The sequence below is a fragment of the Xanthobacter sp. AM11 genome (genome assembly GCF_047444035.1).
Taxonomy (GTDB): domain Bacteria; phylum Pseudomonadota; class Alphaproteobacteria; order Rhizobiales; family Xanthobacteraceae; genus Xanthobacter.
In genome coordinates, this window is the sequence record NZ_JBLAOA010000001.1 from 225235 (window position 1) to 281447 (window position 56213).

General features: G+C 66.7%; 49 protein-coding genes, 1 tRNA gene and 1 pseudogene (1 of these 51 running past the window's edge). 22 read left to right on the forward strand and 29 right to left on the reverse strand.

The genetic code is table 11. The features are described 5' to 3' along the window. The 3 genes from ACI7BZ_RS01020 to ACI7BZ_RS01030 all read left to right on the forward strand — a co-directional run. A protein-coding gene (locus ACI7BZ_RS01020) for a response regulator (RefSeq protein ID WP_414115352.1) crosses the window boundary here: on the forward strand, positions 1-548 show its 3' portion. It extends 148 nt beyond the left edge of the window; the window shows 548 of its 696 coding nt (coding positions 149-696); its start codon lies off the left edge, out of view; its stop codon occupies positions 546-548. Between the two features lie 47 nt (positions 549-595). Then, the gene (locus tag ACI7BZ_RS01025) at positions 596-2173 is read left to right on the forward strand and encodes a sensor histidine kinase (RefSeq protein WP_414115353.1); all 1578 of its coding nucleotides are present in this window, start codon (positions 596-598) and stop codon (positions 2171-2173) included. Between the two features lie 590 nt (positions 2174-2763). Beyond that, positions 2764-3999: a tyrosine-type recombinase/integrase gene (locus tag ACI7BZ_RS01030; protein ID WP_414115354.1), complete on the forward strand. Its 1236-nt coding sequence runs from the start codon at positions 2764-2766 to the stop codon at positions 3997-3999. A gap of 22 nt (positions 4000-4021) precedes the next feature. Here the strand turns inward: ACI7BZ_RS01030 and ACI7BZ_RS01035 are convergent, their stop codons facing one another. Together ACI7BZ_RS01035 and ACI7BZ_RS01040 are read right to left on the reverse strand one after the other, a co-directional pair. Next, positions 4022-4324 carry a hypothetical protein gene (locus tag ACI7BZ_RS01035; RefSeq protein WP_414115355.1) on the reverse strand — a complete coding sequence of 101 codons (303 nt, stop codon included), beginning with the start codon at positions 4322-4324 and terminating at the stop codon, positions 4022-4024. Positions 4325-4431: 107 nt separating this feature from the next. Further along, positions 4432-4872, reverse strand: a complete 441-nt coding sequence (locus tag ACI7BZ_RS01040) for an SEL1-like repeat protein (protein WP_414115356.1) — start codon at positions 4870-4872, stop codon at positions 4432-4434. 1406 nt (positions 4873-6278) lie between these two features. On the opposite strand from ACI7BZ_RS01040, the gene ACI7BZ_RS01045 reads away from it, so the two are divergent. Both ACI7BZ_RS01045 and ACI7BZ_RS01050 read left to right on the forward strand, forming a co-directional pair. Further along, positions 6279-7385, forward strand: coding sequence for a helix-turn-helix transcriptional regulator (locus ACI7BZ_RS01045; protein ID WP_414115357.1), 1107 nt, complete (start codon positions 6279-6281; stop codon positions 7383-7385). Between the two features lie 47 nt (positions 7386-7432). Continuing rightward, positions 7433-7606 (forward strand): hypothetical protein, encoded by a 174-nt coding sequence (locus ACI7BZ_RS01050; protein WP_414115358.1) that lies wholly within the window; start codon positions 7433-7435, stop codon positions 7604-7606. 30 nt (positions 7607-7636) lie between these two features. Here the strand turns inward: ACI7BZ_RS01050 and ACI7BZ_RS01055 are convergent, their stop codons facing one another. Then, positions 7637-8005, reverse strand: coding sequence for a hypothetical protein (locus tag ACI7BZ_RS01055; protein WP_414115359.1), 369 nt, complete (start codon positions 8003-8005; stop codon positions 7637-7639). 366 nt (positions 8006-8371) lie between these two features. Beyond that, a pseudogene (locus tag ACI7BZ_RS01060) lies at positions 8372-8892 on the reverse strand (DUF805 domain-containing protein). 76 nt (positions 8893-8968) lie between these two features. Between ACI7BZ_RS01060 and ACI7BZ_RS01070 the strand changes: the two are divergent. Then, complete coding sequence (locus tag ACI7BZ_RS01070; protein ID WP_414115361.1) at positions 8969-9256, forward strand: helix-turn-helix domain-containing protein; 288 nt, start codon at positions 8969-8971, stop codon at positions 9254-9256. A gap of 61 nt (positions 9257-9317) precedes the next feature. Here the strand turns inward: ACI7BZ_RS01070 and ACI7BZ_RS01075 are convergent, their stop codons facing one another. The 10 genes from ACI7BZ_RS01075 to ACI7BZ_RS01120 form a co-directional block, all read right to left on the reverse strand. Beyond that, the gene (locus ACI7BZ_RS01075; RefSeq protein WP_414115362.1) at positions 9318-9638 is read right to left on the reverse strand and encodes a hypothetical protein; all 321 of its coding nucleotides are present in this window, start codon (positions 9636-9638) and stop codon (positions 9318-9320) included. A gap of 1781 nt (positions 9639-11419) precedes the next feature. Further along, positions 11420-11737 carry a type II toxin-antitoxin system RelE/ParE family toxin gene (locus tag ACI7BZ_RS01080; RefSeq protein WP_414115363.1) on the reverse strand — a complete coding sequence of 106 codons (318 nt, stop codon included), beginning with the start codon at positions 11735-11737 and terminating at the stop codon, positions 11420-11422. Then, positions 11725-12003 carry a CopG family ribbon-helix-helix protein gene (locus ACI7BZ_RS01085; RefSeq protein ID WP_414115364.1) on the reverse strand — a complete coding sequence of 93 codons (279 nt, stop codon included), beginning with the start codon at positions 12001-12003 and terminating at the stop codon, positions 11725-11727. The genes ACI7BZ_RS01080 and ACI7BZ_RS01085 overlap by 13 nt, the downstream gene beginning before the upstream one ends. A 475-nt stretch (positions 12004-12478) precedes the next feature. Beyond that, a tRNA-Arg gene (locus ACI7BZ_RS01090) sits at positions 12479-12555 on the reverse strand. A 160-nt stretch (positions 12556-12715) separates the two neighbouring features. Beyond that, the gene (locus ACI7BZ_RS01095) at positions 12716-14194 is read right to left on the reverse strand and encodes a sensor histidine kinase (protein WP_414115365.1); all 1479 of its coding nucleotides are present in this window, start codon (positions 14192-14194) and stop codon (positions 12716-12718) included. A 181-nt stretch (positions 14195-14375) separates the two neighbouring features. Continuing rightward, entirely contained in the window at positions 14376-14756 is a 381-nt protein-coding gene (locus tag ACI7BZ_RS01100) for an HPr family phosphocarrier protein (protein ID WP_414115366.1), read from the reverse strand. After that, a complete protein-coding gene (locus ACI7BZ_RS01105; RefSeq protein WP_414115367.1) occupies positions 14725-15126 on the reverse strand; it encodes a PTS sugar transporter subunit IIA in 402 nt (133 codons plus the stop codon). Before ACI7BZ_RS01105 ends, ACI7BZ_RS01100 begins: the two co-directional genes overlap by 32 nt. 105 nt (positions 15127-15231) lie before the next feature. After that, entirely contained in the window at positions 15232-15720 is a 489-nt protein-coding gene (locus ACI7BZ_RS01110) for an HPr kinase/phosphorylase (protein WP_414115368.1), read from the reverse strand. A gap of 3 nt (positions 15721-15723) precedes the next feature. Beyond that, positions 15724-17490, reverse strand: coding sequence for a sensor histidine kinase (locus ACI7BZ_RS01115; protein ID WP_414115369.1), 1767 nt, complete (start codon positions 17488-17490; stop codon positions 15724-15726). A 64-nt stretch (positions 17491-17554) separates the two neighbouring features. Continuing rightward, the gene (locus ACI7BZ_RS01120; protein WP_414115370.1) at positions 17555-18253 is read right to left on the reverse strand and encodes a response regulator transcription factor; all 699 of its coding nucleotides are present in this window, start codon (positions 18251-18253) and stop codon (positions 17555-17557) included. A gap of 207 nt (positions 18254-18460) precedes the next feature. Between ACI7BZ_RS01120 and ACI7BZ_RS01125 the strand changes: the two genes are divergently transcribed. Continuing rightward, entirely contained in the window at positions 18461-19204 is a 744-nt protein-coding gene (locus tag ACI7BZ_RS01125) for a HugZ family pyridoxamine 5'-phosphate oxidase (RefSeq protein WP_414115371.1), read from the forward strand. A 139-nt stretch (positions 19205-19343) separates the two neighbouring features. Then, the gene (locus tag ACI7BZ_RS01130) at positions 19344-20957 is read left to right on the forward strand and encodes a phosphoenolpyruvate carboxykinase (protein WP_414115372.1); all 1614 of its coding nucleotides are present in this window, start codon (positions 19344-19346) and stop codon (positions 20955-20957) included. Positions 20958-21141: 184 nt separating this feature from the next. Here the strand turns inward: ACI7BZ_RS01130 and ACI7BZ_RS01135 are convergent, their stop codons facing one another. Continuing rightward, positions 21142-21558 (reverse strand): Ros/MucR family transcriptional regulator, encoded by a 417-nt coding sequence (locus ACI7BZ_RS01135; protein WP_414115373.1) that lies wholly within the window; start codon positions 21556-21558, stop codon positions 21142-21144. A gap of 499 nt (positions 21559-22057) precedes the next feature. Here ACI7BZ_RS01135 and msrB point away from each other — a divergent pair, with 499 nt between their 5' ends. The 8 genes from msrB (at position 22058) to rsmA (ending at position 32963) form a co-directional block, all read left to right on the forward strand. Continuing rightward, the gene (msrB, locus tag ACI7BZ_RS01140) at positions 22058-22516 is read left to right on the forward strand and encodes a peptide-methionine (R)-S-oxide reductase MsrB (RefSeq protein WP_414115374.1); all 459 of its coding nucleotides are present in this window, start codon (positions 22058-22060) and stop codon (positions 22514-22516) included. Beyond that, a complete protein-coding gene (locus ACI7BZ_RS01145; protein ID WP_414115375.1) occupies positions 22503-24611 on the forward strand; it encodes a S9 family peptidase in 2109 nt (702 codons plus the stop codon). The genes msrB and ACI7BZ_RS01145 overlap by 14 nt, the downstream gene beginning before the upstream one ends. Positions 24612-24746: 135 nt before the next feature. Further along, complete coding sequence (gene lptF, locus ACI7BZ_RS01150) at positions 24747-25913, forward strand: LPS export ABC transporter permease LptF (RefSeq protein ID WP_414115376.1); 1167 nt, start codon at positions 24747-24749, stop codon at positions 25911-25913. Then, complete coding sequence (lptG, locus tag ACI7BZ_RS01155; protein WP_414115377.1) at positions 25910-27010, forward strand: LPS export ABC transporter permease LptG; 1101 nt, start codon at positions 25910-25912, stop codon at positions 27008-27010. Before lptF ends, lptG begins: the two co-directional genes overlap by 4 nt. Next, positions 27007-29631, forward strand: coding sequence for an LPS-assembly protein LptD (locus ACI7BZ_RS01160; RefSeq protein ID WP_414115378.1), 2625 nt, complete (start codon positions 27007-27009; stop codon positions 29629-29631). The genes lptG and ACI7BZ_RS01160 overlap by 4 nt, the downstream gene beginning before the upstream one ends. 499 nt (positions 29632-30130) lie before the next feature. Next, positions 30131-31036, forward strand: a complete 906-nt coding sequence (locus ACI7BZ_RS01165) for a SurA N-terminal domain-containing protein (protein WP_414115379.1) — start codon at positions 30131-30133, stop codon at positions 31034-31036. Continuing rightward, positions 31036-32094, forward strand: coding sequence for a 4-hydroxythreonine-4-phosphate dehydrogenase PdxA (pdxA, locus tag ACI7BZ_RS01170; RefSeq protein ID WP_414115380.1), 1059 nt, complete (start codon positions 31036-31038; stop codon positions 32092-32094). Before ACI7BZ_RS01165 ends, pdxA begins: the two co-directional genes overlap by 1 nt. After that, a complete protein-coding gene (gene rsmA / locus ACI7BZ_RS01175; protein WP_414115381.1) occupies positions 32091-32963 on the forward strand; it encodes a 16S rRNA (adenine(1518)-N(6)/adenine(1519)-N(6))-dimethyltransferase RsmA in 873 nt (290 codons plus the stop codon). Before pdxA ends, rsmA begins: the two co-directional genes overlap by 4 nt. 27 nt (positions 32964-32990) lie before the next feature. Here rsmA and ACI7BZ_RS01180 read toward each other — a convergent pair whose 3' ends face one another. The 3 genes from ACI7BZ_RS01180 to ACI7BZ_RS01190 are packed head-to-tail and all read right to left on the reverse strand — an operon-like array spanning position 32991 to position 35350. Beyond that, complete coding sequence (locus ACI7BZ_RS01180) at positions 32991-34151, reverse strand: NAD(P)/FAD-dependent oxidoreductase (RefSeq protein WP_414115382.1); 1161 nt, start codon at positions 34149-34151, stop codon at positions 32991-32993. A gap of 5 nt (positions 34152-34156) precedes the next feature. Next, positions 34157-34783 carry a YeeE/YedE thiosulfate transporter family protein gene (locus ACI7BZ_RS01185; RefSeq protein WP_414115383.1) on the reverse strand — a complete coding sequence of 209 codons (627 nt, stop codon included), beginning with the start codon at positions 34781-34783 and terminating at the stop codon, positions 34157-34159. Positions 34784-34810: 27 nt separating this feature from the next. Next, positions 34811-35350: a YeeE/YedE thiosulfate transporter family protein gene (locus tag ACI7BZ_RS01190; protein WP_414115384.1), complete on the reverse strand. Its 540-nt coding sequence runs from the start codon at positions 35348-35350 to the stop codon at positions 34811-34813. A gap of 196 nt (positions 35351-35546) precedes the next feature. Between ACI7BZ_RS01190 and ACI7BZ_RS01195 the strand changes: the two genes are divergently transcribed. After that, a complete protein-coding gene (locus tag ACI7BZ_RS01195; protein WP_414115385.1) occupies positions 35547-36077 on the forward strand; it encodes a methyltransferase family protein in 531 nt (176 codons plus the stop codon). Positions 36078-36197: 120 nt separating this feature from the next. Here the strand turns inward: ACI7BZ_RS01195 and metH are convergent, their stop codons facing one another. The 4 genes from metH to ACI7BZ_RS01215 all read right to left on the reverse strand — a co-directional run bounded on the left by metH (position 36198) and on the right by ACI7BZ_RS01215 (position 42250). Beyond that, positions 36198-39932 (reverse strand): methionine synthase, encoded by a 3735-nt coding sequence (gene metH / locus ACI7BZ_RS01200; RefSeq protein WP_414115386.1) that lies wholly within the window; start codon positions 39930-39932, stop codon positions 36198-36200. 68 nt (positions 39933-40000) lie between these two features. After that, a complete protein-coding gene (locus tag ACI7BZ_RS01205; RefSeq protein WP_414115387.1) occupies positions 40001-40258 on the reverse strand; it encodes a hypothetical protein in 258 nt (85 codons plus the stop codon). Between the two features lie 10 nt (positions 40259-40268). After that, positions 40269-41213, reverse strand: a complete 945-nt coding sequence (gene metF / locus ACI7BZ_RS01210) for a methylenetetrahydrofolate reductase [NAD(P)H] (protein WP_414115388.1) — start codon at positions 41211-41213, stop codon at positions 40269-40271. Beyond that, on the reverse strand, positions 41213-42250 hold the full coding sequence (locus ACI7BZ_RS01215) for an ArsR/SmtB family transcription factor (protein ID WP_414115389.1): 1038 nt from the start codon (positions 42248-42250) through the stop codon (positions 41213-41215). Before ACI7BZ_RS01215 ends, metF begins: the two co-directional genes overlap by 1 nt. A 247-nt stretch (positions 42251-42497) precedes the next feature. On the opposite strand from ACI7BZ_RS01215, the gene ACI7BZ_RS01220 reads away from it, so the two are divergent. After that, a complete protein-coding gene (locus tag ACI7BZ_RS01220) occupies positions 42498-43808 on the forward strand; it encodes a L,D-transpeptidase family protein (protein WP_414115390.1) in 1311 nt (436 codons plus the stop codon). 89 nt (positions 43809-43897) lie between these two features. On the opposite strand, the gene ACI7BZ_RS01225 is transcribed toward ACI7BZ_RS01220, so the two are convergent. Continuing rightward, positions 43898-44584: a DUF1345 domain-containing protein gene (locus ACI7BZ_RS01225; protein ID WP_414115391.1), complete on the reverse strand. Its 687-nt coding sequence runs from the start codon at positions 44582-44584 to the stop codon at positions 43898-43900. 165 nt (positions 44585-44749) lie between these two features. Here ACI7BZ_RS01225 and ACI7BZ_RS01230 point away from each other — a divergent pair, with 165 nt between their 5' ends. Next, the gene (locus tag ACI7BZ_RS01230; protein WP_414115392.1) at positions 44750-45325 is read left to right on the forward strand and encodes an HdeD family acid-resistance protein; all 576 of its coding nucleotides are present in this window, start codon (positions 44750-44752) and stop codon (positions 45323-45325) included. A gap of 209 nt (positions 45326-45534) precedes the next feature. Here the strand turns inward: ACI7BZ_RS01230 and ACI7BZ_RS01235 are convergent, their stop codons facing one another. From ACI7BZ_RS01235 to ACI7BZ_RS01250, 4 genes are all read right to left on the reverse strand, one after another. Further along, entirely contained in the window at positions 45535-46701 is a 1167-nt protein-coding gene (locus ACI7BZ_RS01235) for a cytochrome-c peroxidase (RefSeq protein WP_414115393.1), read from the reverse strand. Positions 46702-46838: 137 nt separating this feature from the next. Then, positions 46839-49895 carry an efflux RND transporter permease subunit gene (locus ACI7BZ_RS01240; RefSeq protein WP_414119061.1) on the reverse strand — a complete coding sequence of 1019 codons (3057 nt, stop codon included), beginning with the start codon at positions 49893-49895 and terminating at the stop codon, positions 46839-46841. A gap of 95 nt (positions 49896-49990) precedes the next feature. Continuing rightward, positions 49991-51187: an efflux RND transporter periplasmic adaptor subunit gene (locus ACI7BZ_RS01245; protein WP_414115394.1), complete on the reverse strand. Its 1197-nt coding sequence runs from the start codon at positions 51185-51187 to the stop codon at positions 49991-49993. A 102-nt stretch (positions 51188-51289) separates the two neighbouring features. Next, entirely contained in the window at positions 51290-51904 is a 615-nt protein-coding gene (locus ACI7BZ_RS01250; RefSeq protein ID WP_414115395.1) for a TetR/AcrR family transcriptional regulator, read from the reverse strand. Positions 51905-52063: 159 nt separating this feature from the next. Between ACI7BZ_RS01250 and ACI7BZ_RS01255 the strand changes: the two genes are divergently transcribed. Together ACI7BZ_RS01255 and ACI7BZ_RS01260 are read left to right on the forward strand one after the other, a co-directional pair. Next, positions 52064-53149, forward strand: a complete 1086-nt coding sequence (locus ACI7BZ_RS01255) for a WD40/YVTN/BNR-like repeat-containing protein (protein ID WP_414115396.1) — start codon at positions 52064-52066, stop codon at positions 53147-53149. Positions 53150-53178: 29 nt separating this feature from the next. Further along, positions 53179-53469, forward strand: coding sequence for a ubiquitin family protein (locus ACI7BZ_RS01260; protein WP_414115397.1), 291 nt, complete (start codon positions 53179-53181; stop codon positions 53467-53469). Positions 53470-53509: 40 nt separating this feature from the next. Here ACI7BZ_RS01260 and ACI7BZ_RS01265 read toward each other — a convergent pair whose 3' ends face one another. Beyond that, complete coding sequence (locus ACI7BZ_RS01265; RefSeq protein ID WP_414115398.1) at positions 53510-54526, reverse strand: phosphoglycerate dehydrogenase; 1017 nt, start codon at positions 54524-54526, stop codon at positions 53510-53512. A gap of 249 nt (positions 54527-54775) precedes the next feature. After that, the gene (locus tag ACI7BZ_RS01270; RefSeq protein ID WP_414115399.1) at positions 54776-55258 is read right to left on the reverse strand and encodes an Hsp20 family protein; all 483 of its coding nucleotides are present in this window, start codon (positions 55256-55258) and stop codon (positions 54776-54778) included. Positions 55259-55592: 334 nt separating this feature from the next. Between ACI7BZ_RS01270 and ACI7BZ_RS01275 the strand changes: the two genes are divergently transcribed. Beyond that, a complete protein-coding gene (locus ACI7BZ_RS01275; RefSeq protein WP_414115400.1) occupies positions 55593-56018 on the forward strand; it encodes a hypothetical protein in 426 nt (141 codons plus the stop codon). The last annotated feature ends 195 nt before the right edge of the window (positions 56019-56213 follow it).

The window sequence follows — 56213 nt, forward strand, 5'->3', positions numbered from 1 at the left end:
TCGTGCTCGACGTGGGCATGCCGGAGATGGACGGGCTGGAAGTCTGCCGCCGCATCCGCAAGACCTCCGAGGTGCCCGTGTTGTTCCTCTCCGCGCGCGACGAGGAGATCGACCGCGTGATCGGCCTGGAGATCGGCGGCGACGACTACGTGACCAAGCCGTTCAGCCCGAGGGAGCTGGTGGCGCGGGTCAACGCCATCCTCAAGCGTATGCAGGTGCGGCCCGCGCCGGGTCCCGCTTTCCTCTCCCGCGGCGCGCTCGACCTCGACCCGGATGCGCACGCGGTGACGTTCCGTTCCGTCGCCGTCGCCCTCACCGCCATCGAGTTCGCGATTCTCAAGACCCTGATCGCGCGGCCGGGACAGGTGTTCAGCCGGGGCCACATCCTCGATGCCGCCTATCGCGGGGCGATCCACGTGGCGGACCGCACCATCGACAGCCATGTGCGCAACATCCGCGCGAAGCTCGCAGCGGCCGGCTGCGACAGCGTTATCGAAACGGTGCATGGCGTGGGCTTCCGTATCGGCCCCTGCCGGGCCGAGCCGTGAGCGGGCACGTGCCGGCGCCGAAGGTCGCGCGGAAATGGCGGCCGTCCATGGCCCTCGTCGTTGGGCTCGTCATCGTCACCGCGCTGGCGCTGCCGCTCGCCGGCATGTTCTTCTTCCGCATCTACGAGAACCAGCTGATCCACCAGACGGAGGCCGATCTGATCGGCCAGACCGCCGTGCTCGCCGCCGTGATGGCCCGGGAGATCGAAGCGCAGCCTTCGGGCCTGCCGCTCGGTGCCGCCGTCCCGCCCGCGCCGGCCGACCCGGACATCGCCTACCGGCCGATCCTGCCCTCCCTCGACCTCGCGCGCGACCCCATCCTCGGCCGCAGGCCTGCGGCCGAAGCCGCGCCAACGCCTGCCGCACCCGCATTTGCAGCGCTCGGGGCGCGGCTCGCGGCCGATCTCGTCGCGGTGCAGAAGATCACCCTCGCCGGCTTCCGGCTGCTGGACCCGCATGGCGTCGTGATCGCGGGGCGCGAGGAGCTGGGCCTGTCCCTCGCCCATGTGCAGGAGGTGGCGGCGGCGCTCGACGGCCAGTTCAGCGCCGTGATGCGGCTGCGGGTGTCCAAGCACGAGCCGCCTCCCCTTTACTCCCTCAGCCGGGGCACGTCGGTGCGGCTGTTCGTGGCCATGCCGGTCGTCGTGGACGGGCGCGTCGGCGGCGTTGTCTACGCCTCGCGCACGCCCAGCAACGTGTTCAAGAGCTTCCATCAGGAGCGCGGCAAGCTGGCCGCCGCGGGGCTGACGATCCTCGCCCTTGCCGCGCTGATCGGCTTCATCTTCCAGCGGACGATCACGCGCCCCATCCGCGAGCTGATGAAGCGCACCGAGGCCATCGGACGGGGCGACCGCGCGTCCCTGGCGCCGCTCGCGCATCACGGCACCGCGGAATTCGCGGCCCTGTCGCAAGGCTTCCTCGATACGGCGCAGGCCCTGCAGGACCGCTCGGACTTTATCGCCACCTTTGCCGCGCACGTCTCCCACGAGCTGAAGTCGCCGCTCACCGCCATCAAGGGCGCGGCCGAGCTGCTGCGGGACGATCTCGACGCGATCACCCCCGGCATGGACCGGGCCGACCAGCGCCGCTTCCTCGACCACATCATCTCGGACACCGCCCGCCTTGCGACCATCGTTCAGCGCCTGCGGGAGCTGGCGCGCGCGGAAGGCCTGCCGACCGCCGGGACGACCACCCTCGCCGCCGCCGTCGCCGACCTGCGCACGGGCTTCGCCACGGCACGGATCGAGGCGCGCGGCGCGCTTCTGGCGCCGGTCCGCCTCTCGCCGGAGAATGCGCGCATCGTGCTGTCCCACCTCGCCGACAACGCCTTGCGCCACGGCGCCCGCCGCCTCGACATCTCGGCCTGCCGGGAGGCGGGCATGTTGCGCGTGACGGTGCGCGACGACGGTGCCGGGATCTCCGCCGCCAACCGCGACAAGATCTTCGACAATTTCTTCACGACGCGGCGGGACAGCGGCGGCACCGGCATGGGACTGCCCATCGTGCGGGCCATGCTGGAAGCCCATGGCGGCGGCATCGCGCTGGACCGCAGCGAGGGTCCCGGACGCGGCGCGGCCTTCATTCTCTCGCTCTCGCTCGCGCCGCACGAGGGTGACCGCCGGTGAGGGGCCGGCGCGCAATCTGCTGCAGCCTGGTCGCGAAGGCGGACATCCGGAAGCGCGGCTCTTTTGCGGGCCCTGCCAAAAGCATCCAAACGAGGATCGCCGCTGCGCCGCCCGCCACCGTCTCGCCGCATCCCGCCACAAGACAAGGCCGCGCCCTCGGCGCAAATCCTCGACCGGCATGGGCGCCGGCATGAGATCCTTTCAAGGGGATCGCGCGACGCCCACGGATCAGCGATCAAGCCGATTGCCGTGATGGCCCAGGTGATGGCCCAAGCCGAGACATGAGACTTCGGCCGCTCGCCTCGGCGCCAAAATTTGTTTGTTTTCTTTGGATTAGATGGCGCGCCAGGGAAGATTCGAACTCCAGACCCCCAGATTCATAGTCTGGTGCTCTTTCGGAGCTTCGAGGCAGAAGGCGAGTGAAATCAAGCCCGTCAGTTCGATTCAAACGAAATAAGTGTTGATTTTAATCATTTTATATATTTTACCGCACAAAAATGTGCATTTAACGGCTCTCGCCTTTCGGGCTCTTGCGTTACCCCTGTTGTTACCCCATCTTCTCCGGGTATCAATATGGAGGACACGCCGACATGGCGAAGCCACTTACAGCGAAGGGTATCGATGCACTGAAACCGGGCACCTCGCGATATGAGGAGCCCGATGGAAACATGCCCAGCCTCTATGTCATCGTTCAAACGAGCGGAGCGAAAAGCTGGGCTGTCCGCTATCGCTTCAAGGGCAAGCCCAAAAAGCACACGCTGGGCACATATCCGGCGATCAAGCTCGCCGATGCCCGCACGCTGGCCGCTCAGGTCTTGACCGCCGTCGCCGAAGGCCGCGATCCAAGCGAAGAAAAGAAGCAGGCCAAGCGCGAAGCCGCTCACCCGGTTAAGGACGATATCGGATCGGTGGTGGCGATGTTTCTGGATCGCTACGCCAAACCGAACCAACGAGAAGATTCGTTTAAAGAGACGAAGCGGCACTTGGAGAAAGAGGCTGTAAAGGCATGGAGAGGGCGCTCCATCAAGAGCATCACTAAACGTGACGTGATCGACCTTCTTGATGCTGCCGTTGATCGAGGGGCGACGGTCACGGCCAATCGCCTCCTTGCCGCTGTTCGCCGCTTCTTCAACTGGTGTGTGGAGCGCGGGATTGTGGATGCCTCGCCCGCTGCTGGCATCAAGGCACCCACCGCCGAGAAAAGCCGGGACCGCATTCTCAGCGACAAGGAACTTGGGCTTGTATGGAAAGGAGCCGAGAGCCTTGACTGGCCCTTCGGCCCCTTCATCCATCTGCTCATTCTGACAGGGCAACGGCGCGATGAAGTCGCCGGAATGAGGTGGAGCGAAATCGATCTCGCGAATGCCACTTGGACCATTCCCGGCGATCGCACCAAGAACGGCAAGGCCCATGTGGTCCCGCTTTCGCCGGGAGCTGTCAGCCTCATCGAGGGTCTGCCGCGCATGAAGGATGGAGAGGGAGATTCCGCCTTCGTGTTCTCCACCACCGGCAAAACGGCCATCTCCGGATTCTCGAAGGCTAAGGCCGCTCTCGACAAGGCGATCGCGAAACTGCTCAAGGGAAATGACGAGGCGGATGCGGACGAACCGCCGACCATTCCAGACTGGCGCCTTCACGATCTCCGCCGCACAATGGCGTCAGGAATGGCGAGGCTTGGGGTTCCTGTGCATGTGGTAGAGAAGCTGCTCAATCACACGAGCGGCACGTTCTCGGGCATTGTCGGCGTCTATCAGAGGCATGAGTATGCGGACGAGAAGCGGCAGGCGATCGAGACTTGGGGAGAGTATGTTGCGCGCCATCCATGAACCGAACGATTTACTCACATAATCATTGGTGTGGCTCACGCCCTCCTGCGTTTTTGATAGCCAACTCGAAATATTTTGCCAACTCAACGGCCTTCATTCTGTCGTTCGCACTAAACTCAATAATATTCTCAAGCCGCCCCTTGCCCCAGACAATCTCAGACTCTGATTGAATAACGCCGCTATCCGAATAAATGCATTCCGGCACCCTGCATGTAACTGAGATCAAATAATTATCCACGGAAACACTTGGCCTAAGAAACCCGAGTTTGACTGTTTTATGGTACTGAAGTTGTTTTATCAATTCATTACCATTTGCCTGGCGCATTGTTGCCGTTTCGAATTTTTCAATAACTATAATCGATCGATTACATATAACGTTAAAAGTGTACTCTCTATCGAACTTATCGCTATAATACGGTTTCGCGCTTAGCATTATGAGGACGGCAATGGCGTTGCATAAATCTTTTCGCTATTTTTCACGATATCAGGATGTATGCTAGTGTATTCTACGTCAAAATTGAACTCAGAGAAGAGGCGCTTCGCGCGATCAAAGTCGGGTTTGGTGTAATTGCGATTTCTTAGCATATCCGCGAGTATATACTTAGCGATCACATGCTGGGCTAGAGCTGCTTTCTCCATCCATCGATAGGCCTGCGCTTTATCACCAGAGGCATCGTACGATCTGGCGAGCAAAAAGGCCATCCTTGCATTCTCAGGTGCGCGTTTAGCCGCCTCCGAACACGCCCGTATTGCGATGGTGGCATTTGCTTTCAGCTCACTGAATGGCACGCCTTTAATATTTGCAGGCTTTTGAGAATCAAAGGGATGGGCTGCAACACGATCGCATTCTTCAACCGCACCCACGTTGCCCACGTACCCGTCCAGGCCCTGCGCATGGGAGGAGTTAGAGACAATAAAGGTAAACAATATCAGAGCCGCGTATATTATAAGTCTCATCGAGATCATCCCTCGAGGGTATCGCGATTAAATCGCTGTTCACCGGCACGACCTAATAAACATATTGTACCTGTATATTGTACTATTGATTCTCTGCACGTCTCCCTGACATTTGAGAATCTCGGTGGGGCTCATTGCTTTCATGTAATTATCGCCACAGTATTCATGGATCTTTACATCTGCTATCGTAGCCTTGTCGTAAGGACAGACTCAACTGCGGAGAGCGCTTTCCATGTCATCTTCTGTCATTGCTAATGAATGACTAGACAGTATGATCGTCATGAATGCAGTGTATATTACGGACAGAAAGCGTGTCATTGCAAATTTCCTCTATAATTTGGAGCCGCATGCAGCTACCTCAGATGGAGTTGATCGCTGCATGCGGCTCCACTGCATCCTTTTTGGGGCTACTTGCTTGAGCAGATGTCGCCGTTACTATCACGTTGGCAGCCATATTGCCCACACGTGCAAGCATTGGCAGCGGAAACGCCGAGGCCGAGTACTGGAATGCTCGTCAGAACCGAAGCGAAGAGCGAGAACGCGATCAGAGTCTTTTTACGATAGCCATGAGAGCCTCCTCTTACGAGCCCGACGGGCCCTAGCCTAAAGGCAGAGAAGCCTAATTCCACTCAGGACGGCTCGTAATACCTCATCGGGGGCATCTCAACAATGAACGATTATTTTCCAGACCAGCCTCGCATTTCTCATTAAAAGCTCAACTCGGAATAAATAGTGTCTATGTATATATTTAGTCAAATCACGTCGATTGGCGCACTATCGGATGCAGGCCAAATGTGTAGTCATTTTTATAATAAGTTGCGTGTGGGGACACTTGTTGGCGGGCTTATACCTCATCTGCGGTATCAACAGAGTCCTGATTTTCCGGCACATGAGCATTCGCAACGACAGGCAAGGCTGACTCGGCGGAAATTCGCCTAGGTCTTCAAATTGCAAGGAGGCCGCTCATGAGAGGCTTTATCATCGCAGGCGAGCTGATAGCTTTCCTATTCTTGGCATCCACGCCGGCACTGGCACAGAGCCAATCGAAACCTGGGTCCCCAAAAGTGCCTTCACGCGAAGCCGCCGTTCAAGAGTGCAGGCAAATTCACGGCCGAACGGGCAAGGGATCTTACGATAATACCTCCGTGCGCGTCGAGCAGTGCGTGAAAGAGAAGCTAGGCAAGAAGTAGATGTAAAAGGCCTGGCTTGCCTAATTTCGCGCCATTCGAAGGGTGGGAGTTTTCATGTCCACGTAACCAAGGGTTGCTGCAGGACGTCAGTAATGCTAAGCTAGTTCAATTGTCGTAACCTCCGATGCTGCAATGTCGTTCGACGCCGATGCCCTTGACCGGGCTGTGGATCTATTTTTGGAAATTCCGTTCCAAGGAATGGGTTGGGCGCCTGCGCTTGAAGCCTTCGATTCCGCAATTGGCGCATTTGGGACGATCGTTCTACCGGCCCTAAATGAAAAGATGCCCGGCCCATACCCAGTGTCACCATCGCTAGTTCCTTGTGCGCGGCAGTATGTCGAAGAGAATTGGATAAAGGCCGACATCCGCCTACGCCCTTTGAAGAAATTCGTGCGTCAGGGCGTCGTGACTGATCAAGATGTCATTTCTCGCGAAGGAAAGCGCCGTTCGCCTTATTTCCAGGATTTCATTCATAAGAATGGTGCGGACGAATGGGCGGGCCTTCGCGCCGACATCGCTGGCGAAATATGCTGTGTTTCAATCCAGCGGCCATTGGGGGCGGAGCCATTTAGCCCTAGCGACCTTGCGGTGCTCACTTCGATAGCGCCTCGCCTATCTATGCTGACGTCAATGATCCAGCAGCTTGATCGGGCGCGCCTGAATGGGGTTTCTGACGCATTGGAGGCTATGACCACACCTGCATTCCTGCTCAATCGACGGTCGGAGGTCCTCCGATTCAATGCAGCAGCGAGATCGATTTTAAACAAAGATATTTCGATTAAGGATAGCCGCCTCGAATTGCGGGGTCCAGACGACAACGCGTTCCAGAAGCGCGTATCGGACGTGCTGAGGCAATCGGGGATAGCATCGCCGTCTTCAGGGTTGCCACTGCTCGCTCGTCGAGAAAAGGGCCGCCCCCTATTGGTCCGCGCTCATCGCCTTAGAAGCGACCCCTCCTTAGCCTATTTTGAATCGGCATGGGGCATTGTCACCGTCACTGACCCCGATCGACACCTCATTCCAGCGAGCGATCTATTGCAGTCGTCGTTCGGACTGTCGGAGCGGGAAGCAGGCCTGATCAGGCTTCTCGTGCAACACAATGGTTCTGCGCGCGATGCGGCCGACGCAGCTCACATTTCGTACGAAACCTTCCGAACCCATATGAGGAACATCCGCGGCAAGAGCGGCATCAACAGCATCGCTGAACTGATACGGCTCGCGACCTCGTTAAGGGAATAAGATCAGGCTCAGCCATGGGCGCCGGCAATGAGAGGCATCCAAGCAAGATGGATCAGGTTCAGATTCAACGGCAGCGGAATTCGGGCGAGTGGGCAACGGTCATGGTCGTCCAGAACCTCGCGCCGAATATCACGAACGCCATGAAGGCCACCGCGCGTTCGAACCCTGGCTGTCGAGTCAGGGCGATCGATGCCAATGGGCGGGTGGTCGATATCCTGTAATGGCCCGATGCTCGTCACGAATGAGAATTCTCACCGAGACTGAAAGACGCTCCAACCATCAGCCATTGGTCGATTGCTAATGACCGCCGTGAGGTATTTTAATATGGATACCATCTTGAGGCAAAATGGCTTTCGGCCATCCATAATGGCTTGAGATTCCTCCTCTGATATTTGTCCAGTGGCCTGCATGAGGCCAACAGCAGTACTCAGCAAAATCGCCCTTTGGACGTCGACACCTAATGGATTGTTTTTCATATTTTCAGCCGAGAATCCGGTATTGGATATTCCGGCGCCGACTGCGCAATAGACGCTTTGAGGGAATATCCCTCCATTCCTCAAATCGTCAGCAAGCAGCACTACACCGATAATCAAAATGATAATTTTAAAATTGACCTGCACAGGCGTTGTCTCCGGAGCTTAATAGTTCCGTCTGCCAATTATGTTTTATCATCAGCATCTATACCAATGAAAGTGAATCCAGCCTGGACCCCACTTGCTACCGTGAGCTCCCACTTCATAGGTTGATGGACTGACGTTAATTACAGTGGTGCTGTTGAATGGCGGATTCGAATATTTAACGAACCACTGCCCTTGATCATACCATACACCGTGGACAACCACGTACCCTTTCGGGATTGCCTGCACACATATGTGTTCCTCTTGGGCGAAGGTCGGAGCGACCCAAACCAGCAACCCGAGCATCATCAGTAAAAACCGGACAATCACTGGTCCAAACATTGCGACGCTTCTCCCGTGACATCGGCGCTATTGATCCCGATTTTGCTGCGTCCAGTGCAGCATGCCCCTTGGTGCCTCGCGGGTTTCGGTTTGCGGGCCTGCGACAGGCGCACTGTGGGTCACAGGAGCGCTTTGAGGGGCCGGCTGAGGATGGACGGCCGGCGGAATTGACGATGCAGGTGGAGTGCCTTTATCGGCCTCGGGCTCCTCCCCATACTGATTGGGGCCGGACTGAGACGGCTGCGCCATCCAATAGCTGAGCAACACTATTCCGAGGACAGTGAGCCATAGTAGTTGCCACCAACCACTTCGTCCCGTGTCATGGAGGCGCCGTACACCAGCAGCGAGGAATGGAAGAAAGACAATAATACTATATACAGAATTCCAAAACTGCCCCATTCCCTGCCAAGGGAATTTCCTGCGATTATTGCGAACCAGCCAAATAGTGTCGACGCGAGCCAGAACCACCAAAATTCCGATCGAGAGGCTCGCCCACGGAACGTGGCGTATTTGGCCAAGCATGTGGCCACCGCATCTTGGATGTTCATCGGACTCCCCCAAGGCCAGACTAATCATGGGCTATACCCCATAGATTGATACCTCGCAAGACGCTCGTTTTGCGGGATGAGAGCGAAGCGGCTTGTGGCATGGAACGTGCGGCGATTGAGGGTTGAGAAGGGCCTCACACAGGAGGGGCTCGCCCTATCGGCCGAGGTGGATATGTCCCATCTCGCGAACCTGGAAATCGAGCGGGCTAACCCGACAATCGAATTTCTAGAACAGCTCACTGACGTGCTGGGAGTCCATATCTCCGAACTATTTCGGCCTTTCCCTGAAGGTGCGTCGAAGCCGGGGTCTCTGAAAAAGGGGCGGAAAGCGGCGCCCACGGCTCCGCGAAAAGGAACGAACTGACGGCGCACCAGCCTGTGTTGAGGGGCACCTTTGCGGCAAGTGCCCCCAACTATCTGCCAGATTAATCCTTTGCAATATTCAGCGTTTCCCTTATCTTTTTCACGCTGCTCGATCTCGGCGAATCTGGATGTAGCGTGAACTGCGCACGTAGGCGCAAGAGGGCGCCTGCGTAGTCAGAGCAGTCAACCTCCACCATTGCCGCGGCATACTCGCATAAAATCAGGTCGATCAAATCGAAGTCAATTTTACCATTCTCGACCATTCTTAAGGCTCTGGATAATTGATCGGCTGCATTCTGATCAGGGCAAAAATTATAATTGTAGTTCTGTGCACTTTTAATTTCCTGCACAATTTCTGCGGTTAAGTCGTAAATATCTGTCATAAGTATATCATTCTTATATGTTTATCAATCATTATTGTACATTACATCACTCATTCTTGGTGGGGCTGTTGTCGGAACACACTTTGGCTAAGCAGCCAAAATGCGTTTCCTGCAAGTCTCATTCTCGGAGCCAGCGCAGCCATCCACACCCTGATTTCGAAACACCTGTTCAGGTTGGGGGCGGTTTTGCGATCTCCCCATTATGTTCGGTTTATAAACGCCAGCTAATCAAGCCTCAATCAGACGATCGCTTGATTGCTTGAAGGTTGCAGTTTGTTGGCAGAGCCTTCATCGTGCGTCGGCGCTCGACCACTCAAGCGCCTCTGCTTTGCGGCTAGAAAATCTATCCGCTTATCGCGCCACTTCCTTTGCCAAGTGGACTTAAACAGTGGCCTCGTCTGCGTTTTCAATTAAGCAGATTTGAGACGTAAATCAGGCATTCCGACATACCGCCTGCGGCAATCAAAGGCATTTGATGTATTTAGGTTGGTCAATTTGCGCGAATTGACCACAAATCCATAAGTGTAAAAATAAACTATACTTGTTATAATTTTATCACATATCTAAGCGTGTCGTCATCGATTACTCCCCTCTTTTAGTTATTAAGATCGTCTGGCCAGGCATCGTTCGTCTACTTGATTATTATTTGAACTATACCATGCAGCCCGCGTTCGGTCAAGCTAAATCTGAATAACCAATTGAAAACAAATGAGGCTTTCCTTTTCATGGGAATTTTTTCTCCCGTAGGCTGTATTCCGGCTGTAAACAATTTTTTGGCAGCGTCTTGAAATTAATGGTAAAATAGCTCTGTTAGTATGCGCTCTCGCCCTTTGCTGGGTACTGATGGCGAAGTAGGCGAGGGTGGATGGCCGATGGAGTCCGATGCAAGCGGCTGCCACCCGCTTCCCTTGTTTCTTGGGGGGCGCTCTAAGAGGGCTGGTAACATCGGATTAAAGGTGGCGACACCCTTCCTTGATTCCCCGAGGCGTTTGACGCGTGCTCTTTGCAGTCAATGAGAGGGTCTATGCAGACATCCTTAAGCTTGCGGCTGGAAATGGTATTTGGCTATAGTTTTCGGCCGAGTGCCTATGCCGGACGGGGCTGAATCCGCTTGTTTTTGCAATTGCAAGCGGAAAATCGCTGCGATCGTTTGAATCTGCTCATAATGAGAGCATTAGGGACGGGCGTTCGGGGTTCGATTGGATGGAAAGTGCCTGCGGTTTACGAGGGTCTTCCCGATTATCGGAGCCCCTTTGATTAAATGGAAAGATACTCGAAATTTGGATGAAAACAGACCAGGGCAACGACCGAAGCTTACCCTTACGTTTACCCGTAACGGATTTCAAAAAAATGGATCACGATCAATTTCCGGGCGCCAGATCAAGCGATTTAACTCGACCCCCAATGTCTTTATATGTTGTGTTGTTCATCAACATCGCTGCGCTTGTGTTATATGCGTATCTCGATTGGCAATTTGAATTGGCTCGGGTAGGAGGAGTGTCTAAGATATATTTTGGATACGTTTTTATCGTATTTGCAATCGTCTTCTTTAATATTCGAATGATAACAACTTGGCGTGAGTACGTGCGTGATACCCTTCCGCAAATCGGTGGGGGTGATGGGTACAAAAGTCGTCAGCTGCGGTTTATGGCGAAGTCAGTAGCGACTGCAACAAGTGTTATGGTATATTTTTATATTGGTCTTTCTGTGTATTCGACATTTTACCCCGATGCGTTTGTTCGGTCCTCTATCCATTAGCTCGTGAGAGCGGCTTCGGCCGGCTAATCTCGTCGCTCCTCGCCCTTGTCGCTCCAGTCCATCTCCCTCTGATGTCTCACGAGAAGAATCGTCACCCCATCGTCGCCAAAGTGGTAGCGAGCGACATAGCCGCTATCCCCAAACGGAATGAGCCAGTCCCGAAACTGCTCGGGTAGACCCTCGATCGTCCGGCCCATGTGTGGATGTGTGCCGAGGGCTCGAAGGCCGTCTATGATGGCCTGTCCGGCTCTTTTTGCAGCGGAAGGATTCTTGGGGCTTAGAAATGCCCGCAGCCGTTCAAGGTCACGGATTGCAGCTGGCGAAAATCTCACTTGCGGCATCGAGGCGCCGGCAGCTCGCTTTCATTGCCCCAACTCGACAACCACTTCTCGGCATCCTCGGCCGTGGCATGCACGCCCGTTGCCTGAAACTCGTCCCATGCCTTGAGGGTGTCCTGTCGCAGGGCCTCGCGCCCTTCTTCGCGCTCCACGTACTGCACGATCGCTTCCCGCATGATCCAATGGGAGGAGCGTCGGCGGACTTCAGCGAGACGCTGGATGCGCCCTTTCAACTCGTCATCGAGTTTGATGGATGTTGCCGTTGCCATGCGTGGGCTCCGCAGCGAATAGGTAATACCTCTTGCTACTGTAGCCGCTCGTTTCCCATTGTCCACCGGAGAAGCCATATGAGGCTCCCGACGAGGCTCCACCACCCGCTTCCTTGGTTTCTTGGAGGGGAGTGTCTGGATGGGACCCTTTGGCCCAAAGCGGAAGGTCGAGACGGCCGACGCCCACCGCCGCCCTCTTCAGGACATGGCCGGCCATATATGGGCTTCGGCAGGCCTCTGAGGCGACATATCTTGAAACTCGGGGAGCCCCGAGAGCGCATCGGGGTAACATGCCTCGGGTAACGGCCTGTCCTGCGCCGATGTGCGGATATCCGCGATGGCGAGTCGGCTGCCTGTTTCGGTGCTGCCCTATCCAATCGAGCCGATCTCGGACCTAGCGGGCGATTTTTGTTACCCCGGCGTTACCCGGTTCAGAGGCCTGCCCTGCCGAACTTCGGCTAAATCTTTGATTTAATGGCGCGCCGGGGAAGATTCGAACTCCCGACCCCCAGATTCGTAGTCTGGTGCTCTATCCAGCTGAGCTACCGGCGCCAATTGCCCCTTTTCGACCGTGGCCGAAGCGGGCGGCGGGGAGCCGCCCGGGGCGTCGCGGCGAGGGAGCGCCGCGAGGACCCGTGAGCTACTCCTTTTCGGCGGACCGTGCAAGACCAAACCCGCCTGTTGCGTTCGGAAGGCCGGCCTGTGGAAAACTTCAGGCCCGGATGCGCTCGCGGCGGTGGTGCCGGTCGCCCGGCTGGTCCGGCAGGGTGATGCGGAAGGTGGTGCCCACCTGGGTGTCCAACAGCCGGATCTCGCCGCCATGGGCGCGCACCAGTTCGTCGGCGATGGGAAGGCCAAGCCCGGTTCCGCCGCGCCGCGCGGAGGAAGCGAAGGCCTCGAACAGGTGCTCGCGCCGGGCCGCAGGAATGCCGGGCCCGGTATCGGACAGTTCGATCTCCACCAGAGACCCCTTGCGCCGCGCGCGGATGCGGATCTGGTCGCGCTCGGGGTCCAGGGGCGCGCGCGCCTCCAGCGCCTGGACCGCATTGCGGGCAAGGTTGAGGATCACCCGGAACAATTGGTCTGGATCGGCATCGGCCACCAGCCCCCGCTCCACATCCACCACCCAGGCGATCGGCGCCCCTGAATTGAGGCCCAGCGTGTCGCGCACCTCCTCGAACAGATGGGCCAGCGCCACGTCCCGGCGCTCCGGCAGGGGCTCCTTCGCCCGCCCGTAGGACAGGGTCTGCTCGCAATAGGTGATGGCGCGATCCAGCGCCGCGAGCAGCTTGGGCGCGAAGCGCTGCACCGTGGGGTCCGGCACCGAGGCGAGGCGGTCGGACAGGAGCTGCGCGGAGGAGAGCAGGTTGCGCAGATCGTGGTTGATCTTGGAAACGGCGAGGCCCAGCGCGGCAAGGTGGCTCTTCTGGTGCAGGGTCTGCGACAATTCGCGCTGCATCTCCTCCAGCGCCTCCTCGGCGGTGCCGATCTCATCGGTGCGCCCGCTCGGCACGATGATGCGCGAGGCATCCTCGGGATTCTCGCGAAACGCGGACATGCGCTCGGTGAGCCGCCGCATGGGCCGCACGAACAGCCAGTTGAGGCTGACATAGACAAGGATGCCCGCCACCACCGCCACCGCCAGCGACACCAGCAGCACGGTGGCGGCGAAGCGCGCCATGGCGTGGCGCAGCGGGGTTTCGGACAGCACGATCTCCATGAAGTCCGCCCCGCTCGGCGGTTCGCCGAGGATGCGCAGGATGCGGCCGTTGGGCGCCATGAGGGTGTCGAAGGCGTCGCGCACCGCGCTCCACAGCGTGGTCTCGCGCATGTCGATGTGAACGTTGGCTTCCGGCGGCATGTCGGAGGCCGCCAGCAGGCGCCGCGTATCCTCCCGCTTCACCACGATCACCTTGGCGCCCACGCTCTTCAGGATCTCGCGGGTGAGGTCCGGGGAGATGCCTTCCTGCGGCGCGGCATCCAGCACCAAAGCGGCGGTGCGCGCGGCCGCCAGGCGGTCCGACAGCCAGGCGATGCGGTAATTGGCGATGGTTGGGACCAGCACGGCGATTTCCGCCGCAGCCACCACCGCAACGGTCAGGGCCAGGAGCTTGGCGGACAGCCCGAAGCGCTTCCGCACGCCTCGCGGCGCCGGCCCGGCTTCGGGCTTATGGCTCGTCGGCTCGAACATGGCCTTGATACGGGGGGCACACCCGTCCCGGATCCTTGCGCCCAGCGCGCACGGCATCATCGGACAGAAATAGGCATCCGGCGCGCGGCCGAACAGTACAACTTGCGATCGAGGTAAATGGCCGCAGGCGGCACACGGGGCGCGGGAGGGCAGGCAGGGGGATGCCGGGCGGCCGGAACGCCTATTCTTCCTCGCCGAAGCGGTCGGCCACGAGGGCGCCCAGCGCCTCCAGCACGGCGGATGCCTCGGCCCCGGTGGCGGTGACGGTGACGCTGGTGCCCGGGCCGGCGGCCAGCATCATGAGCCCCATGATGGAATTTCCGCCCACCGCCTCGCCGTTGCGGCACACGGTGACGCAGGCGTCGAACCGCTCCACCGTCTGCACGAACTTGGCGGAGGCGCGCGCGTGCAGGCCCCTTTTGTTCACGATGGGCAGCGAGCGCACCAGGGCTTCCGGCGCCACCGGCCGCCCGCAGGCGACGGACGGGTCGTCCTCGCCCTCGCAGCCGGCGGCAGCGACGTGGAGCAGATCACTTGCCTGAGAGAACGCGGCTTGCGACATTGATATACTTCCTACCGGCTTCCTGTGCGACGTCCACCGCCTCCGCCAGAGGCAGCTCGCCCCGCACTTTCGCGAGCTTCACGAGCATCGGCAGGTTGATGCCGGCCACCACCTCCACGTCCGGTGCGTTCATCACCGAAATCGCGAGATTGGACGGTGTCCCGCCGAACATATCCGTCAGGATGACGACGCCATCACCGGAGCGAACCCGATCTACGGCGTCGATGATGTCGTGTCGCCGCCGTTCCATGTCGTCCTCAGGACCGATGGTTACGGTTGCGATCTGGCTTTGCGGCCCCATCACATGCTCCAGCGCGGAGCAGAACTCGTCTGCGAGGCGGCCGTGGGTGACGAGGACGAGACCGATCATGCTTCCTCCGCCTTCACCCCCCGATGAAGGCCTCCCGCGTTGCGGGACGGCCATATTCAGATCGGCTCAAAAATTACGCAAGGGGTGCAACGCACAAAAGCACATTTAGTTCTGGTGGTCATCAGTGGCGAAAGCCGCCGCCAGCAGCAGCCGCGCCTGCCCCGGCTCCTGTGCTGCAATGCGTTTGAGCTCAATGCCGTACATTTCAGCACGCAGGCTGCCTGCCTGCGGCATGCGCACCGCGTCGGCTGCCGCCAGATCAACCAGCCACCGCACCGCGACGAAGGGGCGATAGGGCACCCGGCGGATGCCGAGGCCGCGCGCCTCCACCAGGCCCGCCAGCGCCACCGGCGGCCGGGCCACCAGGGCGCCGTCCTCCATCGCCAGCAGCACCCGGTCGTCGGCCACCAGTTCGGCCGGCGGCAGGGCGCGGGGCGCATCCAGCATGAGGGCGAGGGCGAGGGCGGATTTTCCGCTGCCGGACGGCCCGCGGATCAGCACCCCCTGCGTGCCGATGGCGATGCAGGTGGCGTGGATGGTGCCCGCAGGCAGCGCGGGTGCCGGGGCGTCGTCCGTCGGGGCGTCGTCCGTCATGGCTCACCCCGCCGGCAGGCGGACCACGAAGCGCGCGCCGGCGACGCGGGAAGCGCCGTCCGGTCCCGGCTCCGCCCGGTTTTCCGCCCAGATGCGCCCGCCATGCGCCTCCACGATCTGCCGCGAGATGGACAGGCCGAGCCCGGAATTCTGGCCGAAGCCCTGGTGCGGCCGATCGGTGTAGAAGCGCTCGAAGATGCGTGAGAGGGCATCAGGGCGAATGCCGGGGCCGTCATCCTCCACCGTGATCTCGGCACCGTCCTTCAGCCGCCGGCAGGTGACCCGCACCGATCCGCCCTGGGGCGAGAAGGAGCGCGCATTGGACACCAGATTGTCCACCACCTGGCCGAGGCGGGAGGCATGGCCCGCCACCATGAAGTCCGCCGGCGCGCCGCCGGCCCGCTCGAAGGCGAGGGAGACGGTGACGCCATCGTCCTTGCGCACGTCCTGAGCGAGGCCCACCACCATCTCCAGCAATTGCCGAAGATCGACGCTCACCGCCTCCTGGCGCTGAAGCTCGGCGTCCAGCCGGCTGGCGTCGGAAATATCGGAGATGAGGCGGTCCAGCCGCTTCACATCGTGCTGGATCACCTCCATCAGCCGGCCGCGGGAGGTGTCGGTCTTGGCCAGCGGCAGGGTTTCCACCGCGCTGCGCAGGGAGGTGAGCGGATTCTTCAGCTCGTGCGCCACATCGGCGGCGAAGCTCTCGATGGCCTCGATGCGGTTGTAGAGCGCCCCGGTCATGTCGCGCAGCGCGCCCGACAGGTGGCCGATCTCGTCGGAGCGGGAGGTGAAATCGGGAATCTCCACCCGCGACTTGATGCGCCGGCGCACCCGTTCCGCCGCCGCCGCGAGCTTGCGGACGGGATCGGCGATGGTGCCGGCCAGCAGCACCGACAGCAGCACCATGACCGCCGCCGCCACCAGGAACACGCGCACGATGACGAAGCGCTCCGCCTTCACCGCCGCGTCGATCTCGCCGCCCTGGGTGGACAGGAGCAGCACCCCCAGGATGGCGCGGAAGCGCTGGATGGGCACGGCGACGGACACCACCACCTGCCCGCGATCATCCACCCGCACCTCGCTGCCCTTGGCGCCCAGCGCGGCCAGGGCCACTTCGGGATAGTTCTTGCCGGCCTGCGGCCCGTACTCGCGGTAGAGGGGCAGGTCGCCGCGGCCGAACCACAGCTGCACCGCCCGCCACATGCGTTCCATCACCCCCGGCTTCGGCTCGTTGGGGGACGGCAGGTCGTAGCGCAGGATCTCGCCGCGCGAATAGAGCGAGCGGGAATCCAGGAGCAGCTGCCCGTCCCGGTCGTAGATGCGGGCGCGGGTGCGGGTCGGCCCCACGAGGCGGCGCAGCACCGGGGCGACGCGCTCGGGATTGATGGGAAACTCCAGCGGCGCGAAGCCGTCGTCGGCCGGCCCGTAGCTCTCGCCCGCCTGCAGTTCCAGCAGCCGGTCGGGATCGAGGGTGATGGCGTTGGTCTCCACCTGCGCCGAGGAGGCGATGGCGGCGGCGATGATCTCGCCCTGCACCAGGAGGCTCTGGATGCGCGCGTCGATCAGCCCCGAGCGGAATTCCGACAGGTAGAGGATGCCCGACACCAGCGCACACAGGCCGGCGAGGTTGAGCAGGACGATGCGGCGGGTGAGGGAGGAGAAGCCCTTGAACGCCACGAAGCGGCGCACGCGCCGCAGCAGCGCGAGCACGCCGCCGCGCGGCTCACGCGCCTTGAGGTCGGCGCTCTGCTCGGTTTCCGCCGTCATGGCACGGGCCGTCCGCGATGCGGCCCGGCCGCGCGCTGGAGGGCCCGGGCCGGCGTGCCGGTGCTCATTCCTTGAACCGGTACCCCACGCCGTACAGGGTCTCGATCATCTCGAAATTGTCGTCCACCGACTTGAACTTCTTGCGCAGCCGCTTGATGTGGCTGTCGATGGTGCGGTCGTCCACATAGACCTGGTCGTCATAGGCCGCATCCATCAGCGCATTGCGGCTCTTGACCACGCCGGGGCGCTGGGCGAGCGCCTGGAGGATGAGGAATTCGGTGACGGTCAGCGTCACCGGCTCGTTCTTCCAGGTGCAGGTGTGGCGCTCGGGGTCCATGCGCAGGTTGCCGCGCTCCAGCACCTTGGCGCTGTCCACCTCGCGGGGGGCGGCGCCGTCCTTGGCGCCGACGCGGCGCAGCACCGCCTTCACCCGCTCCACCAGGAGCCGCTGGGAGAAGGGCTTCTTGATGAAGTCGTCCGCGCCCATCTTCAGGCCGAACAGCTCGTCGATCTCCTCGTCCTTGGAGGTGAGGAAGATCACCGGCATGTCGGTCTTCTGCCGCAGGCGGCGCAGAAGCTCCATGCCGTCCATGCGCGGCATCTTGATGTCGAGGATGGCAAGGTCGGGCGGATTGGTCTTGAAGCCGTCGAGCGCGGAGGCACCGTCGGTGTAGGTGTCGATGCGATAGCCCTCCGCCTCCAGTGCGATGGACACCGAGGTGAGGATGTTGCGATCGTCGTCAACGAGGGCGATGGTGGGCATGACACCTCTTTTCAGCCGTCCGGCAGGCCGCTGTTGCGGCCATCCTGGAGCGGTGAACCCGGTTCGCGTGGCCGAAATGTGACACACAAGAGTCGATCCCACTAAAATAGCGGGATTCGCCAGCGACGCAAAACATGGCTGGAGGGAGGGCTTGCGCCGCCGCCCGCAACGGTTTCATCCTGCCGCCGCCCGAGCGCAGGAGCCGCCATGACCGACATCGCCGCAGACACCGCAGCCGTCGCCGCGGTTCGCCGCCTGATCCGCGAAGCGCGTTTCGGCGCCCTGGCGACCCTGGAGCCGGAAGGGGGGCCCTATGCCTCGCTGGTGGCCATCGCCACCGACCCGGAAGGCCGCCCGACCCTGCTCATCTCGCGCCTGGCCCGGCACACGCGGAACATTTCGCGCGATCAGCGCATGTCCCTGCTGGTTTCCGCCGCGGACGCGCCCGACCCGCTGAACGCGCCGCGGGCGAGCCTTACCGGCCGCATCGTTCCGGCCCCCGAAGCCGCGGTGCGCACGCGCTACATCGCCCGCCACCCAACCGCGGCGGGCTATGCCGACTTTGCCGATTTCGCCTTCTATCGCATGGAGATCGAAGGCGCCCACCTGGTCGAGGGCTTCGGCCGCATCGTCGATGTCCCCGGCGCCGCGCTGCTGACCGGCTGGGACGATGCGGCGGAGCTTGCGGAGGGGCACGACGGCATCGTGACGCACATGAATGACGACCATGCGGATGCCGTCGCGCTTTATGCCACCGTCCTGGCCGGGGCGACGGGCGGGGCGACGAGCGGGGCTTGGCGCATGGTGGCCCTCGATCCCGAGGGATTCGAGGTCGCCAGCGCGGAACGCGTGTGCCGCATTGAATTTTCGCAGCGCATCGCCAGCCCTGCTGCAGCGCGCAAAGAACTTGTGGCGCTGGTTCACAGGGCGCGTCGCGATAGCGCAGCCTGAATTTAAACGTTTAGCACCAGTTTCCTCAGGCAACGACTGTCACTAGCCTTGGCATGCGGCATTTTGGACGCTTAAAGACGTCTTGCGATCGCATCGGGGCCGGCTGGAAGGCTGGCGGGAACACTCAGGAGGACGAGCCGTGCTCGAAACCGGTCACCGGAACAGCGCCTGCGGCGCAGACAGCTTCGGTCTGAAGCATCTCACCGCGGTTCATTGGAACCTGCTCGAACCCGAACTTTACGAGCACGCGCTGTCCCACAAGGAGGCCCGGCTGTCCTCGGGCGGCGCGCTCGTGGCGGAAACCGGGGCGCATACGGGGCGCAGCCCCAAGGACAAGTTCGTGGTGCGCGACGCCACCACCGAGAATGAAGTATGGTGGGACAATAACGGCTCCATCACCCCCGAGCAGTTCGAAACGCTCTACCAGGACTTCCTGAAGGCGGCCGAGGACACCACCCTGTTTGCCCAGGACCTGTACGGCGGCGCCGACCCCTCCTGCCGCATCAAGGTGCGCGTCTACACCGAATTCGCCTGGCACTCCCTGTTCATCCGCACCATGCTGCGCCGGCCGGAACGCGCCGAGCTGGACAGCTTCGTGCCCGAGATGACCATCATCGACCTGCCGTGCTTCAAGGCCGACCCGGAGCGGCACGGCGTGCGGTCGGAGACGGTGATCGCGGTGGACTTCGCCCGCGGCATCGTGCTCATCGGCAATTCCTCCTATGCCGGCGAGATGAAGAAGTCGGTGTTCACCGCCCTCAACTACATCCTGCCGAAAAAGGGCATCATGCCCATGCATTGCTCGGCGAATGTGGGCGAGGCGGGCGACGTGTGCGTGTTCTTCGGCCTGTCCGGCACCGGCAAGACCACCCTTTCCGCCGACCCCAACCGCACCCTCCTGGGCGATGACGAGCACGGCTGGAGCCCCGAAGGCGTGTTCAACTTCGAGGGCGGCTGCTACGCCAAGACCATCCGGCTGTCCGCCGAGGCCGAGCCCGAGATCTTCGCCGCCTCCAACCGCTTTGGCACCATCCTTGAAAATGTGGTGCTGGACCCGGTGACGCGCGTTCCCGATTTCGACGACGGCAGCCTCACCGAGAACACCCGCTCGGCCTATCCCCTGCCCTTCATCCCCAATGCCAGCCCCACCGGCCGGGCGGGCATGCCGAAGAACATCGTGATGCTCACCTGCGATGCGTTCGGCGTGCTGCCGCCCATCGCCCGGCTCACCCCGGCCCAGGCCATGTATCACTTCCTGTCCGGCTACACCGCCAAGGTGGCCGGCACCGAGAAGGGCGTGAAGGACCCGGAGGCCACCTTCTCCACCTGCTTCGGCGCCCCCTTCATGCCGCGCCACCCCTCGGTCTACGGCAACCTGCTGCGCGATCTCATCGCCGAGCATGGCGTGGACTGCTGGCTGGTGAACACGGGATGGACCGGCGGCAAGTATGGCACCGGGCGGCGCATGCCCATCAAGGTCACGCGCACCCTGCTGACGGCAGTGCTCGACGGCTCGCTGAAGGGCGCGTCGTTCCGCACCGATCCCTATTTCGGCTTCGAGGTGCCTTCCTCCGTGCCCGGCATCGAGCCGCACGTCCTCTATCCGTCCAAGACCTGGGCGGACAAGGCCGAGTTCGACGCCACCGCGCGGCGGCTGGTGACCATGTTCCGCGACAATTTCACAAGGTTCGAGAGCCACGTGGACGCGGCGGTGCGCGAAGCCCAGCCGCAGGTGCGCCTCGCGGCCGAGTGAGCGAGCGACCGGGCGCCGGCCGGCCGGCGCCCGTTTCGCCACCCGCAGCCCACCCGCCCCTTCCGGCGCGGGTACGGCTCCCAGTCGAAACCAAAAAGCCCGGCTCAGAGGCCGGGCTTTTCTATATGCTCATCGGGCCGCTGCGGGCATGCGACCGGGCGGGCACCGGGCCCGCCCGCGGTTCTCACTCGCCGCGACGGCGCTGCTGGCCGAGGCCCATCTGCTTGGCGAGGCTGGACCGCGCGGCCGCATAATTGGGCGCCACCATGGGATAGTCCGCCGGCAGGCCCCACTTTTCGCGGTACTGCTCGGGCGTCATGTCATACTGGGTGCGCAGGTGCCGCTTCAGCGACTTGAAGCGCTTGCCGTCTTCCAGGCAGATGATGAAATCGGGCGTCACCGACTTCTTCACCGCAACCGCCGGCTTCAGCGGCTCGGCCGGTGCCTCGGCCTCCCCCAGGGAAACCCGCTGCAGCGCCAGATAGACCTCGCTGATGAGCGCCGGCAGTTCCGCCGCGGCAACCGTATTGTTGCTCACATAGGCGGACACGATGTCCGTCGCCAGCTCCATAAAGGGCGTCGTTTCCATTGCATCGCTCATGGGATGGTCTTCGCTTCCGTTTACGAATTCCGACATTCAGGCCACGCAGGTGTGCATTCCGTTCCGATCAGCTTCCGGGGCGAGCTGGCGGGGACGGAATGCATCTTCACGATGGAGCCGGAAGCGCCGCCCGGGCTGTATCCAGCCCGGGGGAATCCGGCTCCCGGCCGCCCGCGAACCTTGCACCCCACGCCGGGCAGTCACCCCGAAGGATTTCGGCGCGGACGGTGCTTGCATGGTGTTAGTTTCAGCAAACAGGATTTGCAACCAGTATTTCCGTAATTTCCAAACTCTTCTTCACTCCTCTTCAGACGACACCCCGACTGCCGACAAGATCGCTGCCGAAAGGCAAGATGCGCCGGCCGACGGTGGCCGGCGGCGGCGGGGCGGCGGCCAGCCTGCCGCCGGCGCGCGCCGCAGCAGATCGCACGGCCGGTCCCTTGTCCTTCACCGGTGGAGTGCCTACCTCTGCGCAAGAGCGAACCTTGGGGATTCTCCGATGCCCAATCCTGCCCCTTCCGCCGCCGTGCCGCCGACCGACCAGGCGAAGGTGGTGAAGAGCGATGCCGAGTGGCGCACCTGCCTCACCCCGGAGCAGTACCGAATCACCCGCCAGCAGGGCACCGAGCGGGCCTTCACCGGCCCCTATTGGGACGAGAAGCGGCCCGGCCTTTATGCCTGCGTGGCTTGCGGGGCGCCGCTGTTCCGGTCGGAGACGAAGTATGATTCCGGCACCGGCTGGCCCAGCTTCTTCTCCCCCGTCACCCCGGACGCGGTTGTGACGCACGAGGATACGTCCCACGGCATGCGGCGCATCGAGGTGCGCTGCGCCAGCTGCGAGAGCCATCTCGGCCATGTGTTCCCGGACGGCCCCGCCCCCAGCGGCCTGCGATTCTGCATGAACGGCACGGCGCTGGCGCTGCAGCCCGACACCGGGGACGGCCGTGACGGCGCCTGAGCCGCCGCGCGCCCCGCGCCACCCCACCTCCCGCACCCTCCACGGCATCACGCTCACCGATGACTACGCCTGGCTGCGCGCCGACAACTGGCGGGCGGTCATGCGCGATCCGGGCGTGCTCGACGGCGAGATCCGCGCCTATCTGGAAGCGGAAAACCGCCATGCGGACACCTTCTTCGCCCCGCTCGCGGCGTTGCGCACGCAGCTGGTGGCGGAGATGCGCGGCCGCATCAAGGAAGACGATGCCACCGTGCCGGCGCCCGATGGTCCGTTCGCATATTATTCCCGCCACCGGGACGGCGGGCAGCATCTTCTCGCATGCCGCAAGCCCCTGCCCGACGGGCCGGAGGAGATCCTCCTCGACGGCGACCTCGAAGCCCACGGCAAGGCCTATTTCCATCTCGGCCACTGGCGCCATTCGCAGGACCACGCACGCCTCGCCTTCGCCGCCGACACCTCCGGCGCCGAGCTCTACACCCTTCGGGTGCGCGATCTTGCCAGCGGCGCCGACCTTGCCGACGTGATCGGCGACACCACCGGCGACATGCTGTGGAGCGCCGACGGGCAGTGCCTCTATTACATCCACCGCGATGCGGAGCATCGCCCCTCATTGGTGTTCCGCCACCGCCTCGGCACCGATCCGGCGGAGGATGTGCTGGTCTATGAGGAGCCGGACAAGGGCTTCTTCGTCTCCCTGGGGCACACCCAGTCCATGGCCTTCGGCCTCATCGCCTGCGGCGACCATGAGACATCGGAGGTGTATCTGCTCGACCTTGGCCGCGCCGATGCGGTTCCGCGCCGGGTGGCGGCGCGCACCGCGGGGGTGCGCTACGAGGTGGAGCACCACCCCGAGCTGGCCGGGCAGGACAGCCTGGTCATTCTCACAAACGCTGACGGGGCCGAGGATTTCAAGATCGTCACCGCACCCGTGGCGGCGCCGGAGCGGGCCGGGTGGCGCGATCTCGTGCCCCATGCGCCGGGGCGGATGATCCTCAGCCACACCGTCTTTGCCGGCCACATGGCGCGGCTGGAGCGGGAGGCGGGGCTGCCGCGCATCGTCATCCGGGCGCTGGCCACCGGCGCCGAGCATGCCGTCGGCTTCGACGAGGAGGCCTACGCGCTCGGCCTCCATCCGGGATTCTCCTTTAATACCAGTGAAGTGCGTTTTACCTACGCATCCATGACCACGCCGTCCGAGGTCTGGTCCTACGACATGGCCAGCCGCGCCCGCGCCCTGCTCAAGCGGCAGGAGGTGCCGTCCGGCCATGATCCGGCGGACTATGTGACGCGCCGGGTCTTCGCCCCCACGGCGGACGGGGAGACGGTTCCGGTCTCCCTGCTCTACCGCAAGGGCACGCCCCTGGACGGCTCGGCGCCTTTGATGCTCTACGGCTACGGCGCCTACGGCATCACCATTCCCGCCGGCTTCGCCACCAGCCGGCTGTCCCTGGTGGACCGCGGCTTCATCTATGCCATTGCCCATGTGCGCGGCGGCACCGACAAGGGCTGGCGCTGGTACGCCGACGGCAAGGCGCTCAAGAAGGTCAACACCTTCAACGACTTCATCTCAGCCGCCGAGCATCTGGCGGCGGCCGGCCTCACCCGGCCGGAGCGGCTGGTGGCCCATGGCGGGTCGGCGGGGGGCATGCTGATGGGGGCGGTGGCCAACATGCGGCCCGACCTGTTCGCCGGCATCGTCGCCGAGGTGCCGTTCGTGGACGTGCTGACCACCATGCTGGACGACACCCTGCCCCTCACCCCGCCCGAATGGCCGGAGTGGGGCAACCCCATTGCCGATGCCGCAGCGTTCCGGCGCATCCTGTCCTACGCGCCGGTGGACAATGTGCACCCGGCCGCCTACCCGTCCATCTTCGCCCTGGCCGGGCTCACCGATCCGCGGGTCACCTATTGGGAGCCGGCAAAGTGGGTGGCGCGGCTGCGGGCGGCGGACACCGGCGGGCGGCCCATTCTCCTGCGCACCAACATGGATGCGGGCCATGGCGGGGCGGCGGGGCGGTTCGACCGGCTGGACGAGGTGGCGCTGGTCTACGCCTTCGCCCTGCGCACGGTGGGGCTGGCGGCGGCGGGCGGCTGAGGGGGCGGCGGCGGGGCTTCGTCCACAATCGTTACGTTTGGTCATTTGCGCGCGGTGACGCTTCCGGCTATCCAAGGCGCGCTTTGTCCGGGAGATGCGAGCGAGGGGCGGCTTCGCGCATTGAGGCATCTGTTGATGGGCCGTCTGGATCGCTACATCTTTTCCACAGCGGCGATCGCCTTCGTGGGTGTGGTGGTCGTGCTTGCCGGGATGATCTGGGCAACCCAGGCCCTGCGCCAGCTCGACCTCGTGACCTCCCAGGGGCAGACCATCATCGCCTTCGTGGCCATCACCAGCCTCACCATGCCCACCCTGGTGCTGGTGATCGCCCCCGCGGCCCTGTTCATCGCCACCGCCTATACGCTGTTGAAGCTCAACGGCGACAGCGAGGTGGTGGTGATGGCGGCGGCGGGCATGAGCCACTGGCGGCTGCTGCGGCCGCTGATCATCCTGGCGGTCCTCGTGTCGCTGTTCTGCGCGCTGCTGGCGGTGCAGGCGGTGCCGGCAAGCCTTGCCATGTTCCGCGCGCAGGTGACCAAGGTGCGGGCGGACGTGGTGTCGTTCGTGGCCCAGCCGGGCCGGTTCGTGAACCTCACCCAGGGCCTGGTGTTCCATGTGCGCGAGCGCGCGGCCAACGGGGTGATGCGCGGCATCTTCATCAACGACGCCCGCGAGAAGGAGATTTCCACCTATCTCGCCGACCGCGGCCAGATCGTGGACAATGACGGCGGCATCTTCCTGGTGCTGGAGAACGGCTCCATCCACCGGCGCGGCGGGGAGAAGGCCACCAATTCCTCGGTGGTGGAATTCCAGCGCTACGCCTTCGATCTCTCCTCCCTCGCCCCCAATTCCCAGGGCGTGGACATCAAGCCCATGGAGCGGCCGCTGAGCTATGTGCTCAACCCGCCGGCGGGCGACATGTATGTGCGCTTCTTTCCCGGCCGCTACCGGGAGGAACTGCACAAGCGGCTTTCGGCGGGGCTCTATCCCCTCGCCTTCTTTGCCATCGCCGCCGCCGCTTTGGCGCGCCCGCGCTCCACGCGGCAGAGCCGGGGAGCGGCGCTGACGGCCATCATACCGGCCATGGGGGTGGTGCAGATCGGCAACTTCGCCCTTGCCGGGCAGTTGAAGACGCAGGTGGCGGCGGTGCCGCTGATCTATGCGCTGCCCATCGTCACCATCATCATCTGCGCCATGGTGCTGGAGGGCTGGATCCGCCTGACGCCGCCGGCGGCGCTGGTGGCGTGGGCGGAGGCGGTGAAGCAGCGGCTGGCGCGGCGGACGGCGGCGTCCAACTCATGATCGGACGCATCCTCGGCTTCTATTTCGCCCGGCGGTTCGCCGGCGCGGTGGCGATGATCTTCCTGTCCTGCGTCACGCTCATCGTGCTCGTGGACTTCCTGGAGATGGTCCGCCGCACCGCCGACCGCGAGCATGTGGGCGTGGCGCTGGTGGCCCTGGTGACGCTGTATCGCGCGCCGGCCTTCACCGAGCAGCTCCTGCCGTTCGCGGTGCTGTTCGGCGCCATTGCCACCTTCGTCACCCTGTCGCGGCGGCTGGAGCTGGTGGTGGCGCGGGCGGTGGGGCTCTCGGTGTGGCAGTTCATCACCCCACCGGTGCTGGTGGCCTTCCTGGTGGGGGTGTTCGCCACCTGCGTGTTCAACCCGGTGTCGGCGGATTTCAAGGAGCGCGCCAACCAGATGGAAGGGGAGATCTTCGCCTCCGCGTCCGCCGCCAGCGCGTCCCTCACCCGCGGGCAGAAGGATTTCTGGGTGCGCCAGCAGAGCGTGGACGGCCAGGCCATCATCCAGGCGGCGGCTTCCCGCCAGGGCGGGCGCACCCTTTCCGGCGTGGTGGTGTTCGCGTTCGACAAGGCCGACCGGCTGGTGGAGCGGGTGGAGGCGAAGACGGCAACCTTGGGCGATGGTGCATGGTTTCTTACCGAAGCCCGCGTGCTGGTCCCCGGCTTCGACGTGCAGTCCTATGATACCTACGTCATTCCCACGAATCTCGACCCGCGGCAGGTGCAGGATTCGCTGATCGCCCCCGAAACCGTGTCGTTTTGGCAACTTCCCGCGGCCATTCGCAGTGCGGAACAAAGCGGCTTCGGCGCGGAAAAATATCGCCTCCAGCTCCAGAGCCTAATGGCACGGCCGTTTTTGCTGGTGGCAATGGTGCTCATCGCCGCGGTGGTGGGGCTGCGGGTGTTCCGCTTCGGGGGGGTGGGGCAAACGATTCTCGGTGGCGTGCTCGCGGGCTTTCTGCTTTATGTGGGAACGAAGCTCGCCGAGGATCTCGGGGAGGCGGGAATCGTTCATCCCGTTGCTGCAGCATGGTTTCCTGCGGTAACGGGGATTTTGCTGGGGGTCTTGGTTCTGTTGCACCGGGAGGACGGATGACGGTCGGGCTCACCCCCGCCGCGGGCAAGGCCAGAAGCACCCGGCGCGACAGCGCGCGCGGGCTGCGCGGAGCCGTGTCCTCGGCCGCCCAGCTTCTTGCGAGCCTCCCGCAGCGCAGCACCGGCGCCGCGGCGGCTGCGCTCGTCCGCGCCGCGCTCCCTCTCACGGCTCTTGCGCTCGCCGGCCTTATGGCGGCGGCGAGCCCGGCGGCCGCGCAAAGCTCCGGCGTGGTGGGGGCCCGGGATGGCGGCACCTTCGGCGCCCAGCCTTCCGGCGCCTTCGGCGCCAACGTGCTGAACGCCCGCCAGCTGGACCCGAACCAGAAGATGCTGGTGACGGCCGACCAGCTGGAATACGACTATCAGCGTGAGACCGTCGCCGCCGTCGGCAATGTGCAGATCTATTATGACGGCTCCACCCTGGAGGCGAACCGGGTGGTTTTGGACCGCAAGGCCAACCTGCTGCGGGCCGAGGGCAACGCCCGCCTGAAGGACAAGGACGGCCGCATCCTCTCCGCCGACACGCTGGAGCTGACGCAGGACTTCAAGCAGGGCTTCATCGAATCCCTGCGCCTCGACACGCCGGACAAGACCCATTTCGCGGCGGCCCGCGCCGACCGCACGGACGGCAACGTCACCGTGTTCCAGAACGGCGTCTACACCGCCTGCGAGCCGTGCAAGGACGATCCTTCGAAGCCGCCCCTGTGGCAGATCAAGGCCAAGAAGATCATCCACAACGACGACCAGAAGATGATCTACTACCAGGAAGCCTGGGTAGAATTCTTCGGCTTCCCCATCGCCTATTTCCCGTACATGTCGTCGCCCGACCCGACGGTGAAGCGCAAGACCGGCTTCCTGATGCCGGAATTCTTCGCCTCCAGCCAGATCGGCTATGGCGTCGCGGCGCCGTTCTTCTGGAACATCGCGCCCGACCGGGACCTGACGCTGACCCCCGGCTATACCACGCAGCAGGGCTTCCTGATGCAGGGCGAATGGCGCCAGCGCCTCGCCAACGGCAGCTACACCGTGAGCGCGGCCGGCATCATCCAGCAGAACAAGGACGACTTCATCACCACCTCCAACGGGGTGACGGAGGTGCTGCCCGGCTATCGCGACCAGCGCGGCGCGGTGCAGACCTCGGGCGCGTTCGCCATCAACCAGTTCTGGACCTTCGGCTGGGACGCGACGGTGGCGTCCGACCGCACCTTCCTGCGCGACTACAACCTGATCGGCGACACGGTCACCACCAAGACCTCCACCGCCTATCTCACCGGGCAGGGCGACCGCTCCTATTTCGACGTGCGCGCCCTGTATTTCCTGGGCCTTGCCGTCACCGACGACCAGGACCGCCAGCCGGTGGTGGGCACGCTCAACTACAACAAGGTGTTCGACAAGCCCCTGTGGGGCGGCGAAGCGGGCATGAAGGTGAACCTCACCAGCCTGACCCGCCAGGAGGCCGACTTCATCGGCACCAACGCTTTGGATGCCAGCGTCGGCGCGGTGGGCATCCCCACCGGGGCGTGCACCATCGCCAACCCCAACGCCAAGGAATGCCTGCTGCGCGGCGCGCCGGGCGACTACACCCGGCTGTCGGCGGAGCTCTACTGGAAGAAGACGGTAACCGACTCCATCGGCCAGCAATGGACGCCGTTCGTCACCGCCCGGGTGGACGTGGCCTCGGTGAGCACCGATCCGCTGCCGCTCAATTATTCCTACGGCCCCACCTTCCCCGGCCAGAACCCGCTGCAGTCGGGCAGCGACGACCTGATCCGCGGCATGCCGGCGGTGGGCCTCGACTATAAATACCCCTTCATCTCCGCCGAGAGCTGGGGCACCCAGACCATCGAGCCGCGGGCGCAGGTCATCATCCGCCCCAACGAGACTGGCATCGGCGAATTCCCCAACGAGGACGCGCAGAGCCTGGTGTTCGACGACACCAACCTGTTCGAGGTCAACAAATATTCCGGCTACGACCGGATCGAGGGCGGCAGCCGCCTCAATCTGGGCGTCACCTATACGGCGGCCATCAACGGCGCCGGCCTGTTCACCGCGGTGGTGGGCCAGTCCTACAACCTGTTCGGCCAGAACTCGTTCGCCAATGGCGACATGGCCAACACCGGCCTCGATTCCGGGCTGGAGACCAGCGCCTCCGACTACATCGCCAAGTTCGGCTACTCGCCCACCAAGAATCTCGAGATCGTCACGCGCTTCCGCTTCGACGAGGACAACCTCTCCATGCAGCGCTTCGAGCTGCAGGGCCGGGCCGAGGTGGACCGCCTCAATCTCTCGGTCACCTATGGCCGCTACGCGCCGCAGCCGCTGCTGGGCTATTACGACCTGCGCGAGGGCGTCTACACCAACGCCTCCTACAAGCTGACGGACAATTGGGCCATCCGCGGCGCGGTGCGCTACGACATCGCCGCCTCGGAGTTCGACTACACCCTGGTGGGCCTCAGCTATATCGACGACTGCTTCACCCTCGCCCTCAATTATGTGTCCGACTACACGCTGAACGGGCCCAGCGCCGCGCCGGTGAACAAGGTGATGTTCCGCATCGGCCTGCGCACCCTCGGCGAGGGCGGCTTCTCCACCTCCTTCGGCTCGGGCGATTCCTCCCAGTAGCGCCGGCGGCCGGGCGCGGCCCTGCGGGGGCGGCCGGCCAGGGCCCGTGGCGCGAAGCGGCGCGGCAGGCGACCCGGACGAGGCAGACCAGACGGGGCAGACCAGACGGGGGCTTGGCCCGCACGCCTGCTCCGGTCTATGGTCGTTTCGGCTTCGCTGCAGCCGCATGCAGGCTGCGGCGCGGGGCCGCAATACCGCCACATCAGGCGAACACAAGAATGCACGCCAGAGGGCGATCGGATCGGATGGAATCGGTTTCCACCCGTCCGGCACCTTGCCTTCGGCCCCTTTGAACAGAAGCGGACCGCCCCGTCCGGCCGGACGTTCCGCCTTCGAACGCGACATGGAGGACGCGGCTTTCGAGCCGGCGGCGACCCGGAGCCGGACCCGACACGCCGGACCCGACAAGCTGGCGCAAGCCTGGTCGGCGCTCCGTCCCAAACCCGGACCGGCGGCCCTGCGGCCCGCACACCGCGTCCCGAGACCTTCGGACAGGACCATGCCCTTTCGACACTTTCCCCTTCTCGCCGCCGCCGCGCTCCTCGCCGTCCTCATGGTCGGCCCGGCCCGCGCCCAGCAGATCGTGGTCATGGTGAACGGCGACCCCATCACCTCCTACGATGTCTCCCAGCGCCAGCGCATGCACGAGCTGATCGAGCGCAAGACCGTGAGCGCCAAGCAGGCGCTCGAGGATCTCATCGAGGAGCGCATCAAGATCCAGCAGGCCATCCGCCTGAAGCTGGACGTGGACAAGAAGGACATCGACCGCATGTATGCCTCGGTGGCCGAGCGGTCCGGGCGCACGCCGGAGCAGCTCTCCGCCGGCTTCAAGCAGTCCGGGCTCGATGACCGCACCTTCAAGTCCAAGCTGATGGCCGATTATGTGTGGGGCCAATATGTGCGCGCCCGCTCCGGCACGGTGACCATCCGCGACGCCGACGTGGTGGCCGCCCTGCAGAAGCGCGGGGAAACCACCATGGTGGCCACCGAATACACCCTCCTGCCCATCGTCTTCGTGGTGCCGCGCAGCTCCGCCAATTATGCCGGGCGCCTCGCCGAGGCCAACGCCCTGCGCGCCCGCTTCACCGATTGCGACGCCGGAACGGAGATGGTGAAGTCCCTGAAGGAAGTGGTGGTGCGCCCCAAGGTGCTGCGCATGTCCTCCGAGATGCCCCCGGCCCTCAAGCAGCTCCTGGACAAGACCGAGATCGGCCGGCTCACCCCGCCGGAGGTGGCCCAGGCCGGCATCGAGACCTTCGCCATGTGCGGCAAGCGCGAGGTGCGCGGCGAAAGCTCCCAGAAGCGCGAGATCAAGGACGAATTGTCCACCAGCCAGTTCAATGCCGAATCGAAGAAGTTCATGGCCGAGCTGAAGCGCCAGTCCCTCATCGAATATCGCCGCTGATGCCCCACGCGGTCCCCCTCGTCCTGTCGCAGGGAGAGCCCGCCGGCATCGGGCCGGACATCGCGCTCCTGGCCTGGCTGCGGCGGCGCGCGGCGCTGCCGGTGCCGGCCTTCCTGGTGGCGGGCGACCCCGACCTGCTGGCCGCCCGGGCCCGCGCCCTCGGCCTTTCGGTGCCCCTCGCCCCGCTGGCGGAAGGCGCGGCGGCGCAGGCGGCGGAGCTGTTCGACACCGCCCTGCCGGTGCTGCCCTGCGGCCCCTCGGCCACCGCCCGCCCCGGCCATCCCGATGCCTCCAGCGCCCCCTGCGTGCTGGCGGGGCTGGAAGCGGCCCTCGCCCTCGTGGCCTCCCGCCGCGCCGCCGCCCTCGTCACCAATCCGCTGGCGAAATCGGTGATGTACCAGGCCGGCTTCCCCTTTCCCGGCCACACGGAATTTCTCGCCGCCCGCGCCGCCGCCCCCGGCGCGCCGCCGCCCCGCCCGGTGATGATGATCTGGTCGCCGCTGCTGGCGGTGGTGCCCGCCACCATCCACATTCCCTATGCCGAGGTGCCGCGCCGCCTCACCGCCGGCCTGCTGGTGGAAACCGGCCGCATCGTGGCACGCGACATGGCCCGGCGCTTCGGCGTGGCCCGCCCGCGCCTCGCCTTCTGCGGCCTCAATCCCCATGCGGGCGAGGACGGCACCCTGGGCGGCGAGGATGAAGCCGTGGTGCGCCCGGCGGTGGCGGCGCTGCGCGCCGAGGGCATCGCCGCCACCGGCCCCCTGCCCGCCGACACCCTGTTCCATCCCGAGGCGCGGGCCGGCTACGACGTGGCGGTGGGCATGTATCACGACCAGGTGCTCATCCCGGCCAAGACGCTGGCCTTCCACGACGGGGTGAACGTGACGCTGGGCCTGCCGTTCGTGCGCACCTCGCCGGACCACGGCACGGCCTTCCCCATCGCCGGCACCGGCCGGGCCGATCCGTCGAGCCTCATGGCCGCCCTGCGGCTCGCCCGCCGCCTGGCCGATGCGGAGGCCGCCGGCGGCGCCCGCCCGCAGGAAGCCGCCACCGCATGAGCGCCCTCGACGACCTGCCGCCCCTGCGCGACGTCATCCGCCGGCACGGCCTTTCGGCGCAGAAGTCGCTGGGGCAGAATTTCCTTTTGGATCTCAACCTCACCGGCCGCATCGCCCGCGCCTCCGGCCCCCTGGAAGGGGTCACGGTGGTGGAGGTGGGCCCCGGCCCCGGCGGCCTCACCCGCGCCCTGCTGGCGCTGGGCACCGGCCGCGTCATCGCCATCGAGCGGGACCGGCGCTGCATGGATGCGCTGGCGGAAGTGGCGGCGCATTATCCCGGCCGGCTGGAGGTGATCGAGGGCGACGCGCTGAAGGTGGACGTGCGGCCGCTGCTGGGCGAGGGCGAAGCGCGGGTGGTGGCGAACCTGCCCTACAACATCGCCACCGTGCTGCTGGTGGGCTGGCTCAGCACCGATCCCTGGCCGCCGTGGTTCTCCTCCCTCACCCTCATGTTCCAGAAGGAAGTGGCCGAGCGCATCGTCGCCGCGCCGGGCTCCAAGGCCTATGGCCGGCTGGCGGTGCTGGCGGGCTGGCGCACCACGGCGCGCATCGCCTTCGACGTGGCGCCCTCCGCCTTCGTGCCGCCGCCCAAGGTGACCTCCTCGGTGGTGCATCTGGTGCCGCGGGCCGCGCCCCTGCCCTGCGCCCTCTCATCCCTGGAGAAGGTGACGGAGGCCGCCTTCGGCCAGCGCCGCAAGATGCTGCGCCAGAGCCTGAAATCCCTTGGGGTGGACACCGCCGCCCTGCTGGCGGGCGCCGGGGTGGAGGAAACCGCCCGCGCCGAGGAGATCGACGTGGCCGGCTTCGTGGCGCTGGCCAACACCTTCGCCGCGCTGAAGGCCGCCCGCCCCGCCCCGGCGACGGCCTGACCGGCCGGCACCGGACCGGCGGCCAGATCACCCGGCGCGGTAGGCCTTCAGGTAGCGGGCCTCGAACATGCGCTTCAGGGCATGGAAGGGCGCAAGGCGGGGCAGCACCACGTTCCGCTTCATGTCGCGGAACACCAGCATGCCCGCATCCAGCGTATCGACGATGCAGATCAGCTCCGGCTTGAACACTGCGTCGGGCCGGCACTCCGCTAGCTCCGCCGCCATGTTGCGCGCGGCAGCCACCGCCTGCAGGTCGGCCTGGTGGGCCTGCTTGGGCATCCAGTCCGGCCCCGGGAAGGAGCCGGCATCCCCCGCCACATACACCCGGTCCAGCCCCGGCACCGCGCAGGTCTGGCTGGCGGCGATGAAGCCGCCGGGGGATTTGGGCAGGCAGCTGGCCTCCAGCCAGGCGGGGCCGGTGAGGCCGGGCATGAACAGGATCAGATCGGCATCGAAGGCGCCGCCCTCGGTCACCACCGCGCCGGGCTCGAAGCGCACCATCTTGTGGCCCAGCTGGGTGCGGATGCCGCGCCGCTCCATCTGCCGCAAAAGCCCGCCCACCGCCTTGGGCCCCAGGCGCTGGCCCGGCTGGCTGGAGGCGTTGAAGAACACGAGGTCGATGCGCTCGCGCCGCTTCTGCCGGCGCAGCAGCGTATCCATGCCGAACAGGAATTCGAACATGGGGCCGCCGCGCACGGCGGAGGGCTCGTTGGGGTTGGCGCCGAAGCCCACCGCCACCGTGCCCTGCTTCAGCGCCGCCAGCCGGTCGCGGATGGCTTCCGCGGCGGCGATGCCCTCGCAGGGGATGATGGCGTTCTCGATGCCCGGCAGCTTGCGGATGTAGCGCCCGCCGGAGGCGATGAGGAGCAGGTCGTTGCCCACCGGCCCGTGCGTGGTCTCCACGATGCGCCCGCCGTCGGTCACCGCCTGAACCTCGGCCTTCACATGGGTGACGCCGTGGCGGGCGAAGAAGCCAGCGAGCGGCACCCTCAAATCGTCGCCCTTGCGGATGCCCGAGGGAATCCAGATGAGGCTGGGCAGGTACACCAGCTCGTCCCGGGGGGAGACGACGGTGATCTCCTCCCGCACCCCCGCCCGCCGCAGCTCGCGGATGGCGGTGAGGGCGGCAAAGCCGGCGCCGAGGATGACGATGCGGCGGTCGGAGGGAGTGGGCCGGGGCGCGGGCATGGCGCTCACTCCGCCGGCTTCAGGCGCGTGCCGGGCACGGCGGACGGCGCCTCGGCGGGGCCGAAATCACCATCCACATCGGCGCCCAGGTCGCGCTGCCACGGGCGCCAGCGCTCCAGCACCACCAGCACCACCACCAGCACCGCCGCCAGGCCCAGGGCCAGCACGGTGTAGGACAGGCCGGTGAGATCCATGAAGGTGAGCTTGCCCGGGCCGCCGGAGAGCAGCCACGGCTTCAGCGCCGGCTCGGCATAGCCGAAGGCCACCGCCCCGGCGATGCCGCCGGCCAGGGTGAAGAGGGCGTCGCGGTAGCCGGCGCCGATCTGCGCCAGGATGGTGCCCGGGCAGGCGCCGGCCAGGGTGATGCCGGCGCCCAGCACCAGCCCGCCCAGCACGTCGGCCGCATAGAAGGTGGCCTTGGGCGCCAGCTTCACCAGGCCGAAGCCGTGCAGCGCCGCCAGCACCACCGCGCCGGTGGCCACGGCGGTGAGGAACACCTTCAGCATGATGAAATTGCGCATCTGCATCTGGCCCACGATCATGCCGGGCTCGAAGACCCGCGCCTTTTCGAGGGCGAAACCGAAGACGATGCCCATGGCAACGCCGGTGAGGATGGCCGAAAGGACGGACATGGCTGTCTCCGTGTGCGTGGGGGCGCGTCAGATGCGGCGCAGGAGAAGGAAGGCGGTGGCGATGCCGCCCACGAACATGAAGGTGACGGCGATGGTGGAGGAAACCGCCATCTGCGCCATGCCCGACAGGCCGTGGCCGGAGGTGCAGCCATCCGCCACCCGGGCGCCGAACAGCATGATGAAGCCGGCGCCGAACGCCACCGCGTAGCGCACCGCCGGGCTGGAGGTGCCCAGCGCCCGGCGCCACACCGGCGAGATGGGCTGGCGGCGGGCGCCGGACAGCCGCATGGAGGCGAAGGCGCCGATGGCGACGCCCACCACCAGCGCCACCTGCCACAGATTCTTGCCGGTGGCGGCCACGTGCTTGGCCACATAGTCGATCTGCATCACCGCCGGATCGAACCAGGCGGCGATGGCGCCGCCCACCGTCACATAAGACGACGAGGCGCCGAGGGCGGTGGAGATGAGCAGGAAGGCGGGCACCTGCAAAAGGCCGATGACGATTCCCGCGGCATAAGGCGACCAGGCCTTGCGGCGAAGGAAACAGGCTCCGGGACTGCAATTCATGGGGCTCTCCCTGGGGCGCGCGGCTTTGGGGCGCGGTGTGGTGTGGCGCGGCTTTCGGTGCGCCATGGCGGCGCCCGGGGGCGCCGGCCAAGGCCGCAAAACATTCAATATTATGAAATTATATTATATGAATGTTTTGGCAAGAGGCACATGCCGCCGCAGGCCGCGTGCTATCCACCGCCCGGGAGACCGCCCCATGACCCCACCCCAAGATCCTGCGCCCCAAGATCCTGCGCCCGACGCCCTCACGCCGAACCGGCTGCCCTGGCCGCCCCTGCTCTATGGCGGGGGGCTCATCGCCGCGCTGGTCCTCGGCGCGCTCGCGCCGTCCTTCTGGCCGGGCCTCCTCGCCGGGCCGGCGGTGCGGGCCGGCGGCGCGCTGGTGGCGGGGCTGGGGATAAGCCTTGACCTGTGGGCGATCGTCACGCTCCACCGCGCCCGCACCAACATCCTGCCCCACCGGCCGGCGGACCGGCTGGTGACCCACGGGCCGTTCGCCCTCACGCGCAATCCCATCTATCTCGGCAACACCCTGTTGCTGCTGGGGCTGGGGCTGGCCCTCGCCAATGGCTGGCTGGTGGCGGCGGCGCCGCTGGCCGCCCTCGCCACCGACCGGCTGGCGGCGCAGCGGGAAGAGCGCCACCTGGCGGCGAAGTTCGGGCCGCAATTTGCCGCCTATGCCGCCCGCGTGCCCCGCTGGATCGGCAGGGCGCGCCCCCTGCCTTAGAGCACGCGCCGATCAGCTTGCAACGCAAGCTGATCGGATCATGCGTTCTCTATCCTTAAGTGAGAGGGCGTTTCACCGATCAAATGGAGTCCATTTGATCGGATCGCGCCCTAGCCAGACCTATTCCGCAGCCTCCACCCGGGCGGGATCGTAATTGAGGATGGGGGCGAGCCAGCGCTCCGCCTCCGCCACGCTCCAGCCCTTGCGGGCCGCATAGTCCTCCACCTGGTCGCGCTCGATGCGGCCGACGCCGAAATAGGCGCTTTCCGGGTGGCCGAAATAAAGCCCGGACACCGCCGCCCCCGGCCACATGGCGAAGCTCTCGGTGAGGTGGATGCCCACCTTGGCCGTGGCGTCGAGCAGGCGGAACACGGTTTCCTTCTCGGTGTGGTCGGGCTGGGCCGGATAGCCCGGCGCGGGGCGGATGCCGCGGTAGCGCTCGGCGATGAGATCGTCGTTGGCCAGCGCCTCGTCGGGCGCATAGCCCCAGAATTGCGTGCGCACCAGATGGTGCAGCCGCTCGGCGAAGGCCTCGGCGAGGCGGTCGCACAGGGCCTTGAGCAGGATGGCGGAATAATCGTCGTTGGCGGCCTTGAAGGCCGCCACCCGCTCCTCCTCGCCCACCCCGGCAGTCACCGCGAAGGCACCCACATAATCGGCGACGCCGGTTTCCAGCGGCGCCACGAAATCGGACAGGGCGAGGTTGAAGCGCCCCTCCCGCTTCGCCAGCTGCTGGCGCAGGGTGTGCAGCGTGGCCAGCGGGTTCTTGCGGGTGTCGTCGCGGAACAACAGGATGTCGTCGCCCACCGCATTGGCCGGCCAGAAGCCGAACACGGCGCGGGCGCTCACCCATTTCTCCGCCACCATCTTGCCCAGCATCGCCTGCGCATCGGCGAACAGGGCGCGGGCGGGGCCGCCCACCACCTTGTCGTCCAGGATGGCGGGGTAGCGCCCGGTCAGCTCCCACGACTGGAAGAAGGGCGTCCAGTCGATGAAGGGCACGAGGTCGGCAAGGTCGTGCTCTTCGATCACCTGCGTGCCCAGGACCGAGGGCCGGGGCGGCGCATAGGCGGAGAAGTCCAGCTTCAGGCCGTTGTCGCGCGCCTTGGCCAGCGGCACCCGCTGCTTGTTGGCGTCGGCGCGCGCATGGGCCTCGGCCAGCTTCACATATTCGGCGCGGATGTCGGCCACATAGGCGCCGCGCGTGTCGGCGTTGAGCAGGCTGGAAACCACGCCCACCGCGCGGCTGGCATCGGTGACGTAGACCGCCTGGCCGCGGGCATAGCGTGGCGAGATCTTCACCGCCGTATGCACCCGCGAGGTGGTGGCGCCGCCGATCAGCAGCGGCACCTCGAAGCCCTCGCGCTCCATCTCGGCGGCCACGTGCACCATCTCGTCCAGCGAAGGGGTGATGAGGCCGGACAGGCCGATCACGTCCACCTTCTCGTCCTTGGCCACCTGGAGGATCTTCGCCGTGGGCACCATGACGCCGAGGTCGATGACCTCGTAATTGTTGCACTGGAGCACCACGCCGACAATGTTCTTGCCGATGTCGTGCACGTCGCCCTTCACGGTGGCCATCAGGACCCTGCCCGCGGCCGAGGCGGAGGTGACGCCCATCTCCTCCTTTTCCTTCTCCATGAAGGGCATGAGATAGGCCACCGCCTGCTTCATCACGCGCGCCGACTTCACCACCTGGGGCAGGAACATCTTGCCGGCGCCGAACAGGTCGCCCACCACGTTCATGCCCGCCATCAGCGGGCCCTCGATGACGTGCAGGGGACGGGCGACGGAGGCGCGCGCCTCCTCGGTGTCGGCCTCCACGAATTCGGTGATGCCGTTGACGAGGGCATGCTCCAGCCGCTTCGCCACCGGCCAGGTGCGCCAGGCGAGGTCCTGTTCCTTCTTCTCCTTGCCGGCGGCGCCCTTGAAGCCCTCGGCAATCTCCAGGAGCCGCTCGGTGGCGTCGGCCCGGCGGTTCAGAACCACATCCTCGCAGGCCTCGCGCAAGCCGGGCTCGATCTCGTCATAGACGGCGAGCTGGCCGGCATTGACGATGCCCATGTCCATGCCCGCCTGGATGGCGTGATAGAGGAACACCGCGTGCATGGCCTCGCGCACCGGCTCGTTGCCGCGGAACGAGAAGGAGAGGTTGGAGACGCCGCCGGAAATATGGGCGTGGGGCAGGTTCGCCCGGATCCAGCGCGTGGCCTCGATGAAGGCGACGCCATAGCCGGAATGCTCCTCGATGCCGGTGGCCACGGCGAACACGTTGGGATCGAAGATGATGTCTTCCGGCGGGAAGCCCAGTTCCTGCGTCAGGATGCGGTAGGCGCGGGCGCAGATCTGGGTCTTGCGCTCGAAGGTGTCGGCCTGTCCCTCCTCGTCGAAGGCCATCACCACCACGGCGGCGCCGTAGGCGCGCACCAGGCGCGCCTTCTCGCGGAAGGCATCCTCCCCCTCCTTCATGGAGATGGAATTGACGATGCCCTTCCCCTGCAGGCGCTTCAGCCCCTGCTCGATGATCTCCCACTTGGATGAGTCCACCATCACCGGCACCTTGGCGATGTCCGGCTCGGCGGCGACGAGGTTGAGGAAGGTGATCATGGCCGCCTCGCTGTCGAGGAGGCCTTCGTCCATGTTGATGTCGATGACCTGGGCGCCGCTCTCCACCTGGTCGCGCGCCACCGCCAGCGCCGCGGGGAAGTCGCCATTGGTGATGAGCTTGCGGAAGCGGGCGGAGCCGGTGACGTTGGTGCGCTCGCCCACGTTCACGAACGGGATTTCCGGCGTCAGCTCGAACGGCTCCAGGCCGGCAAGGCGCAGGCGCGGCTCCAGCTGCGGCACCTGCCGCGGGGCCTTGCCCTTCACCGCCTGCGCGATGGCGCGGATATGGTCCGGCGTGGTGCCGCAGCAGCCGCCCACGATGTTCACGAGGCCGGAGGCGGCGAACTCGCCCACCAGTTCGGCCATGGCCTGCGGGCTCTCGTCATACATGCCGAATTCGTTGGGCAGGCCGGCATTGGGATAGGCACACACCAGCGTGTCCGCCACCCGGCCGATCTCGGCCACGTGCGCGCGCATCTCCTTGGCGCCCAGCGCGCAATTGAGGCCGATGGAGAAGGGCTTGGCATGCCGCAGCGAATACCAGAAGGCGGCCGGCGTCTGGCCGGAGAGAGTGCGGCCGGACAGATCAGTGATGGTGCCGGAGATCATCACCGGCAGGCGGAAACCGCGCGCGGCGAACAGCTGCTCGATGGCGAAGATGGCCGCCTTGGCGTTCAGCGTGTCGAAGATGGTCTCGACGAGGAAGATGTCCGCCCCGCCGTCCATGAGGCCGCGGGCCTGCTCGCCATAGGCGGTGGCCAGCTCGTCGAAGGTCACGGCGCGGAAGCCGGGGTCGTTCACGTCGGGGGAGATGGAGGCGGTGCGGTTGGTGGGGCCGAAGGCGCCGGCGACGAAGCGCGGGCGCCCGTCCTCGGCCTGCGCCAGGTCGGCGGCCTCGCGGGCGAGGCGGGCGCTTTCGAAATTCAGCTCATAGACGATCGCCTCCATGCCGTAGTCGGCCTGGGCGATGGAGGTACCGGAGAAGGTGTTGGTCTCCACCATGTCCGCGCCGGCGCGGAAATATTCCAGGTGGATGGCCCGCACCGCGTCCGGCTGGGTGAGGCTGAGGAGGTCGTTGTTGCCCTTCACGTCCTGCGGCCAGTCCGCGAAACGCGCGCCGCGGTAGCCGGCCTCGTCCAGCTTCAGGGCCTGGATCATGGTGCCCATGGCGCCGTCGAGCACCAGGATGCGCTCGGCGGCGGCCGTGGCGAGGGCAGCGAAGATGTCGTCGGCGCGGGTTTGGGTCATGGCGGGGTGATCTCGGGGCGTGAGCCCCGGAAGGGGCGGGTTGCGGCCTTCGCCGCGGAATTGGCAAATCAGGTGGTGGGCTTGCGGGGCGCAGGCGGCTTCTTGGAGGTGCCCTTCTCCAGGGTGGCGAGGCGCTTCTCGATGGCGTCGAGCCGCTCCTCCACCTCGGCGGCGGCGTAGCGGCCGAGCACGCTCTCCCCATTGATGGCCTGCCGCAGGCTGTCGAGCTTCTTGTCCACCGTGTCGAAACGCTTGTCGTGCCCATCAAGCTTCGCGCCAATCTCGCGAAGCAGGCTCAGCACCGGACTCTGCGGTTCCCCAGCCATCTCTCTCTCCTCAGACCGCCACCGCCTGCGGCACCGCCTCTGGCTTCGGGCGCAGGCCGAGCAGGTGGCAGATGGCGTAGACGAGATCGGCGCGGTTCAAGGTGTAGAAATGGATATCGGTGACGCCGCGATCAACCAGGTCCGTCACCTGCTCGGCCGCCACGGCGGCGGCGATGAGCTTGCGGGTTTCCGGGTCGTCGTCCAGCCCCTCGAAGCGCTTCAGCAGCCAGGCCGGCACGCTCGCCCCGGTGCGGGTGGCGAAGTTGGAGGCCTGCTTGAAGTTCGTCACCGGCAACAGGCCGGGAAGGATGGGAATGTCGATGCCCTTCGCCCGCACCTTGTCCAGATAGCGGAAATACACGTCGTTCTCGAAGAAGAACTGGGTGATGGCGCGGGTGGCGCCGGCATCCACCTTGGCCTTGAGGTAATCAATGTCGGCATCGAGGCTGGCGCTTTCCGGGTGCTTCTCCGGATAGGCCGAGACCGACACTTCGAAATCGCCGATGCGCTTGATGCCGGCCACCAGGTCGGAGGCATAGGCATAGCCCTGCGGGTGGGGCTCGTAGTGCGTGCCCACCCCGCTCACCGGATCGCCGCGCAGGGCCACGATGTGCTTCACGCCCGCCGCCTTGTAGGCGCGCACCACATCGTCGATCTCGTCGCGGCTGGCGGCCACGCAGGTGAGGTGGGCGGCGGGGTGGAGGTCGGTTTCCCTGGCAATTCGCTCCACGGTGGCGTGGGTGCGCTCGCGGGTGGAGCCGCCGGCCCCGTAGGTGACGGAAACGAAGGCGGGGGACAGGGGCGCGAGGCGGGCGATGGAGGCCCACAGGGTCTTTTCCATCTCCGGCGTCTTGGGCGGGAAGAATTCGAACGACACCGACACCGGCGCGCGGCCGGTTTCGCGGCTGGCCCGCAGCGGCACGGCGTCCGGCGTCGCGGGGCTCGGCATGGTCATCACGCAATCTCCCTGTGGGCATGGTCCGGCGCCGTGGCCGAAAGCACGCGCGGGTCGCGCGCAAGCCAGAGCGAAACAGTCAGTCCTTCCGCTGCGCCGCCTTCCGGCGCAAGGGTGGTGTAGGAAACAAGGTCGAGCCCGGCTTCGGCGAGCCAGGCGTCCACGGTGGCGCGGGCAAAGCCCAGATGCCGGTGGGCGTGGCCCTCGCGCAGGAATTCCAGGGCGTGGGGCGCGAAATCCACCACCAGCAGCCGCCCGCCCGGCCGCAGCACCCGGGCCGCCTCCTTCAGCGCCCGGCCGCCATCGTCCAGATAATGCAGCACCTGATGCACGATCACGACATCGAACGAATCACGCGGCGCGGGCACCGCATAGATGTCGCCCTGCCGCAGCAGGCAGTGGCGGATGCCGCAGCGCTCCAGATTGGCGCGCGCCACCCCCAGCATGTCGGGGGACAGGTCAATGCCCATGCCGCGCTCCATGTCGGCGGCGAACACCTCCAGCATCCGCCCGGTGCCGGTGCCGAGGTCCAGCAGCGAGCGGATGGGCGCGCCGGGCACGATGCCGCCGAGCACGATCTGGCGCACCGCCGCTTCCACCGCCGCCTCGGGCACATGGAGCCGGCGAATCTCGTCCCATTCGCGCGCATGGGCGGCGAAATAAGCCTGGGCGGCGGCGGCGCGGGCGGCGCGCACCGCATCGAGCCGGGCGCGGTCGCCGGCCAGCACCGGGTCGTCGCGGTCCAGGAGGTCGAGGAGGCGCGCCGCCACCTGCCCGCCGGGGCCCTCGCTGGCACGGCGGTAGAACACCCAGCTCGCCTCGCGGTGGCGCTCCACCAGGCCGGCATCGGCCAGGAGCTTGAGATGGCGGGAGATGCGCGGCTGCGACTGGCCGAGAATGTCGGTGAGGTCGGACACGGTAAGCTCCGCCTCGCCCAGCACGGCGACAAGCCGCAGGCGCGTATCCTCGCCCGCGGCCTTCAGGCCGTCGAGAAGCGCGGAGAAAGAGAGCAGCGGGGCCGACACCGGATCAGACATAAAGATATGTTTATATCTTTCAGGTGCGACTTTCAAGCCACCCTTCCCGGCCCTCCCGTTCACGATCAGCGGCGCTGCGCCGGCGGTCGTTGCGTCGCCGCATTTGCAGGCCTAGATGCGAGGCAAGGGGCCGCTTGCTGTCGCGTTTTCCAGGCGCCGGCGGTCGGTCCGACCGTCCGGCGTGGCGTGCGAAATTTTCGGCGCCCCGTTTCCAATTTCGTCACGTTTCACGGTTAACAGCACTTACATGACCCTGCGCCACTCGCTTCTCCTCGCCGCCTTCGGGGCATCCGTACTCACCGCGCCGGCCCTCGGCCAGGGCGCCTACGGCACGAGCTACCACCTGCCGGGCCCGCCGGCGGAAGAGGAGGAAACCGGCACGGTGCCGCCCGGCACCGTCGGCGGCTATGGCGAGGCGCCTCCCGGCTATACCGACCCCTACGCCCGCAGCGCCCCGGTGCGCCGCGACCAGGTGGAACGCTCCGACCTTGCCCCGCCCACCGGCGGCGCCGCGCCCTATGGCGCGCCGGCCCAGGCGGCCTATCCGCAGCCCGCCCCCCAGGCCTATCCCCAGCAGGCCTATCCCCAGCCGGGCTATCCCCAGCCCGCCCAGCAGACCTACGGCCGCAGCCCCGAGCCGGCGCCAGCCCAGCCCGGCAGCGCGCCCGCGCCGGTGGCCACCTATGGCCAGCCCGGCTATGGCGCCGCGCCCTATGGCCAGGGCCAGCAGGCCTATGGCACCCCGCCCCAGCCGGCCTATGGCCAGCCGGGCTATGGCGAGCCGCGCCCCGTCTACGGCCAGGACCCGGGCTATGGCGCCCCGCCGCGTGCCGCGGTGGACCAGGACGCCATCTATGCCCGCGCCAACGCCAATCCCAACGTGGTGCCCAATGCCGGCGTGGCCCCGGCCGCGGCCGGCGCGCCGCCCGCCGGCGTCTATGCCACCAATGCCGCCGTGGTTCCCGGCACCACCGAGGCGCCGTCCGGCCCGCGCATCGAGAATGTGGACCCCACCGAGCCGGTGCCCGAGCGCTTCCGCCGCCAGACGGTGGACTATGTGACCACCCAGCCCGCCGGCACCATCGTCATTGATACGCCCAACACCTACCTTTACTACGTGCTGGGCGGCGGCAAGGCCGTGCGCTACGGCCTCGGCGTGGGCCGCGAGGGCTTCACCTGGTCCGGCACCGAGAAGATCACCGCCAAGAAGGAATGGGCCGACTGGCGCCCGCCGTCGGAGATGATCGAGCGCCAGCCCTACCTGCCGCGCTTCATGGCCGGCGGCCCGGGCAACCCGCTGGGCGCCCGCACCATGTATCTGGGTGGCACCATCTACCGCATCCACGGCACCAACGAGCCGCAGACCATCGGCAAGTTCGTCTCCTCCGGCTGCTTCCGCATGCTCAATGCCGACGTGGAAGACCTCTACGATCGCGTGAAGGTGGGCACCAAGGTGGTGATCATGCCGAAGCCGGGCAACGCCCAGGCCAATGCCGCCGGCACGCCCGCGGCGCCGCCCGCCGCCGCCCGCCCGGCCGCGCCCACCGCCCAGCGCTGACGGGCGGCCGGTCGGCCCCATCCGCATCCGACATTTCCGCCGGCCCCGGTCCAACGACCGGGGCCGCTGCATTTGTGCCGGCCCATGGCTCACATCAGCGTCGCCGCCACATTCACGCCCAGGGCGATGATGGTGGCGTTGAAGACGTAGGACGCCACCTGGTGGAGCAGCACGAACCGCCGCAGCCGCGGGGAGTTCACCGTCACGTCCGCGGTCTGCGATGCCGTGCCGAGGTTGAAGGAGAAATACAGGAAGTCCCAGTAGTCCGGCTCGGCCGGGCCGGGAAAGCCCAGCATAGGCCGGGCGTCGGGCTTGTCGTCGTCATAGAATTCGTGTGCGTAGTGGAAGGCGAACACGGAGTGGAAGAACAACCACGACAGCACCAGCGTGCCCCCCGCCAGGGCGATATGGGGCCCGCCATCGTGTGCGGCGCCGGCGGCCTCGATGACGATGGCCACCAGGCTGGTGGCGGTGACCGCCAGGACCACCACCAGCGCCACCCATGCGCCTTCGTCGTCCTGTTCCGCCCGGCGGCGCACCGCCCCGGCATCGCAGCGCAGCACCAGCCGCAGCGCCATCACCAGCCAGGCTGCGGCGGTCACGTCGAAGGCGATCAGGAAGCGCGTGCGCAGCAGCAGCGCCGCAAGCGCCACGAACACCACCGTCCCGGCGGCCAGGGCCAGGAACAGGCGGGGATGCACGCGCACCGCCCCCGCCGCCATGGCCGCGCTGCGCCGCGCGGCCTTCACCAGTTGCACCACCATTCCCGCCCCCATTCCCGCCCCATCCCTGCGCCGTCCTTGCATCCTTGCGTCTCATCGCCTCGCCGCATGCCCACAGCGCCGTTATGCACCGTTGCGTCCTCCTGTATGATCGACGTGGTGAGAGGGACTCACCGCAACCGGCGAGCTTCACATGAACTCGCATCCGGAGACGGTACAATGACCATGCCTGCACCTGCTTCCGCATCTGTCGTTGCCGACAAGCTGCACGCCATCCGCGCCAATTGGGGGTGGTTCGTGGTGCTCGGCATTGCCTTCATCATGCTCGGCTTTGTCGCCCTCGCCCATGTGCTCGCCTCCACCCTGGTCACGGCCCTCTATGTGGGTGCGCTGATTCTGGTGGGCGGCGTGGTGCAGGTCATCCACGCCTTCCGGGTCCAGGGCTGGGGCCGCTTCTTCTACTGGATGCTGGCCGGCCTGCTCTATGTGGTGGCGGGTGGCCTCATCATGTACAACCCGCTGCTCGGCGCGGGCGTGCTGACCCTCATGATCGGCGTGGCGCTGGCGGTGGAAGGCATCTTCCGCATCGTCGCCGGCGTGGGCACGCGCCCCGGCAAGGGCTGGGGCTGGATCGTGGTGTCCGGCCTCGTCACCCTGCTGCTCGGCTTCATCATCATCGCCCGCTGGCCGGTGAACTCGGTCTATATCCTCGGCCTGTTCCTGGGCGTGGACCTCATCGTCAACGGCGTGGGCACGCTGCTGTTCGGCCTCACCCTGCGCGACACCAAGGCCTGAGGCAAAACCGCGGCCTGCACCGCACGGGGCCGCATCTGCCGGGGCGGATCGCCTTGGGCGGTTGCGTGCCGGCAGGCCATCCGTCTCCCTTCAGGAAGGGAGAGGGCGATTCACCGGGCAAATGGAGTCCATTTGCCCGGATCGCGCCCCTTCCTGAGTTTAGAGGGCGATTCACCGGGCAAATGGAGTCCATTTGCCCGGATCGCGCTCTAAGGGGCGAGCAGGGGCTCGTAGCGGCGATCGGTCAGGGTCTTCAGGAAGGCCACCAGGGCGTCGATGCGCCGGTCGTCCAGCGCCGGGCCGGTTTCCAGCTCCTTGAGGGAGAGGGTGCCGGGCACCTCCGGCCGGCCCCATTCCCGCCCGGTCTCGGGGTTCACCTGCCGCTCGGGCGCCGAAGAATTGAACTTGTTGTAGAATAAGATCACCGTCCGCAGATCCTTGAACACCCCGTTGTGCATATAGGGGCCGGTCACCGCCACATTGCGCAGGGTGGGCACGCGGAACTGCCCGTCATGCCGCCGGCCCGTGATGCCGGGGCGCTGCAGCAGGCCGTGGTCCACCGGCGCCTTGAGGCCTGCGTTCGCCGGCACGCCGATATTGTGGAAGCGGTAGTCCGAAAAGGTCTCCCCCGCCCCGCCCGAGGGCGTCAGCTTGTGGCAGAGGTGGCAATTGGTGAACTGGTTGGAGAAGAACAGCACGCGGCCCAGCTCCTCCTGGTCGGTCAGCTTCGCCTCGCCGCGCAGGAAGCGGTCGTATTTCGAATCGAAGGGCGAGACCGCGGCGCTGCGCTCATAGGCGGCAAGGGCCTGGGACAGGGCGTCATAGGCGCCGGCGGTGGTGCCGAACACGCCGGGGCCGAACAGGGCGCGGAAGGCCTCCACATAGGCCGGCTTCTCCTTCAGCCGCGCCACCACGCTGGCCTTGTCCGGCATGGCCATTTCCACCGGGTTGAGAATCGGCTGGCCGGCCTGCGCCTGCAGCGTGTCCGCCCGCCCGTCCAGAAACTGGCCGCCCACGAAGGCGCCGTCCGCCCGCCGCCCGAAGGTGGGGCTTGAGGCCGCATAGGCCACGGTGGGCGCGTTGCGCACCCCCAGGGACGTGCCGTCGTCCCCCACCGACACCGCCCCGCCCGCCCCGCCGGTGCGCGGGTCCACGAAGCCCCGGGCCGGATCGTGGCAGGTGGCGCAGGACTGGGTGCGGTTGCGGGACAGGTCGGCGTCGAAGAACAGGGATTCGCCCAGCGCTTCCAGCCGCTCCCTGCGGGCTGCGGCCTCCGGCGGCCCGGCCAAGGCAGCGCCGGCCATGGCGGCACCGGCGACGAGGAGGGCAAGGGCCACCGCAGCCGCCAGCCCCCCGGCCCCGGCAGCGCGCTTCATCACCGGCCTGCGGCGCCGGCCTCTCCAGATGCGATCCATCCGCAACTTGTCGTCCCGCACGACCCGCGTCGGGATCTGACACGTTGTCCCATGGCCGGAGGCAGAGGGCGCGCGCGGCGCCCGCTGCCCGCGGCGCATCACTCCGCCGGCTGGGGCATGGCGCCGGGGGCCGGCGCGGGGTCCGTCACCTTCACCCGGAACCAGGTGGCGTAAAGCGCCGGAACCACCAGCAGGGTCAGCACAGTGGCCACCAGCAGCCCGCCCATGATGGTGACCGCCATGGGCCCCCAGAAGGCGCTTTCCGCCAGCGGGATCATGCCCAGCACCGCCGCCAGCGCCGTGAGCACCACCGGGCGGGCGCGACGCAGGGTCGCGTCCACGATGGCGCGGTGGGGCGTGTGGCCGTCGCGGATGTCGTGGTCGATCTGGTCCACCAGGATCACGGTGTTGCGCATGATCATGCCGGCCAGGGCGATGAGGCCCAGCAGCGCCACGAAGCCGAACGGCTTGTGGGCGATGAGCAGCGCCGCCGCCGCGCCGATGAGCCCCAGCGGCGCCGTGGCCAGCACCAGGGCGAGCCGGGAGAAGCTCTGCAGCTGGATCATCAGCAGCGTCAGCATGACGATGAGCATCACCGGGAACACCGCCGCCAGGGAGGCATTGGCCTTGGCGCTCTCCTCGATCGAGCCGCCGGTCTCGATGCGGTAGCCGGTGGGCAGCTCCGCCTTGAGGGGAGCGAGCTTCGGCAGCAGGCGGGCGGTCACATCGGGCGGCTGCACGCCGTCCTTCACGTCCGCCCGCACGGTGAGCACCAGGTCGCGGTCGCGCCGCCACAGGATGGGCTCCTCATGGTCATAGGCGATGCGCGCCACCTGCCCCAGCGGTACGGCAAGGCCGTTGCGGGTGGTGACGGTGAGGGCGGAAAGGTGCTCCAGGTCCACCCGCTCCTCCGGCACGGCGCGGGCCACCACGTCGATGAGCAAGGTGCCCTCGCGGTGCTGGGTCACCGTATAGCCGGAGAGCAGGGTCTGCAGCGTCTCGGAGAGGTCGCGCGGCGTGGTGCCCAGCGCCCGGGCGCGATCCTGGTCCACCGCCAGGGTGATGGACTTCACCTTCTCGCCCCAGTTGAGGTGGGGGTCGATGACGGCCGGGTCCTGCGCCATCACCACCCGCACCTTCTCGGCGATCTCGCGCACGGCGAGGGGGTCGGGCCCCACCACGCGGAACTGCACCGGAAAGCCCACCGGCGGGCCGAACACGAAGCGGTCCACGCGCACCCGCGCTTCGGACAGGGCGCCCTGCGCCAGGGCCGCGTCCAGCCGGGCCTTCAGCCGCTCGCGCGCCTCCACGTCCTTGGTCACGATCACCATCTGGGCGAAGTTCGGGTTGGGCAGCACCGGGTTCAGGCCCAGCCAGAAGCGCGGCGCGCCGCGGCCCACATAGGTGATGGCGTTCACCACGTCCGGGTCGGCGCCCACCAGCGCCTCGGCCTTCTTCGCCGTGGCCTCGGTGACGGTGACGGAGGTGCCTTCCGGCAGCCGCATCTCCAGGAACAGCTCGGTGCGGGTGGAGGTGGGAAAGAACTGCTGCTGCACGAAGCCGAAGGCCACCACCGATCCGGCGAACAGGGCCAGAGTGGCGGCGATCACCGTGAGGCGGTGGCGCAGGCACCATTCCAGCACCGTGCGCAGGGCGCGGTAGGCCCGCCCGTCGTGCATCTCGTGGGCGTGCCCCTTCTTCATGTCCGGCAGCAGCACCGTGCCCAGATAGGGGGTGAAGATGACCGCCACGAACCAGGAGGCAATGAGCGCGATGCCCACCACCCAGAATATGCCGCCGGCATATTCGCCCGAGGAGGAGCGCGCGAAGCCCACCGGCAGGAAGCCGGCGGCGGTCACCAGCGTGCCGGTGAGCATGGGGAAGGCGGTGGAGGTCCAGGCGAAGGTGGCCGCCTGGGTCCGGCTCCAGCCCTCCTCCATCTTCACCACCATCATTTCGATGGCGATGATGGCGTCGTCCACCAGCAGGCCGAGGGCGATGATGAGGGCGCCGAGCGTGATGCGGTGCAGGTCCATGCCGGAGGCGAACATCACCAGGAAGACGATGGCCAGCACCAGGGGCACCGAGAGCGCCACCACGATGCCGGTGCGAAAGCCCAGCGAGAGGAAGCTCACCACCAGCACGATCACCAGCGCCTCGGCGAAGGTCTTCAGGAACTCGCCCACCGATTCGGCGACGATGTGCGGCTGGTCCGCCACCTGCACCACGTCGATGCCCACCGGCAGCTCGCTTACGGCCTCGTCCATGGCCACCTTCAGCGCCTTGCCGAGGGTGAGGATGTTGGCGCCCTGCTCCATGGACACGCCGATGCCCACGGCCGGGCGCCCGTGCTGGCGCACGATGTAGGAGGGCGGGTCCTCATAGCCGCGCTTCACGGTGGCGATGTCGCCGAGGCGCATGAGCTGGCCGTTGACCGCCACCGGCACCTCGGCGATGGCCTCCACCCCGGTGAAGGCGCCGGTGAGGCGCAGGTTGATGCGGTCGGAGCGGGTATCCACCGCCCCGCCGGCCACCACCGCATTCTGCCGGGCCACGCTGTCGAAGATCTGGGCCGGGGTGATGCCGAGGGTGGCGAGGCGGGCGTGGGAGAATTCGATATAGATGCGCTCTGGCCGCTCGCCGATGAGGTCCACCTTCTCCACCTTGGGCACGCGGCGCAGGCGCTGGCGGATGAGCTCCGCCTGCCGCTTCAGCTCGGCCGGGCCGACCCCCTCCCCGCTCAGCATGTAGAGGGCGGAATAGACGTCGCCATATTCGTCGTCGAAGCCCGGGCCCACCACCCCCTGGGGCAGCTCGGCGCGCATGTCGGAGACCTTCTTGCGCACCTGGTACCACAGGTCCTTCACCTCCCGGGCGGGGGTGGAATCGGCCAGGATCACCTGCACGAAGGAGACGCCGGGGCGCGAATAGCTCTCGATGCGGTCGAGACGCGGCAGGGACTGCAGCTTCTTCTCGATGGGATCGGCCACCTGGGCCTGCATCTGGGAGGCCGTGGCGCCGGGCCAGGCGACCTGCACCACCATCACCTTGATGGTGAAGGAGGGGTCCTCCGCGCGGCCGAGGTTGAAGTAGGAATAGGTTCCCGCCGCCGCCAGCAGCAGGATGGCGAACAAGGTGAGGGCGCGGTGGGTGATGGCCCAGCGCGAGAGATTGAAGCCGCCGAGGGGGCCGGCGGGCGGCGCCGCATCGGCGGGGCCGGGGGCGCCGGCGGGGGAGGTGTCGGGCGCGCTCACCGCTGCGTCCCTCGGCTGGCGACGGCGGGCATCTGGGCGGCGAGGTCGCCGGCCACGGGCACCGGGCGCACCTGCTGGCCGGGCAGCAGGGTCTGCACGCCCAAGGCCACCACCTCCTCCCCGTCGGCGACGCCGGAGGCGAGGAGAACGGAATCCTCCGTGTAGGCGGCGATCTTCACCGGCCGCTGGGCGAGGATGCGGGTCGCGGGGTCCACCACCAGCACCTGCGGGCCCTGGCCGCGATCAATGAGGGCCGAGAGCGGCAGCCGCGCCACCGCCGCCTCGCCCCGCGGGTACAAGGTCACGGTGGCGGTCATGCCGAGCGCGACGGCGTCGTTGGCATCCTCCAGGATGAAGCGGGCGGGATAGGTGCGCGAGGTCGGGTCCGCCTGCGGCGACAGCTCGCGCAGGTGCGCCTTGATGCGCCGGCCGGGGTCCGCCCACAGGGTCACGCTGGCGTCGGAGCGGCGGGCATCGGCCAAGGCGGTTTCGGGCAGGGCCACCGCGGCCTCCTTCTCCTCCAGCCGCGCCACCCGCACGATGGTCTGGCCGGAGGCCACCACCTGCCCCGGCTCGGTGGCGGTGGAGACCACCACCCCCGCGGTGTCGGACACCAGGTCGGCATAGGACAGGCGGTTCTCGGCGAGGTCGAGGGCGCGCTTGGCCCGCTCCAGCCGGCCCACCGCCTCCTCCTTGGCCAGGGACTTGCGGTCGAGGTCGGCGGTGGAGGCGACGCCCTTGGCGGAAAGGGAGCGATAGCGCCCGTCCTCGGCCGTGGTCTGGGCCAGGTTGGCGGTGGCGGCGGCGAATTCGGCGCGCGCGCTTTCCAGCTCCAGCTTCAGGTCCTCGGGGTCGATGCGGGCCACCACGTCGCCGGGGGCCACGCGGTCGCCCACCTCCACCCGGCGCTGCACCACCTTGCCGCCGACGCGGAAGGCGAGGTCGATCTCGCGCCGCGCCCGCACCACGCCGACGAAGCTCTTCTCCGTCTCCCGCGGGCGGAAGGCCACCTTGGCCACCTGCACCGGCCGGGCCACCACCGCCGCGGGCTCGGCCTGACTCTGGGCCGGGGCCTGCTCGCCGCAGGCGGCAAGGGACAAGGCGATGGCGGCAAGGCCCGCGACGAGGACGGCGGCGCGGCGGCGCGGCGGGCCGGCGGGAGGCTGGAAGGGACAGGGTGCGGCGGGGGGCATGTCGGTTTCCTGTCGAATGATGAGTTACGGTTCAGAACTGATGAAACTCGCTGATCGTCAGTATCATGGCGCACGGCTGGGCCGGGTTCCCCCGGCTCGCCCTCACGCCAGGGGGGTGCGTTCCACTTCGATGCTGCGCAGGATGAAGGTCAGCGAGGCCGTCAGCCCCGCCTCCAGATCCTCGTCGATGTTCTGCGCCACCAGCACCGGATGGCAGAAGCGCACGCAGGTGCCGAGGATGATCTGGCTCACCGCCAGCGGATCGTGCGGCACGAACACGCCTTGCGCCATGCCGTCGGTGAGGATGCGGGCCACCAGCGTGCCGATGCGCGCCTTGTGCGCCTCGATGGCCTCCCAATTGTTTTCCATGGCCACCAGCACCATGTCGTGCACGCGCCGTTCCTCCAGGAAATTCTCCTTGTGGTAGCGCATCATGGCGAGATAGGCGGCGATGATGCGCGCCTGCGGGGTGCCTGGCCCGGCGGCAATCTGGCCCACCTGGGTCTCGATCTCCCCAAGGCTGCGGCTGCAGATGGTGGCGACGATGGCCGTCTTGGAGGGGAAGAAACGGTAGACATTGGCCGGGGACATGCCCAGCTCGGACGCGATGTCCGCCACCGCGGTCTTGGCGAAACCCATGCGGCGGAACAACTCCTCCGCCGTGCGCGCGATGCGCTCGCGGGTTTCCTCGGCGGTCTCCCTCACCTTGATGCTCACGACCGCTCTCCGGTTAACTGATGAATATCATAATTCGTCAGTCATCCAGTTCCAAGGGGGCCGCAGGAAATTTTCGCCCCCTGTCGGAACCGGCCGTCCGTGGCCGTCCTTGCCGCACGACCCTGGCGACGGACGCGCATGCGCGACGGGAGGTGGGACATGACGCAGCGGGTGCTTTTGCTCATCGGGACCAAAAAGGGCGCCTTCATCCTGGAGAGCGACGCGGACCGCCGCGATTGGGCGCTGCGCGGCCCCTTCTGCGACACCTGGCCCACCAACCATGTGGTGGGCGACGCCGCCACCGGGCGCATCTATGCCGGCGGCGGCAACGAATGGTTCGGCCCGGCGGTGTGGCAGTCCGACGACCTGGGCGCCAGCTGGAGCCATTCCAGCCAGGGCCTCGCCTATGGCGCGGGCGAGACGCCGGTGAAGAGCGTGTGGAGTCTCGCCACCGCCCCGGACGGTGCGCTCTATGCCGGGGTGGAGCCCGCCGGCCTGTTCCGCTCCGACGATGGCGGCCGCAGCTTCACCCATCTGGACGGGCTGCACCAGCACCCCTCCCGCGCCGAGTGGAACCCCGGCGGCGCCGGGCTCATCCTGCATTCGCTGGTGCCGGACCCGGACGACGCCGCCTCGCTCTGGATCGGCATCTCCGCCGCGGGAGTGTTCCACAGCGCCGACGGCGGGCGCACCTGGAGCGCGCGCAACCGCGGCACCCGCGCCGATTTCATGCCCGAGGGCCAGACCTATCCCGAGCACGGCCAGTGCGTGCACTGCGTGGTGAAGGCGCCGGGCCTGCGCCACCGCCTCTACCAGCAGAACCATTGCGGCATGTACCGCTCGGATGACGGCGGCCGGTCCTGGCAGAGCATCGAGCAGGGGCTGCCGTCCAGCTTCGGCTTCCCGGCCGCCGTCCACCCGCGCGACCCGGACACGCTGTTCCTCGTGCCGCTCAACGGCGACACCGCCGGCCGCTTCATGCCCGACGGGCAGGCGGCGGTGTGGCGCACCCGCGACGGCGGGACGAGTTGGACCGCCCTGCGTGCCGGCCTGCCCCAGCGCCATGCTTTCTTCAACGTGCTGCGGCAGGCCATGGCCACCGACCCCATGGCGCCCGCCGGCATCTATTTCGGCACCGGCTCGGGCGAGCTCTACGCCAGCGCCGACGAGGGCGAAAGCTGGCGCCGCATCGCCGAGCACCTGCCCGCCGTCGCCTCGGTGGAAACGCTGGTGGTGGCACGCTGAGCCGGGGCGTGCCGGAGCGGACGCCGGCCATGACCGACACCCCCTCCCCCCGCCGGCCGGTGCGGGTGCGCCTGCCCTCCCACCTCGTGCGGCTGTTCCCGGACGGCGCGACGCTGGCGGAGGTGGAGGCCTGCGACGTGCGCGCGATGATGGCCGCGCTGGATGCCCGCTGGCCTGGCATGGCCGACCGGCTGTGCGACACCACCCCCGCCATCCGCCGGCACATCAACGTGTTCGTGGCGGGCCGGCGGGCCGGCCTCGACACCCCGCTTGCGCCGGGCGCGGACGTGTTCGTCATCACCGCCATCAGCGGCGGCTGAGGCTGGCGCCCCTGCCGGCTCCGCCCGATGGGAGCGCGCGTTATCCTCCCTGGCCGGCGTGCGTGCCCTGGCGCCCGTCGGCGATCAGGCAGCCGTCGGGCAGCGCCGCGCCTTCCAGCACGGCGAGCACGCATTGCGCGGCAATGAGGTTGCCCCGCTCCAGCCCTTCCCGGCTGGAGCCGGCCGCATGGGCGGTCGCCTCCACGTCGCTGCGGGCGGCGAGGCGCTGCGCCACCCCTTGCAGGGCCGGGTCCGCCTCGGCCTCGAACACGTCGAGCCCGGCGCCGGCAAGGTGCCCCGCCTCCAGAGCGGCGAGCAGAGCGGCATCGTCCACCAGCCCGCCGCGGGAGGTGTTCACCAGCACCGCCCCGCGCTTCATGCCGGCCAGCGCCGCCGCGTCAATCAGGTGGCGGGTCTCGGGGACGAGGGGGGCATGCAGGCTCACCACGTCGCTTTCCGCCAGCAGCCGTGGCAGCGACACATAAGCAATGCCGGGCAGGGACGGGTCCGGGGTGCGGGTGGTCGCCAGCACCCGCACGTCGAAGCCGGCGAGGCGGCGGGCCACCGCCCGGCCGATGCGCCCCAGCCCCACCAGGCCCACGGTCTTGCCGGTGAGGTCGAAGCCGCTCACCACCCGCCAGTCGCCCGCGGCGATGGCCGCCGCGCTGGCGCGCAGGCGCCGCAGCACCGCCAGCATCAGCGCCAGGGTGTGGTCGGCCACCGCCGGGTCATTCGCCCCGGCGGCGATGGTGACGACGCGGCCCAGGTCGCGGGCCGCCGCCACGTCCACCCGGTCGTAGCCCACGCCGCGCCGGGCGATGACCGTGAGGCCGGGATGGGCCGCAAGAATGTCCCGCGTCACCGCCCGCTGGCCGACGATCCAGCCCGATGCCCCGTCCAGCAGCGCGTGGAGATCGGCGTCGGGCATGTGGGTGTCGAGGGCATCGGGCGGCAGGCCCGAGGGCACGACGCTCAGCCCCCGCGACGCCAGCAGGCGGGCGGCGGCATCATCGAACAGGCGGGTGGTGATGAGAACCTTGCGGGGCGCTGAAGCCAAGGCATTCAACCTTCGGATAATCGGGACCCCTCGTCCTCCCGCGGCGGACGGCGAAGATCAAGCCCCCGCGCCCGCGCGGGCGGCATGGGTGGCTGCGCCAGCCATGAGCCTGACGGGGGGCGGCACGGCCGGACGCGCGCGGAAGGCCAAAAGGCGGCGGGCATGAAAAAGGCGGCGCACCATGGCGCCGCCTCCTGCATTGCATGACCGGGGCGGGGCCGGACGCCGGCCCGCGCCCCGCCGGTGACATCAGGCCGCCTGTGCCGGCGCCACGGAGCCCTCGATGGACTTCGCGGCACCCGTGCCGGTGGTGCTGATGGGAATGGTGCGCAGCTTCTTCGTCTCGGGAATGTTGCGCACAAGGTCCACGTGCAGCAGGCCATTCTCAAGCACGGCACCCTTCACTTCCACATGGTCGGCGAGCTGGAAGCGGCGCTCGAAGGCCCGGGCGGCAATGCCGCGATAGAGCATCTGGCCGTCCTGGGAGGCCTCGGCGGCCTTCTTCTCGCCCTTGAGGGTGAGGGTGTTCTCCTTCACCTCGATGCCCAGCTCGGCATCGGTGAAGCCCGCCACGGCAACGGTGATGCGATAGGCATTCTCGCCGGTGCGCTCGATGTTGTAGGGCGGGTAGGTGGGCGCGGCATCGACGCCGCCGACGGAATCCAGCAGCGAAAAGAGCCGGTCGAATCCGACGGTGTTGCGATACAGCGGAGACAGGTCGAACGTACGCATGGCATATCCTCCTTTGAAGCGACATGCAGGGCCCGCATCAAGCCGGACCCGGGTCTGGCGCCGTCGTGATGACCGGCGCCGTTTTCGATGTGGGAATGCGGATTTGCGCCGTCAAGGGGGCGCCGCGCGGGAGATGGCGGCCGCCCGCCCGCCGGCTTTCGGCCCGCCCGGCCCCTTCGGAGCCCGCCTGAACCGGCGATGAACGCCCGCATCGGGCTACGTTCAAAAAGGCCGGCTAAACTTGTGGCAACCCAATGCTCCATCCGCCGGCGCGGCGGACGAGGAGGAGCAGGCGATGCGGGCTTTTCGCGCGGCCGTTTCGGCGATGGTGTGGATGGCGCTCCTTCTTCCGGCGCTGCCCGCCGGTGCGCAATGCACCACGGAGGATGCCGGCCCCGCCCGCGCCACCGCGGCGGTGGCGGGGCTCGGCATTGCCCCGGTCCCGGCCAGCCTCTCGCTGCGCCTGCTGCCGGTGGCGGACGGCCCCCTCGACCGCGCCTCGCCCCTCCCATTGACCCAGCCCGACCCCTACCGGCCCTACCAGGGACGGCCCGCCGCCGGCCCGCCGCGCGGCCCGGAGCAGGTGGCCGCCAGCCTGCGTTCGCGCGGCTTCGTGGAGGTGAGCGCGGTGCGCCAGCGCGGGCGCACCTTCCTCGCCGAGGCCACCGGCCCGCGCGGCGAGCGGGTGCGCCTCGTGATCGACGGCGCCAGCGGCGAGATCAGCGGCATGCAGGTGATCGGCTTCGACACCCCGCGCTGAGGACATCCCTGCGCCCGCACGGCCCTGGCGATCGTGCGCTGCCATTTCAATCCCCCCGCCCTCGGGGCGTCCCGGTTTGCCGATCTGGCGGCACCGGGACTCCCTCCCCCGCAGGCGGAAGCGGGTTTCCCCGCGGCGCCAGGTCCCGCTCGTTGTCAAGCCGGGGCCACCGCGACCGCCGCGCCAGATTGTGGC

What these genes read in the sequence shown, in the direction of transcription:
- ACI7BZ_RS01025 (WP_414115353.1), top strand. Translation starts at nt 596, where the DNA reads ATGGCCCTCGTCGTTGGGCTCGTCATCGTCACCGCGCTGGCGCTGCCG.
- ACI7BZ_RS01030 (WP_414115354.1), top strand. Translation starts at nt 2,764, where the DNA reads ATGGCGAAGCCACTTACAGCGAAGGGTATCGATGCACTGAAACCGGGC.
- ACI7BZ_RS01035 (WP_414115355.1), bottom strand. Translation starts at nt 4,324, where the DNA reads ATGCGCCAGGCAAATGGTAATGAATTGATAAAACAACTTCAGTACCAT.
- ACI7BZ_RS01045 (WP_414115357.1), top strand. Translation starts at nt 6,279, where the DNA reads ATGTCGTTCGACGCCGATGCCCTTGACCGGGCTGTGGATCTATTTTTG.
- ACI7BZ_RS01050 (WP_414115358.1), top strand. Translation starts at nt 7,433, where the DNA reads ATGGATCAGGTTCAGATTCAACGGCAGCGGAATTCGGGCGAGTGGGCA.
- ACI7BZ_RS01070 (WP_414115361.1), top strand. Translation starts at nt 8,969, where the DNA reads ATGAGAGCGAAGCGGCTTGTGGCATGGAACGTGCGGCGATTGAGGGTT.
- ACI7BZ_RS01075 (WP_414115362.1), bottom strand. Translation starts at nt 9,638, where the DNA reads ATGACAGATATTTACGACTTAACCGCAGAAATTGTGCAGGAAATTAAA.
- ACI7BZ_RS01080 (WP_414115363.1), bottom strand. Translation starts at nt 11,737, where the DNA reads ATGCCGCAAGTGAGATTTTCGCCAGCTGCAATCCGTGACCTTGAACGG.
- ACI7BZ_RS01085 (WP_414115364.1), bottom strand. Translation starts at nt 12,003, where the DNA reads ATGGCAACGGCAACATCCATCAAACTCGATGACGAGTTGAAAGGGCGC.
- ACI7BZ_RS01095 (WP_414115365.1), bottom strand. Translation starts at nt 14,194, where the DNA reads ATGTTCGAGCCGACGAGCCATAAGCCCGAAGCCGGGCCGGCGCCGCGA.
- ACI7BZ_RS01100 (WP_414115366.1), bottom strand. Translation starts at nt 14,756, where the DNA reads ATGTCGCAAGCCGCGTTCTCTCAGGCAAGTGATCTGCTCCACGTCGCT.
- ACI7BZ_RS01105 (WP_414115367.1), bottom strand. Translation starts at nt 15,126, where the DNA reads ATGATCGGTCTCGTCCTCGTCACCCACGGCCGCCTCGCAGACGAGTTC.
- ACI7BZ_RS01110 (WP_414115368.1), bottom strand. Translation starts at nt 15,720, where the DNA reads ATGACGGACGACGCCCCGACGGACGACGCCCCGGCACCCGCGCTGCCT.
- ACI7BZ_RS01115 (WP_414115369.1), bottom strand. Translation starts at nt 17,490, where the DNA reads ATGACGGCGGAAACCGAGCAGAGCGCCGACCTCAAGGCGCGTGAGCCG.
- ACI7BZ_RS01120 (WP_414115370.1), bottom strand. Translation starts at nt 18,253, where the DNA reads ATGCCCACCATCGCCCTCGTTGACGACGATCGCAACATCCTCACCTCG.
- ACI7BZ_RS01125 (WP_414115371.1), top strand. Translation starts at nt 18,461, where the DNA reads ATGACCGACATCGCCGCAGACACCGCAGCCGTCGCCGCGGTTCGCCGC.
- ACI7BZ_RS01135 (WP_414115373.1), bottom strand. Translation starts at nt 21,558, where the DNA reads ATGAGCGATGCAATGGAAACGACGCCCTTTATGGAGCTGGCGACGGAC.
- msrB (WP_414115374.1), top strand. Translation starts at nt 22,058, where the DNA reads ATGCCCAATCCTGCCCCTTCCGCCGCCGTGCCGCCGACCGACCAGGCG.
- lptF (WP_414115376.1), top strand. Translation starts at nt 24,747, where the DNA reads ATGGGCCGTCTGGATCGCTACATCTTTTCCACAGCGGCGATCGCCTTC.
- lptG (WP_414115377.1), top strand. Translation starts at nt 25,910, where the DNA reads ATGATCGGACGCATCCTCGGCTTCTATTTCGCCCGGCGGTTCGCCGGC.
- ACI7BZ_RS01160 (WP_414115378.1), top strand. Translation starts at nt 27,007, where the DNA reads ATGACGGTCGGGCTCACCCCCGCCGCGGGCAAGGCCAGAAGCACCCGG.
- ACI7BZ_RS01165 (WP_414115379.1), top strand. Translation starts at nt 30,131, where the DNA reads ATGCCCTTTCGACACTTTCCCCTTCTCGCCGCCGCCGCGCTCCTCGCC.
- pdxA (WP_414115380.1), top strand. Translation starts at nt 31,036, where the DNA reads ATGCCCCACGCGGTCCCCCTCGTCCTGTCGCAGGGAGAGCCCGCCGGC.
- rsmA (WP_414115381.1), top strand. Translation starts at nt 32,091, where the DNA reads ATGAGCGCCCTCGACGACCTGCCGCCCCTGCGCGACGTCATCCGCCGG.
- ACI7BZ_RS01180 (WP_414115382.1), bottom strand. Translation starts at nt 34,151, where the DNA reads ATGCCCGCGCCCCGGCCCACTCCCTCCGACCGCCGCATCGTCATCCTC.
- ACI7BZ_RS01185 (WP_414115383.1), bottom strand. Translation starts at nt 34,783, where the DNA reads ATGTCCGTCCTTTCGGCCATCCTCACCGGCGTTGCCATGGGCATCGTC.
- ACI7BZ_RS01190 (WP_414115384.1), bottom strand. Translation starts at nt 35,350, where the DNA reads ATGAATTGCAGTCCCGGAGCCTGTTTCCTTCGCCGCAAGGCCTGGTCG.
- ACI7BZ_RS01195 (WP_414115385.1), top strand. Translation starts at nt 35,547, where the DNA reads ATGACCCCACCCCAAGATCCTGCGCCCCAAGATCCTGCGCCCGACGCC.
- metH (WP_414115386.1), bottom strand. Translation starts at nt 39,932, where the DNA reads ATGACCCAAACCCGCGCCGACGACATCTTCGCTGCCCTCGCCACGGCC.
- ACI7BZ_RS01205 (WP_414115387.1), bottom strand. Translation starts at nt 40,258, where the DNA reads ATGGCTGGGGAACCGCAGAGTCCGGTGCTGAGCCTGCTTCGCGAGATT.
- metF (WP_414115388.1), bottom strand. Translation starts at nt 41,213, where the DNA reads ATGACCATGCCGAGCCCCGCGACGCCGGACGCCGTGCCGCTGCGGGCC.
- ACI7BZ_RS01215 (WP_414115389.1), bottom strand. Translation starts at nt 42,250, where the DNA reads ATGTCTGATCCGGTGTCGGCCCCGCTGCTCTCTTTCTCCGCGCTTCTC.
- ACI7BZ_RS01220 (WP_414115390.1), top strand. Translation starts at nt 42,498, where the DNA reads ATGACCCTGCGCCACTCGCTTCTCCTCGCCGCCTTCGGGGCATCCGTA.
- ACI7BZ_RS01225 (WP_414115391.1), bottom strand. Translation starts at nt 44,584, where the DNA reads ATGGGGGCGGGAATGGTGGTGCAACTGGTGAAGGCCGCGCGGCGCAGC.
- ACI7BZ_RS01230 (WP_414115392.1), top strand. Translation starts at nt 44,750, where the DNA reads ATGACCATGCCTGCACCTGCTTCCGCATCTGTCGTTGCCGACAAGCTG.
- ACI7BZ_RS01235 (WP_414115393.1), bottom strand. Translation starts at nt 46,701, where the DNA reads ATGAAGCGCGCTGCCGGGGCCGGGGGGCTGGCGGCTGCGGTGGCCCTT.
- ACI7BZ_RS01245 (WP_414115394.1), bottom strand. Translation starts at nt 51,187, where the DNA reads ATGCCCCCCGCCGCACCCTGTCCCTTCCAGCCTCCCGCCGGCCCGCCG.
- ACI7BZ_RS01255 (WP_414115396.1), top strand. Translation starts at nt 52,064, where the DNA reads ATGACGCAGCGGGTGCTTTTGCTCATCGGGACCAAAAAGGGCGCCTTC.
- ACI7BZ_RS01260 (WP_414115397.1), top strand. Translation starts at nt 53,179, where the DNA reads ATGACCGACACCCCCTCCCCCCGCCGGCCGGTGCGGGTGCGCCTGCCC.
- ACI7BZ_RS01270 (WP_414115399.1), bottom strand. Translation starts at nt 55,258, where the DNA reads ATGCGTACGTTCGACCTGTCTCCGCTGTATCGCAACACCGTCGGATTC.
- ACI7BZ_RS01275 (WP_414115400.1), top strand. Translation starts at nt 55,593, where the DNA reads ATGGCGCTCCTTCTTCCGGCGCTGCCCGCCGGTGCGCAATGCACCACG.